Origin of the sequence: Xenorhabdus khoisanae, from assembly GCF_001037465.1 — a bacterium.
In the GTDB taxonomy this organism is placed as follows: domain Bacteria; phylum Pseudomonadota; class Gammaproteobacteria; order Enterobacterales; family Enterobacteriaceae; genus Xenorhabdus; species Xenorhabdus khoisanae.
In genome coordinates this window covers 1-57,671 of the sequence record NZ_LFCV01000028.1, presented here as the reverse complement: position 1 = coordinate 57,671, position 57,671 = coordinate 1, and the positions used below count along the sequence as shown (strand labels likewise).

Genomic DNA, 57,671 nt, shown 5'->3' with positions numbered 1-57,671 from the left:
GTGACAGTCAGGGTTATTTCCGGCCGCAATCGGCGGATAAGTTACTGGCCACACCGCTGCGTCGTCAGTGTCTGATGCAATTATGGCAAAACAGTGCCTTGCCCGAAGGGCTGTATCAGCGTTTTTATCTCGCGCCGGTGAAGCAATTGCTGGGCAGTGTCCAGCAGGTGCCCGCTACACCGGAAGGCGACTGGTCAGGGGCAGGGGGATTTGCTGACCTGACGCTGCAATTTACCACCTGCGCCGTACGGCTGGCGAAAGGGCACCTGTTACCGCCGGGGGCGGCACCGGAAACACAGGCGGCACAGGGTGTTTTGTGGCAGTCGGTGGTGTTCTGGGCCGCGTTGTTTTATCACCTGCCCCTGTTGCGGCAACTGGAAGGGGAACTGGAGGACGGGCATGGCTGGCAGCCGGGATTATGGATGCCAGCGCGTCGCTTTCGTTTTCGCTTCCGGCCGTCTCAGCCCGATTTATCAGCACCGCTGGAAGCCATGATCGCCACCCGTTTCCTGCCGGAAGACGCGGTAAGCTGGTTATTTCTGGTGCCGGAGGCATGGAACTGCCTGGCTTTACGACTGGGGGGACATCCTTCCCCGGTGTTATTGATTAATGAACTGCTTCAGGAAGCCGCGACACAGGTGCAATCTCCTTCGCTGAAATCCTCAGTGCCTGCTGAATGCCCGGTGGCGGACACGGTATCAACACCAACAGATTCTGATTTTGTTGCTTCGATCTCCGCATCAGCCACCGGGCAATCTGTTTGTGATGATACACAGACGTTATTGTCATTATTTCAATCAAATGATGAAGTTTCAGAGCAAATTGATGTAAATGATAATCATATCGATTTGAAATTATCCAAACCCACCCGCAAAAAGCCAAAAAGTGTTGCTCCCGCAGGGAGTCAGTCATCATATTAACAATAAAATAATTTAATTAGTTATTTGTTTTTTGGTGATTAATTGGCTGCTGATGATATCGGCAGGCCGTCTTGATGATTTATTGATAACAGGAAAAAGATAATGCACGGAACAGAAGAAAAAATGGGCTGGGATGAGTTACTGGAGGAATATTTTTTCTCGCATATGTTACGCCCATCCTCTGAGTGGAGCTACAGCAAAGTGAAACGGGTGTTTACCCGGTTTATGGGGGAAATGGTACTACCGGAGCAGATCACGCACCGGGATGTGCTGCGCTGGCGGCGTCATTCGCTAATGGAGAAAAAACAGTCCGGTCATACCTGGAACAATAAGGTGTCTCACCTGCGGGCCATTTTTAATTTCGGCATGGAACGAAAACTCCTGCCACACACGGAAAATCCGTTTAACGATACGGCAGTGAAAAAAGAGAAGAAAAAGAAGAAAATTCTGAGCAAATCTCAGATCATCCGTCTCTATCTGCTGATGGGGCAGTATGAGGAAGAGGAGCGCGCGCAGGTGGCTCCCCGGGGAGGGCGCTGTGCCTTGTACCCGACAGGGTACTGGCTGACCGTTCTGGATACGTTCCGGTTAACGGGCATGCGCCAGAACCAGTTACTGCATCTTCGCTTGCGGGATATCAATCTGGAAGGCCATTATATTGAACTGCGTACCGAAGGCAGCAAAAACCACAGCGAGTGGCGGGTACCGATGATCCGGCAACTCCGGCCCCGGCTGGCACAACTGGTTGAACAGGCGAGAGCCTGTGGGGCGAAAGACGACGATCCGCTGTTTGACTTAACCCGCCTGGGCTTTCGTTATCACGGCAGGATGACCCGTTACCAGTACAATTACGATAAAGAAAAGCAACATATCCGTTCTTTTTTTAATCGGTTGTCCAAAGAGTGTGGCTTTGCTGTTTCCCCTCACCGTTTTCGTCATACGCTGGCCACGGAGCTGATGAAAGCGCCGGATCGTAATCTGCAACTGGTCAGAAGCCTGCTGGGGCACCGCAGTCTGGCGACGACAATGGAGTATATTGATATTGATATGGAAGTTGCGGGCAAAACACTGGAGAGTGAGCTGGCGTTATATCTGGATCTTTCTGTGTAAGGAGGACATCAGGCAAAAAGACCAAAAAGACAGGGCAGGCCGCAGGAGGGATTAAAGCGATGGGATAGGTGAACTGCCCTGCATCAACATTGATAGCGTCAAAAAAACGTTAATATCGATCCTGCATCCCGCGTGAAGTTTTCACCTCACTTGACATCAGAATCAATTACTGAAATCATTACCTTGAACGAAAAAAGAGTGCTTGCTGATGCAAACACTCTGTATTCTTTATTTACGGCTTTCTTAAACATTGAGTATGCAAATCAGAATATCCATTGTTTAACATTTTCTTAACGGCCATAAATTTTAACTTACTTGTTAAGTCTATGATAACTAAAACAAATGAGCCTTAAAATTTTGGTGCCCGGAGGCGGAATCGAACCACCGACACGGGGATTTTCAATCCCCTGCTCTACCGACTGAGCTATCCGGGCTAACGGGGCGCATTAAACCGTATTCAGATAAATCCGTCAAACACTTTCTGCATAATTTTATCTGTGTGCTTTTAATTTGCGCAAAAAGCTATAAATCCAAACAAGATGGAGAAACAATCGCTCCTCCACCTTTCATTACTTCTTTTCTATCAACTAATTGCCATCAACGATATTGCCATCAACTACCTGCGATAGCTTTTTTGTGCGTTGTTTACTTTCACCAAATAACGACGTGATTCAGCGGATGGATGTTTATTGGTCAGAGTTTCATAAACATCGCCAGGTGCCATTGCGTTGATGATTTGAGCCGCTTTCTTTCTATCACTGGAAAATACGCGTAGTACACTACCTGCGCCGCCATTGTAGGCCGTGATAACAGCATACCGACGTGAGGTTGTATTCTGAATTTCGCCTAAATAGGCATTCTGCAATATTGATAGATAGGCAGTGCCGGCATCAATGTTGTTCTCTGGATCGAAAAGGTAACTACGGCTAGGATGGCCTGATTTTCCTTGCATCCTGAAAACATCCTTTCCGGCCGTATGTTGCATGACTTGCATAAGTCCTAAGGCATCAGAACGGCTGACGGCATAAGGGTTAAAGCTGGATTCAGTCTGCATGATGGCAAGGATAAGGGATTCATCAACGCCGTATTTAATGGAGGCTTTGCGAACGAGAGGGAGATATTTATGGGCGCGTTTGTCCATATGGTTAGGAACCAACTGCATGGTGACAGACCAAATGACATGCAATCCTGATTGGCGTTTTTGTAATTTATTTTCAATCAGGTAATTGGCAAAATGACGTGCACGCCACTCCCAGCGAATGGGTTCGCCGCTGTTATCCAAAACTTGTCCATAAAGGAATGGCTCTTTGCTGATCTGAATATCATTAGCGTCAGAATAAAGATCGATTGATCCTGGATCATCCCCCATCAGCAAAGTAGTGACAATCGCTTTGCGTAAATGTTCTGTGGGTTCAATCGGGGATATCGTTTCAATCGTGATGCTTCCCGACTCAAAGTTAATATGGCTGCGGGTTTGGTATTGATCCGTATATTTCACGTAGTCTTTCGGGCCTGCGATTAAAACTTCCTGCAATCCCCAGATATTTTCAATATCATGGGCAAATTGCCCCATTAAGATATCGAAACCATTCGTATCTTTTACATACTCTTCATTGTATTCAAGGTCTTTTTTGCTAGAGCAGGAAATTAAAAGTGGGGCGAGAAGGATCAGAGCCAGCAGTTTTTTCATTTTACAGTGCCGTTGGATATTGGAATGCCATCAGTAGTTAGAGCCATACAACATGGCTCTTATTATGCCAATATTATTGTTCTGGTGGTGTATAACCATCGATCTGTATGTCATGACCTTCGAACAGGAACTTCACCATCTCTTGTTCAAGCAATTTGCGATCTTCTGGATTCATGGTATTTAATTTTTTCTCATTAATTAGCATGGTTTGTTTGCTCATCCATTGTTGCCATGCTTCTTTAGAAATCTCATTGAAAATACGCTTGCCCAGCTCCCCCGGATAGAGCTGAAAATCTTGGCCTTCGGTTTCTCGTTGTAAAAAAGTACAAAAAATAGTTCTGCTCATAATTAATCCTCAAAGTAATGGGCAAATTAACCCAATTGTTGCAAAAGATATTCAACGGGAGCTGCCAATCCAATTATTGCTGGCTGGCGTAAGTTATACCAAAGTCCCTTGTTTTCATCCATGCAGGAATTAAAAGATAAAATATCGATTTTAATGGGAACGATATCTAAATGAAAATGACTGAATGTATGGCGAAATGCGGTTAGTTGTTCAAGTTTGCTGTGCGATATACCCGAATCTTTCAGCCACTGTTCCAGTGATGTTTGATCTGCAAATTGTGGAAAGGCAAACAGGCCACCCCAAATACCAGAAAGTGGGCGCTGTTCCAGCCAAACTGTATCGCCATGCTGCATTAGTAAAAAGTAAGCCGTTTTTTCAGGGATGCTCTGTTTCGGTTTTTTACCCGGATAATCAGCCCAGTTATGATTGGCGTAAGCGATACAGCCTGTATTGAGCGGGCAAATTTCACATTTTGGTTTGCTGCGGGTACAGACCATTGCCCCTAAATCCATCATTGCTTGGTTGAAATATTCGACGCCTTGTTCAGGAGTGACGCGCGTACTGATATCCCATAATTGGTTTTCAACCTCTTTTTTCCCCGGCCAGCCATCAACGGCATAGCAACGAGCTAAAACACGCTTCACATTACCATCAAGAATAGGAAAGTGTTTGCCTTGAGACAGGGAGAGAATAGCGCCTGCGGTCGAACGCCCTACACCGGGTAAAGCTACAACATTATCGAAAGTTGTTGGGAATTTACCGTTGTGTAACGCTACGATTTGTTGCGCTGCTTTATGCAGATTACGGGCGCGGGCGTAATACCCTAAGCCTGTCCACAAATGGAGCACTTCATCCAGCGGCGCAGCAGCTAAAGACGCAACATCAGGAAAGCGTGAAATAAATTTTTGGAAATAGGGAATAACTGTCGCGACCTGAGTTTGTTGCAGCATCACCTCTGAAAGCCAGACGTGATAGGATGTTTTCTCCAATTGCCATGGCAGAGTCTTGCGGCCATAACGGTGATACCATTCAAGCACCACTTGTGAAAATTGCTCAGCTTCCATCATTAGAATAATTGTCTTTATATCGAATAATTGTTTTGTGAACAGGATTGCAACATAGTGTAACCTCGGTGTAAACCCGAACTTTGTTTCGAAGCACTCCGCAAATTAGCATTAAAGTTGTGCTTATGGATATTGAACTTGATAAACTCATCCATCTTTGCATAATTGCGCTCTCTTTGGGCAATCCTGCGGTACATAAAGCCCCGGACGCCTGAGCAAATGTCTTTAAAACTGACAGAAAGTACCATGATAAATAACGTAATTTCACCGGAATATAATGAAAATGGCATGGCTTTGCGCCGTGTCCGCAGTTTTGTGCGTCGGCAGGGACGGTTAACGAGTCGTCAGCAGCAAGCACTTGATAATGTGTGGCCGAAAATGGGAGTGGATTATCAGGCAGAAATGTCTGATATGGCAGGGCTATTTGGCCGTGATGCTCCCGTTGTATTGGAAATTGGTTTCGGTATGGGTGCATCACTGGTTACGATGGCAAGCCAAAATCCAGAGAAAAACTTTTTCGGAATTGAAGTTCATGCACCGGGAGTGGGAGCATGTCTGGCTTCAGCAGAAGAGAAAAATCTCAATAATATGCGTGTCATGTGCCATGATGCCATTGAAGTGCTGAATAATATGATCCCGGATCAGAGTCTGGCGATGGTACAGCTTTTCTTCCCTGATCCATGGCATAAAGCACGTCATAATAAGCGCCGGATTGTGCAGCCTGAATTTGCTCAACTGATTAAAAGTAAACTGAAAATCGGCGGTGTCTTCCATATGGCAACCGACTGGCAACCTTATGCTGAACATATGCTTGAGGTAATGAGCGAAGCAGAAGGATATCGTAACTTATCGGAAAACGGTGATTATGTGCCACGCCCGGATTCGCGTCCGGTCACGAAATTTGAGATGCGCGGTCAGCGGTTAGGGCATGGCGTATGGGATCTAATGTTTGAGAGGGTAAAATAATGGCTAAAAACCGTAGTCGTCGTCTGCGTAAAAAAATGCGTATTGATGAGTTTCAGGAATTAGGTTTTTCAGTAAAGTGGAATTTCCCGGCTAATACATCTGTTGAAGTTGTTGACAGCACGGTTGATGCTTTGATTGAAGAACTGATCGAGCCAAATGGCCTTGCTCTGGATGCCAGCGGTTATTTGCAGTGGGAAGGTATTGTCTGCATGCAAAAAATCGGCAAATGTACTGAGGAACACCGTCAATTGGTTGAGAAATGGTTGAAAGACCGCGATATGGAAGACGTTATCACATCAGAACTTTTTGATGTGTGGTGGGATTGATTCGCTGTTGCATAAAAAAATAGCGTTTTACGCAAAAATAGCGCTGTATGCAGGGGCTCCTTGGGGGCCCTTGTTTGTCTGGAGAAAAAGTGGTGAAGGTAAGGTTCTCTAATTCGTTATTGGCAGATATCTTAGATGAAGTACGCCCTTTGATTGGCCAAGGAAAAGTAGCAGATTATATTCCTGCTTTGGCGGAAGTTCCGGTAAATAATTTGGCGATGGCCATTTGTACGGTTGATGGGCAGGTTTTTAAAGCGGGAGATGCAGAAAAGCGTTTCTCCAGCCAATCCATTTCTAAAGTGTTGAGCCTGACATTAGCGATGACACGTTATAAGGAAGAGGATATCTGGCGGCGAGTGGGTACAGAACCTTCGGGGCAGCCGTTTAACTCATTAGTACAATTAGAATTGGAAAAAGGAATTCCCCGCAATCCCTTTATTAATGCGGGAGCATTGATTATTTGCGATATGCTGCAATCGCGCTTGAGTGCCCCTAAGCATAGAATGCTGGAATTTGTCCGTAGCCTCACTGGGCAAAAAGATATTTGCTATGATGATGCCGTTGCTCGTTCAGAGATGGAGCATTCCAGCCGTAATGCCGCGATAGCTTACTTGATGAAGTCATTCGGTAATTTTGAGAACGATGTTATTACGGTTCTGCAAAATTACTTCCAATATTGCGCTTTGAAAATGAATTGCGTTGAGTTGGCTCAGTGTTTTATTTACTTAGCTAACAAAGGGCGCATGCTGGGCTCTGGTCAGCAAATTTTGAGCCTTCGACAAACCCGGCAGATTAATGCACTTATGTTAACATGTGGGATGTATGACGGTTCTGGGGAATTTGCTTTCAGAATAGGCATGCCGGGGAAATCGGGGGTTGGTGGCGGAGTTGTCTGCGTTGTTCCGGGAGAATTCACCGTTGCGGTGTGGTCTCCTGAACTGGATAAATCAGGTAACTCATTGGCGGGTTGTGCGGCATTGGAAAGATTGGCAGGGCGTATTGGACGCTCTATTTTTTAACCTCGTCCGTGCTGATGCGGAGCCATCAGGCAAAAGAGAGCAGGAGAAAGTATGTTACGCAGGATTATGATTGCTGCATCATTATTATTTGTATTTCAGGCACAGGCAGGCTCTGAATGTCAAATGACACTTAAGGATGACATTATTGTCACACCAAACTCTGTCCAAATTGTTGGAGCCAATGGCAACCTGAAAATATCACCTGATGGCTCCATAATGCGTGATGGCAAGGCGCTGTCATTGAATGCAGAACAACGAAAACAAGCCCAGCAATATCAACAGACAATTCGTCAGGATTTGCCGTGGGTTAAGGAAAAGGCTCAGAATCGTTTGTCAAGTGCGCGTCAATCATTGGATAAAGTGGTTGCTGATATGATGGGGCAAGACAGTAATGTCCGTAACCGTCTGTCTCAGTTGGAATCTGGCCTCAATAAGCAAATTGATAAAGTGATAGAAACCCGCGCTAATGGTTTTGCATTCAATTATCAGGCAATCAAACAGGTAGAATCTGAAGGCCAAAAACTTGTTGAACAGAGCCTTGGCGGTATTTTGCAGGATAGCATTAACGAAATGAGCCGTAAGAAGAGTGAGCAAAATGATGGCGGCAACCAGCTATTAATGTCTCTCCTCGGAGGATTGGGCGGGAAGCAAAATAGTTTTGATGCAGAATGGAAAAAACAAGAGCAAGAGCTGAAACGCTTAAAAGAGGAAGTTTGTGGTAAAGCCAGTAATTTGGAACAGCAGCGCGTCAGTCTTATGAATTCTATCAAGTAAATTACAAGATATTTATCCGGAAGGAATCAATAATAAATTGATTCCTTCTGGGTTATTTTTTTGTGATTTTTTTAAAATATCGGGTATCGCATTAATTCCTATTTCTAATTTCATCTGAAATCAGGCCCTTTTAAAGCAAATAATAATCAATATCAAATTCATTCTTATTTGATTGACATATTGGTGTCGCCACTTAGAATGCGAGTCACTTCTTACTAATATGCTTAAGTCCAGGTGTAACAATGAAAAAAATCCTGCCAATTGTTATTGCATCACTGCTTTCTGTCACCAGCTACTCTGTATTTAGTCAGTCATCAGAATTAATTACACCAAACTCAGTCATCGCTCAATCTGGTGACTATGTCACAGTAAAACATCTTTCTGGTGAAACTCAGGTTAAAAAAAATCCACAACGAGTCGTTCTGTTCGATTTCGGAACTTATGATTCAATGATGAAGTTGGGGCTTTCTGAGCGAGTGATTGCACTCCCCATCGATAATTTACCCGAATATGTACGTAGCAGTGTGCCTGCCAGTATGCACAATGCAGGGGGAATGAAAGAGCCTAATTTGGAAAAGTTAGCGGAAATAAAACCAGATTTAATTGTCATTACAGGGCGTCAAGGTGCTTTTTACGATCGTTTGTCACAAATAGCGCCAACCATTGATTTAAGTACGGACAATAAAAATTACCTGCCATCCGTTGATAGCAACCTTAAGTTATTGGGAGAGGTATTCAATAAGCAGGATATCGTTAAATCACAAACGGTTGGTTTGGGAAAAACCATTGCAGCCGCCCAGGAAAAAGCGAAAACGGCGAATAAAAAGGTATTGGTGTTACTGCATAATGCTGGTGAGTTATATCCCAATAACCAAGCCATCGTTTACAACGTGATTAAGGCTCCTCGTGCAGTATTGCCAGCTCAATCAGACAGCAAAAGCCGAGCTGTGACGGCAGACATGATTGCACAAGCAAACCCTGATGTGATTTTCATTATCGATCGTAGTGAAGCGATTGGAGCCGGTAAGTTGGAAAAAACTCAATTTGAAAACGAGCAAGTCAAATCAACCAATGCTTATAAAAACGGTAAAATAGTGTATTTGCAATCTGATCTCTGGTACTTGTCTGGCGGTGGTTTGGACAGCATAACGAAACAAGTTAATGCGGTTGCTGATGCGTTGTAATTTCGCAGTTTAATCTTATCCTTCCTGAAATTACCCCGAAATTTGACTATCCAGATTTCGGGGTAAATTTATCCCACTAGGCTCTTATTGTTCCCAAATTGAAACAATCAACCAAAATTATCTTCTGGCCTTGTAGCATGGAAAAACTGCGTTAGGATGTTTCAAAAGGCATCCAATGAGGACACAAGCATGATTATCAGTTCAACTGAATTTAAGAATAATGACTTCTTGAAAAAAGAGCATGAATTTAATGAATTTGGTGGCAATGGTAATAATCGTTCGCCTGAACTTGCTTGGGCAGATGCACCAGTTGAAACAAAAACCTTGCCAGCAAATGCAGGGCGAAGCGATGGCAGTAAATTGCCAATCAATGCAATTCAAAGCAGAAATGATTATGGCCTGCCGGGTTTCGGTGGCCTTTGTCCGCCAGTGGGGGATAAAGCGCATCGCTATATTTTCACTGTACATGCTTATCGGTAGAAAAACTGGGAATTGACGCTGAAGCAACAAATGCGATTGCGCGTTTTATGATTCAGGCCAATACCTTGGCGACAGCGACGATTACCGGTTATTACCAGCGTTAACTGATTGATTAATAATTCTTCCGTTTCCAGTAAAGGGTATCAATATGAGCAGCAAAAAAATTCAATGGAATAATGGGTTACAGCAGGAAGCGGTAGAGATCCTCTCTAATGATGGTGGAATGATCGTCTGCCCAACCAAAGTGGGTTACATTATCATGACCTCTGATGCACGAGGTTTGGAGCGCAAATTTGAAGCGAAGCAGCGTAATCGCAACAAACCCGGTGTTGTTTTGTGTGGATCTCTGGAGCAGTTAAAAGAATTGGCTCAGCTTAACGCGGAAATTGAAGAGCTTTATCAAAGACATTGGGATGAAGATGTATTGCTGGGCTGCATACTGCCATGGAAAGAAGAAGCAATCGCCCGTATTCCTGATGATGGTTCCAAAGAATTGATGATGGATCAGCGTGGTACGAGCTGTTTCGTGATTAAATTTGGTAAACCGGGCGAAATTCTGGCCAAAGAGCTGTGGGAAAAATATGGCAAGTTTTCTTTTGCCAGTTCAGCGAACCCATCTGGTAAAGGCAATCGTGGATTGGTTGAATGTATCGGTGAGCGGATCGAGGAACGGGCTGATCTGATTATCTCAGCTAATGGCTATGTTGAATCTATCCAGCCAAATGAAACTGAGCAAACCCGTTATGAGCAAGGTGTGATGGTTTCAATGGTAGATGACGAGGGTAAATTAATACCATCGCAAAATGGTCAGCGTGATATTACTCCGTGTCCGGTATTGATTCGCAAAGGTTTGGATGTGAATAAGATCATGGTGATAATGTCCGATATTTTCACAACTTGGGATTATCGTCACGGTAACTATTATTAATGTGATAGCCACTATTAATACGATAGCTACTATTAATATTTAGATATCTTTTGCGGGTGCTTTTGTACCCGCAATGGCCTTTTCTGCTGAGAAAATTTCCTATGGCTGTAGTACTACATACTAAAATGTCACGCAGGCAACAATTCTAAAATAGTTGGTATTGTTACCAATGCAATAAGTAAAGAGATGATAATGGAAAAAGAAATAATTTCTTGTTTAAAACCATACTTATTAGCAAAAACATAAACTCCCGCTCCGATAGGCTGTGCAGCCATGACAATCGCGGTAATCAGCCAAATATTATTTGCCTGCTGCATACCAAATAGATAGTAAGCACAGATAAACGTAATCAACGGCTGTATCCCTAGTTTGAGTAACAACATCGGTATAGCCAGCTTTAACGCCTCTCCGTTGATATGCTCTTTGACCTTAAGCCGAGATAACCCCAACCCCAAGGCGAACAACGCTGTTGGACCTGCGGCATTACCAAGAAATTCAGCAAATGTTTGCAAAAATATTGGAACGGGAATACCGAAGCAAACAAAGATCAATCCCGAAATCACTGAGATCGTCAAGGGATTGCTCAATGTCGTCTTTAATGCCCTAACGAAACTTTGGTTAATGGATATTCTTCCACTCGATTGGCGGGTAGAAAAAATATCGTAAGTAATGATAACAGCCATAATAGCAGGGATGTTATGCAAGATTGTAGCAATAGCGGCAGGAAGCGCGGCAGATTCACCATAAACCGCAATCAGGATTGGAACCCCCATATATCCAGTTGTACCATAACATGCCCCCATACTTAGAATCGATGATTGCGGCAAACCAATCCCCATGATTTTTGCCGCTAACATTCCCAAAACATACACTACACAAATACCAGCAAGAGTGGCAGTGATAAAACCCCATTGTTGCAGCTCACTAATATCTGCACGAGCAATGGCAAGAAACAATAAGGCAGGGAGTGCAATATAAAGTACATAATCATTGATTAATTTATCGGAAAGCCCGCTATCAGGACGCAAACGTCCAAAAAAATACCCAATAAATATGACCAGAAATATTGGCGCAACTATCATAAACATTTAAAGCCAACCTCATATTAGTTTGAAATATGGTAACATACTCCCCCAGATTTAACTGGGGGGTATATGTTATTTTAAGAACTCCCTAGTATATTTTCCAACAGAAGATGTATATAAGACATCTGTAGCATAGAACTGGTCTAACTGATTTCTAATTTGCTCAAATTCCTTTTCTTTTTTTGAGTAAATTTCAACCAGCATGCTATCAAATCTTTCTTTTACTTGCTGAACAAGACCAGGATCATTCGCAGCATCAAGCAATCCTTCATCAAACATGATTTTTTGTAATGTTGCATCATGCAATCCTATGCTGTTCAAAAAATAAGGAACATCACGAGCAGCGCCAAGGAATGAAGGAATGTTAGCTACTCCCATATTTTCTTGCTCAACAATATGTCCACTGACTGGTCTATACAAATCAGGAATAGATAAAAATGTACGCTCAGTCAACCGTGCTGCATCCAATACAAGAGAACCATCAAGATATTTACCATTAATAGAAATTGATTTCTCTTTGAAAATAAAATTTAGAATTTCAATTGCAGGCAGCCCAGATCTATTTCCAGTACCAGAAAATCCCCCTTCAATTAAATTGAAGCCGTTATAAATCGATACTAAAGCATTTTGTAATCCCAAGCCTCTATCATTATGGGCATGCAGGCAAAAATTGACAAAAGGGTAATCATGGCGTAGATTGGCAGCCAGTATAGCCATTGCTTCAGGATATATCGTTCCTAATGAATCATTAATTCGAACTACATTGATATCCATATTTAGAGTTCGATCAATCTCTTTTATTATTTTTTCATAAGATACTTCATCTACTCCCGAGCTAAAATTGTTTAGCAAACTTACCCTAAAATTTGTAAAACCATAGCCACGAAGTTCCTCAGTTGCTCTTTCGAATATTTTTTCATCTGATTTATATGAAACCATTCCAAAGCTAATAGTTACATATTTTTTAAATTCATCGGGAAAATATTTAAATTGCTTCATAAGAGGTTCATAGCAATTTAATAGCATGATAAACGAAAATTTAGCATCAGATGGAAGTTTATCTTGATGAGCAAGTTGCTTTATAACAGAAGCTAAATCTGTTGGGTCTTTTGGACCTGAACCAAAAACAATGTCCCTTATTCCTGTTTTAAATATAGTTGATATTAAAGGGATTTTTCTATCTGTTTGAACCGAAAAAGGACACCTTTCAGATCCTTCCCTCAGTGTTTCATCCAAAATCCCATCAATATTAAAGTTTGAGAATCGTGGTTTGTGATTTTTAGGTAGTGTCAATAAGGCCATGTTGTAACCTCTCTCTTAATTTAGTTTACTTTGTTTTTATTAAAAAATATTCAGCCTTAATAATGTTGCTTAAATGTTTTTATTTTGTTAAATAAGTAATTTGTTTCTTATCATTGAATTTATCAATAATAATGACAAGGGTGGTGCTATGAAGCAGAATATTAGTATTAATCGTTTTGATGGGCGCGGTATTACTCTTGAGCAACTACGTGCCTTTGTGTTTGTTGCTACACATGGGGGATTTGCTAAAGCTGGCGAAGAACTGGGGAGAACGCAATCTACACTTAGCTTCAGTATTAAACGGCTTGAGGATGATATTGGCTGTCGTTTAATCGATAGGCGTCAAGGCCATATTATTGGATTAACTAATGAGGGAAAGCATCTTTTACCTGCGGCAAAGGAAATTCTTTCCCGTATAGCACAAGCGCTGCAATTAGTGAAAAAATACCAATTGAGAAGTAAAATTGCGCTCGGTGTGCCCAACGATTTCAGTATTACAAAACTGCACAAAGCAATTTCTTGGTGTCTGGTTGAACATCCTGAATTAAAAATAGAGATTACTGCCGCTTCATCGCCTGTACTTTCTGCACTATTGGAAAAACAACAATTAGATATGGCGATAACAAAAGAAATAGCAGGACGGCCAATTAACACTAATAATAAAAACATTTTATTTACTGAGTCATTGCATTGGGTTGCTTCAGAGATCTTATATTTCAGCGAACTGCAAGAAATTCCTTTGGTTATTTTTCCCAAAGGTTGTGTTATCCACCAATATGCCATAAAAACGCTGGAACATGTGAACAAACCGTACTTCTTTGCGTATGTCAGTTCTTCATTTGAAAACATAAGAAGTGCAATAGTACATGGGTTGGGGATTGGATTATTGCCACGTAGTGCATTAAATGATGACCAATGTGTATTATCCTCCGAACATGGAGTACCCAGTGTTCCAGCAATCCAGCTTGTTTTACAAGTTGCAGCTCAGAGTGATTTACATACACTTTTTGCTGATTATTTGCGCCGGTCATTATCAGAATAACGTCGGTATAAATATCGAAATAAAGTTGCTCCTGTCCACAAGCCATTGCTCTCGGTATAATCACAGGGCGAGCTGGCGTAGGATGGTTATTTGACTAAGAAGCTATTGGGAAGGCAAAAAACAAGTCGAAATCCAACAAACTGAGGACAAATTGTAGCGGTCAAGAAATAGCGGACACTTTTTTGGCCTCTGTCCTCTTCTCCTCATAAACAGCAGGTGGAACGCCCCCATTATAGCTACCTCGAAAGTTTCATAGCCCTCGCTCGGTACCCATTCGATTTTTAAGCTACGAAAGCCCCTTTCCATCGGGTTATTGACGCTCCTATGTCAAGCATCGTCACGGAATATATTTTAATTTAGTCAAAATTAATGGATAAAGTTCTCGGATAATATGGCGTTTCAGGCAACGTATTGCTTCCAGTTTTGAATGGCCTTCTCCGATCCGCCTGGCAACATATTCCTGCGTTTTAGCATCTGTACGGTACGTAATCTGCCAATGGCTATGATGTGAAGCGCGCTGCCCGATCACTTCCCCGATTGAGCCGATGACGCTGATTTTTCCCCGAGGACACGGGAACCGGGTTAACCCCGCATAAGGCTGCAAAGCCGGATTCTGAACGCAGACGCTCTGGATTATCGCTTGCTGTGATAAGGAGTTGGGATGTACATTCATATCCTACCGCTTTTCCTTCTGCTTTCAGTAACGCACTCAGGGTCCGGCTACCAGCTGCTCCCCGGCTTTCCTGATGCAATTCTTTGATCCGGCTCCTTAAGGCCAGACGGCGGCCGTCAACGCCTCTGTGTTGCCAGTCATAATAAGCCTTTCGCGACACCTGTAATACCTGACAAAGCGATCGAATCGTTCAGCTGTGTGATGAGCGTATAAACTTGTTGGGCATCTCGCTTATCAATACAGCGGCCTACTTTAAAATGGCTTTCTCCATTTCTAGCTATTTCACCTGAGCTTCCAGCTCCTTGATACGGCGTTGTTCAAGGGGCATCGCTTGACCACGCGGTGTCACTCCCTGAAGTTCAGCATGGTACTTTTCACCCATTTGCGCAGCAGGCTGGGGTCAATATCAAGGCTGCGTGCGACATCAACAGGATTTTGGTGCAATTGAATGGACTTGTTCTACCGCTTCCAGCCTGAATGTCGGGGAAAATAGCGCCGTGTTATTTGATGTTTTTTCATTGGTTACACCTTCTTTGACTGTCATTAGATTAACAGGCTTCTGAGATGTCCGGAATTATCATGCCACTATATTGTGTAGATACCTATGCCACATTGGGCGAGGGTTTACGGGGAATTTCCTAAATTTTGCTTCAGTTTATTCTGCAAAGAGAGAGCAAACTGTTGTACACGTGAAGATAGCGTGCTCTCTGATTTAAATAATATCCAGGCTTGATAAATATCCATATTCCATTCAGGAAGAAGCCGTATTAATTTTCCTTCTGCCACTGCTTCATGGGCTACATAGTCCGGCAGATAGGCAATACCAGCTCCCGCCAGCGCAGAACTCATCAATGCCACGCTATTATTGATGCGAAATCGGCTGCGTACTTCAATATCCAGCTTGTGCCTCTCTTTGCGAAATGGGAGAGAAATCGTATGTGCAGGGCCGCGGAAAAGGAGGTAATCGTAACGAGGAAGATCGTCAGGTTTCTCTATTGGGGAAAATTGGCGTATGTAGTCTGGGGTAGCGTAAAGCCCCCAAGTGATATCAATCAGCGGTGTGGCAAGTGAATGATGTGGCATTTCCCGCCCGATGACAATCGCAATATCGCATTGATCTTCTTCCATATTAATTGTTCTGTCGGTCAATTCCAGATCAACGCTGATATGAATATTTCCGGCAATAAAACTATTCAGGGCAGGGACAATACATTGACTGCCAAAAGATACCGGAGCAATCAGGCGTAAACTTCCCATCGGTTCTTCATGAAAATTGCGGATAAAATGCTCCGCGTCTTGGGCTTCGGTAAGAATCCGGTGGCAATATTGGTAATAACTCATCCCGACTTCTGTCACCTGAATTTTGCGTGTGGTGCGGTTGAGTAACTGAGTACCTAATCTCACCTCCAACTGTGCAATCTCACGGCTGACGGAAGACTTGGATAGCTTCAGTGATTTTGCAGCTTCGGTAAAACTCAACGTTTCTACTACGCGGGCAAAAACCACCATTGAGGTAAGATTATCAATATTATTCATGAAATAACCTAATGATTTACTCCGGAAATTGCCCTATAACATACCACATATCGTGCAGAGAAATGCCAATATTCCTTATTTATCACTGTTCCGTAAGAAAACATGTAGGAGAATAAGTGTCAGATTTAAGGGGCAGAAATTTCCCATTTTGCGAACGACTGTCTCATCATGGAAACAGTGAGCGATACAATGGTATTTCCCTACGATAAGGCGTAGTAATCTTGTTAGGATTACAATCTATCTAGTCTGTTTTAATCTTTCGGGGGTAATGTGAGATGAGCCAAACTATTACACAAAAAATTCTTGCGCGGGCAAGTGGGCGTGAGCACGTCACTCCAGGCGAAGTGGTTTGGGCGAAAGTGGATATTTTAATGTCTCACGACCCATGTACACCGGGCGTGGCCAGCGTATTTAAAAAAGAGTTCGGTCAGGATGCGCGAATATGGGATCCCGAACGTTTTATTCTCATCCCAGACCATTTTGTCTATTCGGCAGATTCACAAGCCAATCAGAACATTCGTGTCATGCGTGAATTTGCCGCTGAACAGAACATAAAATATTTTTATGACGTAGGAACTCCCAATTATAAAGGTGTTTGCCATATAGGGCTGGCAGAAGGAGGGCACACTCGCCCCGGAGAAGTGTTATTAGGTACGGATTCTCATACTGTAACCGCCGGTGCTTTTGGTGCATTTGCTATTGGGTTAGGAATTACTGATGCAGCTTATGCGTTAGGTACGGGTGAAATTCCTCTCAAAGTTCCCACGACGATTCGAGTCAATTTTACCGGAAACAAACCCGCCCATGTCTTGGCGAAGGACATGATTTTATCGGTACTGTCAGAATTAACTGTCGATGGTGCGACTTATCAGGCCATAGAATTTGGCGGTAATGTCATTGATGAATTATCAGTAGAAGAGCGCATGACGATTTGTAATATGGTCGTTGAATGTGGAGCGAAAAATGGCATCATGGTTCCCAATCAGGCGACTTTGGATTATCTGGCAGAACGGAATAATGTCCCTTTTGAAATTGTTTATCCTGACGAAGGTGCACAATATAGCCGTGTATTAAATATTGATGTTTCCGCAATGCAGCCAAAAATTGCTAAACCTCATTCTCCAGATAATGTGGTTTCTATTGAACAGGTTGCTAATGTTGCAATTTCTCAAGCTTATATTGGTTCTTGTACTGGCGGAAAATTAGAGGATTTTGTTGCGGCAGCCCGCATTATCAAAGGGCATAAAGTAACAATTCCGACTTACGCCGTGCCTGCAACAAAAGAAGTTTTCCATAAAACGATTACTACGCAAATTGATGGCGTTTCTGTCTATCAGATTTTAAGCGATGCGGGAGTGAAACTTTCTTCAGAATCAGGATGTGCCGCCTGTTGTGGTGGCCCGCCAGATACCTTCGGACGCGTTAATGATCCAATATCTGTGATATCGACAACCAATCGCAATTTCGTCGGTAGGATGGGGCATAAACGCGCCAATATTTATCTCGCTTCCCCTTATTCTGTTGCTGCGGCAGCGATTACGGGTCAGATTACAAATCCTGAGGAGTTTTTATGAGTGAGTTAAAGGAAAATATCATTCGGGGTGAGGTTTATGTCTTGGCCGATAATATTGATACTGACCAGATCCTCTCAGCCGAATATCTCAAGGTAAACCCTTCTACACCTGAAGGATATGCACAACTGGCTTCACTGGCGATGTGTGGATTACCGGAAGGATTTTTGCCTTTTATTGATGAAGATAAGGGTAAAGCAAAATATCCGATTATTGTGGCAGGGCAGAACTTTGGTTGTGGATCTTCGCGTGAACATGCTGTTGCCGCATTGGGAGCTTCTGGTGTGCAAGCCGTCCTTGCCCAATCTTATGCCCGAATATTCTTCCGGAATTGCGTATCAACCGGGCAGTTATTGCCCATTGCTGCACAGGAGCGTTTGTGTGACAAATTAGTCACGGGAGATAGTATTGAGATTGATGTTGAAAACCGGACAGTGACTTTATTGAAAAAGAGTGAGAAATATCAAACTGATCCTATTGGTGAACTTGCCAATATTGTCTCTGCTGGTGGACTGTTTTCTTACGCTCGCGCGACCGGAAGAATTAAATGATATAGAAAAACTGCACCTAATTTTCAGGTGCAGTTTATTAGAGAAGCAGTTTATTTTTAGATAAATAGCTCCAATAAGGAATTCAGGAATAACTTCCCGTGTTTCGTGATTTGCCAGTGAGTATCGCTTTCAGTGATATAACCCTTCGCCAGTGCTTCATCAATTTGTGGGCGAATTGCACTTTCAGGTAATCCGGTAAAATCACTAAAATCCTGGCGTGGCATGGATTCCAGTAAGCGAAAACGGTTCATAAAAAATTCAAATGGACGATCTTCATTATCCACCTGATTTTGTTGATCCAAATAACGCCCCTGCATATATCCGCGCGGATGTTTGGTTTTCACTGTGCGGAGAATGCGACCGTCTTCAAACGAGATTTTGCCGTGCGCACCACAGCCAATACCCAAATAATCACCAAAACGCCAGTAATTGAGGTTATGTTGGCATTGATAACCCGGTTTGGCATACGCCGAGGTTTCATATTGCTGGTAACCTGCTTTCGTCAGTAATTGATGGCCTTGGGAAAAAATATCCCATAGTGCGTCATCATCCGGTAAAACGGGTGGACGGGAGCCAAAACTGGTATTGGGTTCAATGGTTAATTGATACCAAGACAAATGCGGCGGAGATAGCTCAATGGCCTGACGTAAATCATTCAGTGCTTCATTGAGTGTCTGGTTGGGTAACCCATGCATCAAATCCAGATTGAAGCTGCGTAAGCCAAGCCCGTCAGCTAATTTTGCCGCTCGTTTGGCCTCTTCCGGGCCGTGAATGCGACCTAAACGGATCAGCTTATCTGAACCGAAGCTTTGTACCCCGATAGAAATCCGATTAATGCCGGCCTGCTGATAGGCACTGAAACGATCTGCTTCGACTGTTCCGGGGTTGGCTTCCATCGTAATTTCTGCGTGTGGGGAGAGCGAGAGTGAGGATCTCACTCCATCCAGCAATCGCTGCATACCCCCGGCACTTAGCAGGCTCGGCGTTCCTCCACCAATGAAAATCGTTGATACCTCGCGATCACCAATCATTGGCAGATCTGAACGCAGATCCGCCAGTAGGTGATCAACATATTCCTGATGCGGTACATCTCCCTTTAAAGCATGCGAATTGAAATCACAATAAGGACACTTTTGCACACACCAAGGAATATGAATATAAAGACTCAGAGGTGGCAACTTAAGCATTACGCATGGCTTCCAACAACATTTTTAACGCTTTTCCACGGTGGGAAACGGCCTGCTTTTGCTCGCGGCTCAATTGGGCAGCGGTACAGCTAAATTCTGGTGCATAAAACACAGGGTCATACCCAAAACCGCCTTCTCCAGCAGGTTCATGGGTAATAATGCCTGACCAGCGGCCGTGAAACACCAGAGGGGTAGGATCTTCGGCATGGCGTAAATAGACCAGAACACAGTTGAACTGGGCCTGACGTTGTTCGTCAGGAACATCACGCATGGCCTCCAACAGTTTTTCCAGATTCTCCTGATCGGAGGCATCACTGCCTGCATAACGGGCGGAGTAAATGCCGGGCGCACCACCCAGTGCATCAACGGACAGCCCCGAATCATCCGCAATGGCAGGTAACCCGGTGACTGCTGCTGCATGACGGGCTTTGATGATTGCGTTTTCAATAAAAGTAAGGCCCGTTTCTTCGGCAGAGTTAACGCCTAACTCGGTTTGAGCCACGATATCTAAGCCAAAGTCGGCCAATAAATCAGCCATTTCACGTACTTTGCCGACATTTCCTGTAGCGAGAACAACTTTTTGCATTGCCATTTATTTAATTAACCTGCGTATTTAATTAACCTATATATTCAATTAACTGATGTATCTCATTAACTTGCGAGCATTGTAGCCAGCCAGCCCATTACGTCATAACGCAGAGCGTTCAGTGCGTAGAGGATGAGGATCACAATCATGGCTGAGAAATCAAGACCACCCATAGAAGGGATGATACGACGGATAGGTGTCATTAATGGTTCGGTCAATTGAATCAGAACATAGTCAACAGGATTACGGCCTTGACTGATCCAGCTCAATAATGCACGGGCGATCACCAACCAGAATACGAGTTTTCCGGCAGCGGTCAGCAATTCAATGATCCCAACAGGAAGTAACAGGCTAACAGGAATTAAAAATTGACCTGTAGATAACCAAACCGGTAATTCTATTTTGACCAGTACAAGCAGATAAGCGAACAGAACTGACGCTGTGTCAATGGGGCCAACGGCAGGGATTATTCTGCGTAATGGACGTATCACCGGTTGGGTTATTTTAACAATAAATTGTGAGAATGGATTATAAAAATCACAACGCACCCACTGCATCCAGACTCGTAGCAGTAAAACGGCAATATATAAATCCAGAACTGTGAAAAAGATGAAGTTTAAGAATTGCATGTAGCAGCCCTGATTGAATTAAACCAATTGAATTAAAATAATTTTTCCATTTCCTGCGCTCGGTGGATTGCTCCTTGCATAGCCCGAGACACAATTTCAGGCAGATTGCCTTCATAAAAAATGCGTAATGCTTCCGCCGTTGTACCGCCTTTAGATGTTACCTGCTCGCGCAGGATAGCAAAAGGGAGATCTTTTTGCGTTTCAGCAAGTTTAGCTGAACCCATGGCGACTTGCAGGACAAGTTCTCTGGCAGTTTCGCTATCGAATCCCAGACGTTCTGCTTCTTGTTGCATGGATTCCATGAACAGGAAGAAGTAGGCAGGGGCACTGCCTGCAACGGCGATAATATCGTTAATCCCGTTTTCGTTATCTACCCAGCAGACTGTACCGACGCTGCTCATCAGCGATGCTGCAAATTCGCGATCGGTCTGAGAAACGTTATCAGGTGCAAATAGCCCACTGACTCCTTGCCCGATAAGAGAAGGGGTATTTGGCATTATACGGATAATATTTAGATTATCCTGCAACAGTGTGTAAAAACGAGCAGTTGGAATACCCGCAGCAATAGAAAGGATCAGTTTTCGGCTGAAATCGACTTGCGACCGTAGCGCATGACAAACTTCCGCCATCATCTGGGGTTTAACCGCTAACACAATGACATCGGCTTCCTGTGCGTAACGGATATTATCACTTTGGCTATTGATGCCATATTCTTTTGCCAACACATCACGGCGGGTTGTGTTTGGAGAACAGGCCGTGATGAGTTCGGCTGGATAACCTTTTTTGACCAATCCGGCGATAATGGCATGAGCCATATTTCCTGCGCCAATAAAGGTGATTTTACGACTTTCCATTAAATAATTTTCCATGAAACAACCTCGCATATTGATCAGTTAATTTGAGGTATCAAGTTAGGTATTTTTCTCAGCAAGACTTAAGTTAAGACTTATACTGGCGAGCCCCGAATATTGCTGTTCCAATCCGAACAAGTGTGGAACCACAGGTAATGGCGGCTTCCATATCATCTGTCATGCCCATTGATAGTGTATCGACTTGTGGATATTGCGTTTTCATTTTAATAAATGCTTGCTCCATTTGGCGAAAAACGGTGATTTGGCGTTCAAAGTCGCTTTCTGGTGCAGGGATCGCCATGAGTCCGCGTAATACAAGATTAGGCAACGCATTGATGATTGCGGCCAATTCCATTAATTCTTTTAGCAAAATACCTGATTTACTGTCTTCACCACTGATATTAACTTGAATCAGTACATTGAGCGGAGCCAGATTTTCAGGGCGTTGTTCGCTTAAACGCTGGGCGATTTTCAATCTGTCAATGGTATGACACCAGTCAAAATTTTCTGCAACCAGACGACTCTTATTGGACTGTAATGGGCCAATAAAGTGCCACACTAAATCGCTATGGTTGGAAAAGTGTTGAATCTTCTCGACGCCTTCCTGGACGTAATTTTCGCCGAATTCCCTTTGACCATTAGTGATGGCTTCTGCGATAGCATCCGCAGGTTTGGTTTTACTGACTGCAAGTAAAGTAATTTCTTCTGGAGAACGTCCGCATTTTTGAGCAACAAGAGTAATGCGGTTCCTGACATCGTGAAGATTTTGTTCGATATTGTTCATAATTGACTCAGGAGATTAAAAAATGAATATGGAAAAATTGGTGGCCCTTAGTGTAAAGCATAATGCTTCTGATCTGCATCTTTGTATCGGGCAAGTTCCGGTTTTGCGCGTTAATGGTGTGCTATACCCACAGCTGCAATTGGAAGAAATTAAACCCAATGCCCTTGTGACATGGAGCGAGGAAATCTTATCGGAAATTCAGAAGCAGCAGTTACAAAAGCACGGTCATGTTGATTTTGTCGTGGAAATGCCAAATAAACAGCGGCTCAGAGGGAATCTGTTTTATCAACAATCTCACCTGTCATTGGTATTGCGGTTAATTACGGATAAATGCCCGACTCTGGAACAACTGTATGCCCCTGATATTATCCAACGCCTTATCTTGCAGGAGACAAGTGGTTTGATATTAGTGACAGGGGCGACGGGAAGCGGTAAATCTACAACGCTGTCAGCGATGATTAATGCGTTAAATGGTCATGGCAATAAACATATCATCACGCTGGAAGACCCGATAGAGTTCGTTCATCAAAGCCGGAATTGCCTTATACAGCAAAGGCAAGTTGGTAAAGATGTACCGGATTATCAAACAGCATTGAAAGGTGCATTGCGGCAAGATCCTGATGTGATCTTGCTGGGAGAGTTACGTGATAAAGAGACGATTCGGCTGGCTCTGACAGCGGCTGAAACGGGGCACTTGGTTTTATCAACGCTACATACCCGTGGTGCGATTCAAGCGATAGATCGTCTGGTTGATGTTTTTTCTACAGAAGAGAAAGGCTGGGCGTGTAGCCAATTAGCCGGCAGTTTAAAAGCGGTTATATCCCAACAACTGATTCCTACCAGAGATGGAGGGAGAGTGGCTATTCATGAAGTTCTGGTCGTCAATCAAGCCGTCAGCCATTTGGTTAGGGAAGGTAAGAATCATCAAATAGCGACATTAATGCAGACAGGCGCTGCTTGCGGTATGCAAACTTACGAGCAAAGCCGACAGCAGCGCAAATCGTTAGGATTGCTGGCAGATGAGGGGGGCTGGTAATTGTGAGGCAGTTATAGCCATTTCTTATAGATAAGTATGGCTACTACGAATATTGCTGTTATCAAAATTGACACTAAAAATGTGGCTATTACGAATATTGTTGCTCAAACCAGCTTTCCAAAATGATAACAGCAGAAGCTGCATCAACCTTACCTTTATTCAGCGCCTTGTAGCCTCCGTGATCAAACAGATTAGAACGGGCTTCCACAGTGGTCAATCGTTCATCATGCAGTTCAACCTGAACACCAAAACGCCCGTGCAGGCGATTGGCAAACTTACGGGCTTGTGCGGTGACAGGTTGTTCTGTGCCATCCATATTGAGTGGCAAGCCAACAATAACCAGATCTGGCTGCCACTCTTTGAGCAATTTCCCGATAAGCTCCCAATTTGGTGAGCCTTCGTTGGCTTTGAAAGCAGATAGTGCTCTGGCTGTACCCGTGACTTCTTGCCCAATGGCTGCACCAATACTGCGAGTACCAAAATCGAAGGCGATGATAGTGCGGTTTTTCATCAGGCATGTCCTGCTTGTGATGCGAGATTATAAATATTTATCCCTAACAGAGACGCGGCGTCACGCCAGCGATCAGCAATAGGGGTATTAAAAATGATAGAAAGTTCTGCACTGACAGTCAGCCAGCTATTTTCCATAATTTCTTTTTCTAACTGGCCTGTTTCCCAACTTGAATATCCGAGAGTCATCAACACATTTTTCGGTTGACGGGGAGTTCCCAGTGCTTCCAGCACATCTTTGGAGGTTGTGACCATGGTTTCATCAGAGATCTGGATACTGGAGCTGAAACCTGATTGTGGTGTATGCAGAATAAAGCCGTGCTCTTCAGATAAAGGCCCGCCAGCCATTACTGGTCTATTGAGATCGATAGTAATGTCTCTATCTTCGGGAGCGATATCCAACTTCTGTAAGATATTCTGGATAGAAACTTGGGCTATCGGTTTATTGATAATTAATCCCATTGCCCCGTTTTGATCATGTTCGCAGATATAAACTACAGAGCGGTTGAAATAAGGATCAGAGAGCGAAGGCATGGCAATAAGAAAGTGGTGCTGTAGATTCATGTGTTTTCTGATAATTATTTTGGCAATGTAAAGGTAATTTGGCCCACAGTATGTGGGCACTTATTATAAATGGCAAATGTTGCCAGGAAACGAAAGTTGTTCGGGCTATTATGCTATCTGTTTTTCCAATCGTTTTTCGATAGCATTCATCAGCATGCCAGTAATCGAGATGTCAGGGAATGCAGCCTCTATTTCACGAACGCAAGTCGGGCTGGTGACGTTAATCTCAGTTAAACGATCACCAATGATATCTAGCCCAACAAAGATTAACCCTTTCTCTTTTAAGACCGGAGCAACTGCACGGGCGATCGCCCAGTCACTTTCTGACAATGGGCGGGCTTCTCCACGTCCACCGGCTGCAAGGTTACCACGAGTCTCTCCCTGAGCTGGAATACGAGCCAGACAATAAGGTACAGGTTCGCCATCAACAACCAATACGCGTTTATCACCATCTTTGATGGCTGGCAGGAAGTTTTGAGCCATACAATAACGGCTGCCATGTTCAGTCAGGGTTTCAATAATTACCCCGACGTTGGCATCGTCTTGCTTCAGACGGAAAATTGAAGCGCCTCCCATACCATCCAACGGTTTAAAAATTACATCACCATGTTTTTGGTGGAATTCGCGTAAATTTTTTGCATTGCGGGTTACCAGTGTATCGGGGGTCAACTCTGGGAACCAGGCTGTAAATAGCTTTTCATTGCAGTCGCGCAGGCTTTGAGGCTTATTAACAATCAGGCTGCCTTTAGCTTCAGCTCTTTCAAGAATATAGGTAGCATAAATGTATTCAGTATCAAAAGGCGGATCCTTGCGCATCAGAATGACTTGCAAAGTATCAAGGGCTATCTCTTGTTCACTACCAAACTGGTACCATTGCTGTGGATTTTCTTCTACTGTGAGCAAACGGGTGCGGGCACGGGCTTCTCCTTGGTGCAGGTAGAGATCGTTCATTTCCATATAATGGATTTCCCAGCCACGTTTTTGTGCTTCCAACAGCATGGCAAAACTAGTGTCTTTCTTGATTTTGATGGATGAAATTGGATCCATCACTATACCGAGCTTGATCATTTCTTCTCCTTAACCCAGATCACCAAAACGTACTTGCAGTGCGGTAATTGCGGTGAGTGCCGTAGTTTCTGTCCTCAGGACGCGAGGCCCTAACAGGATATCAGTAAATTGATATTTTGCTGTCATTTCAATTTCTTCAGCGGTCAAGCCTCCTTCAGGCCCAATTAATAGGCGTACTTTTTCCACGGGCAGCGGGAGAGTATTGATGCTTTGGTTAGCACGGGGATGCAGATTTAATTTTAGGCTGTCATCATTTTCCTTGCACCATGCTTCAAGTAACATGACCGGACGGATCTCAGGAATACGATTACGTCCACACTGTTCACAAGCAGAAATGACAATTTTTTTCCATTGTTGTAATTTTTTCTCCAGTCTTTCCGCATCCAGTTTTACACCACAACGTTCAGAAAGTAATGGTGTGATAGTGCTGACACCGAGTTCCACGGATTTTTGGATGGTAAATTCCATTTTCTCACCGCGGGACATGACTTGCCCCAAATGCAGGTTCAGGGGGGATTCATGATCAGATAATTGGCTATTAAGGATACGCACCTGAACTGTTTTTTTACTGGCTTCAGTGATTTCTGCATCAAAAACCTGATTGCTGCCATCAAAGAGTTGTAATGCCTGCCCGTTACTCATTCTGAGTACGCGCCCAACGTGATTGGCTGCATCATCGCTCAGATAGATTTTGGCCCCTGCTGAGAGCGGTTCAGGGTGATAGATGCGGGGAATTCGCATATTTCTTCTTTCCTTCTTTTTCCGGATGTCTCCGGCATGGCGCAAACAGCCATATGACAAAATTGATTCATAGCCATGATAAATGAGCGCTGTTTGCGTGATCAAGCTATCTCTTATCTTCGGGAATACAGGATATATCCTTGCGAGCTGGCTCGCATATTTATTTTGTAATTGCTGTTTTAAATAAATATCTGTTGCCAATGATGGGAATAAAAAATTAGTATTCCTCCTGTCCTGATTGATATTGGGAAATATGGAAAGAATACAGTAACAAGGATGTTATTTACAAAAGAGGGATTTATAAGGTGGCTTTTTATAAAGGCATGGTATTTACGGGCGTAAAAGGTAATTTGTTATTTTAACTAACTTAGATTGTATAATAATAATGTTCTTCTGTAGCACTTTACTATTATTATCAGTTATTGATATTAAAACGTATAGTTTGCCGGATGTTATTACACTGCCTTTATTATGGATTGGGCTTTTATTTAATATTGATGCTCATCTGGTTCCAATAGAGAGTGCAATATACGGCGCCATATCAGGGTATCTATTTTTATGGTTTTTGTATTGGTTGTGTCGATACACCTTCAAGAAAGAGGGGATAGGCTATGGAGATCTTAAATTAACCGCAGCCATTGGTGCATGGTTGGGAGTGGAAATGATACCAATACTGATGCTGATGGCTTCATTATCTGGTCTGTTGGGGTTTATACTGATGGGATTGAAAAGGAGGTCTTACCCTGAATTTATCGCATTTGGGCCTTATTTATGTTTATCCGCAATAGTGTTGGTGGGGTTTTCACTGGGTGATCTTGATATTACTTCTGTCTAATATATTCTTAATCTTCCAAGTTAACAGAGCGGCTAACCAAGCAACAATTTGCAAATGAAGGGAAGGGGGATTTATAACAATAAGGCTTGAATATTTCTTTTAAAAAGTTCATTCTCTTACTATACCCAATGGATTTCAAGATGCAGCCAACAAAGCGGCAACTTGAAAGACGACGGGTATACGTTTATAGAGGAGATGAAATCTATTATGACATTAAAGATAACGGCTTTATTGGAAAATCAGGTTTTACTGATGCCAAATTGATTTGTCATCCTGAAGTTAAAAATGAAAGATATTATGGTTGGGTAATGACAAAGAATACAGCCTTGACATTCAAAAAATTATCCAAACAAATTGAACTCGAAAGATTTGATACTTTTTTTTCTAAGAATGAAATGCATATCAGTGATAATTTTTTATATTCAGGAGAAATAAGGAAAAAAGAAAATAAACAATAATTCATCATCGGTTGTATTGATGTTGATTGTAAACTGAGGGAAATAAAAAGTGGCGGAGAGAAAGGACTTGCACCTATAGTACACATTCTGCCCATGTTGGACGTTTGAAGCATCCAGATGGTTTAGGCTGCTTATTCTGCCATGCTGGATGTTAGAAGCATCCAGATGGTTAGGCAGCTCATCCTGTATACGGCTAGACGTTGGAAGCATCTAGTTGGTTTAGGCCGCTTATCCTGTATGCGCTAGACGTTTGAAGCATCTAGTTGGCTTTAGGCTGCTTACCCTGCATATTCTAGATGTTTGAAGCATCTAGTTAGCTGAGACTGCCAGCCTGTCTCTCCGCCGACTCCAACAATAAAAAAAGTGGGATTTTTATTCAAGCCGATTTATTGCGTTATGAATAAATGATCACAACTTCGGTTTATTTATTATTGCGAATCATAAAAAGGCACTAAATATCACACCGATTAAGATGAAGTTATGTTTATCTGATAAGTTTTCTCCATTATTAATGGTCTTATTTTATTAAATTTCATATGAAATTTAATATAAACTAATAATTTGTTTTTTGATACAGGTGTAATTATAGATTGTTGCCGTTTTTTCTGTGTACCGGGTTGTTTGAAATTGAGGTGATAAATTTCATTAAGATAATATTTCACATTTTATAATCATAGTGCCGATATTTTGACTTTCTTTGAGAATATATATTTTGGAAGGATGATGTTTTTTGAGGGGAATAATTCTTAGTTCCATATATTATTATGGCATGGCATGGCATGGCATGGCATGGCATTTGTATGTTGGAATAGTCAAGTTATATATCAATAATTATTATTTGTTAGATAAATATCTAAAATACGGACGTTGCTATCCACAACATCCGTATTATTTCAACTTACTGAGGCCACTTCATTTCGCCTTTTAATACTTTGGCACTTAGCTCAAGGCTGGATTCATCAGCAAGGTCTGGATAGTGATTTTTTATCGCTGTAATCAGCGCATCGGCATCTTTTGCTTTTGGTAATTCTTTTTCCAATGTGGTCAGATAATTTTGCGTGAAAGTCACGGAATCTAATGTCATTGATGAATTACCCAGATAATGGCCCGGCACAACCGTTTCAGGTTTTAAGCTCTTGATTCGATCCAATGTTTGTATCCAATGTTGGCGAGATTCTTTGGTTTGAGTGTCTGCAATCCATACATGAATATTGTCAGAAACAGTAACACCACCGACAACCGCTTTCAGTTTAGGAACCCAAACAAAAGTACGATCGGGAGCCGGGCCATCCAAACCTTCAACAATCAGTTTTTCACCATCAACGGTGAAAGTATTTCCTTTCAGTGGTTCAGGTACAATGACTTTCTTAGGAGCCTGATCGGTAAGAATTCCACCCCAATAGGCTAATTTACCGTCTTTGGTTTCATTGATCGCTTTGATGGTTTCCGGTGATGCAATGACCTTGGCTTTCGGGAAGGCTTCGGTGATGACATCAAGGCCAAAGTAAAAATCAGGATCGGATTGGCTGATATAGATCGTTGTCAGTTTCTTACCTGTCTGCTGGATCATTTTCACCAGTTCTTGAGCATCATTTTTCTTAAACTGGGCATCGATCAGAACAACTTCACGATCGCCACTGATGATTTCAGAAGAAACAGGGAAAATGCCTTTTTCACCCGGATTATAGATATCCAGTTTGAGATCGGTTGCTTGGGCCAGTGATGCCATTCCTAAAGAAAGGGTCGCCGCCAGAGCGATATTTGATGTTGTTTTGCGAGCCATAATCGAATTCCTATATCAAAATACTTATTTGCTTGAATGGCATGTATGATAGGTTGCATTTTTCGATTGAAAAACCACAAAATAAGCAATTATTTGTTGCATAGATCGCTCTAATTAGAGCGAGTAATGAGACGGTTAAAATGGATAGAGTCACAGCAGCACAGGTATTTGTCACGATTGTAGAGCAGGGAAGTTTAATCGCGGCAGCAGAACGTTTGGATATGTCGAGAGCGATGGTATCCCGGTATTTGGCTGAAATGGAAAAATGGGCAGGTATTCGCTTATTACATCGTACAACACGCAAGATTAGCCTGACCTCGGCAGGAGAGAGTGCTTATCAACGCAGTCTGAAGTTGATGGAATTAGCGGAAGCAATGCCTGTACAGCAATCATTGGGAGCGCAGACTTTGAAAGGATTATTGCGGCTGAGTTGTTCCCAATCATTGAGTACCAGTGCGCTGTCAGTCGCGATACCTGAATTTATGCGGCTATATCCACAGATCGCTGTCAATCTGCAAATGAATAATAAAGCCATCAACTTAATTGAGGAACGCATTGATTTAGCGATCCGTATCACCAATAATCTGGAACCAAACCTGATTGCCCGTCCATTATCGACTTGTCATTCTGTCGTTTGTGCTGCACCTTCTTATTTAGCTGGAAAACCTATCCCCCAAAATCCTGCGGACTTAGCATCACATAATTGCCTGACTTATAACTTTTTTGGCAAAAGTTTATGGCTGTTTGAAAAACAGCATGAGAAATATTCAGTTCCTGTCTGCGGTACGTTAAGTGCCAATGAATCGACGGTATTAATGGAGGCGACTTTGCAGGGAGCGGGGATAGCAATGCAGCCTTATTATTCTGTTTCTTCTCATTTGACGTCTGGGAAGTTGGTTGAGTTGTTACCTGATTATCAACCTCAGTCAATGGGGATCTATGGCATTTATGCCAGCCGCCAGAATATGCCCGCGACTCTTCGGGCGTTGTTGGATTTCTTGGTGAAGTGGTTTGCAACATCTCCTCATTGGCAGCAGTTAATGCTGAAAAGCTGAGGCCAACTTTAAGGGAAACTGAGCGGCTTGTTGTTTTAAATGATGAATAAAGATTTCAACTGGCTCTGAAGAGGGGCGGTGTATGGGTTTAATTAAACTCACTGTAAAGGGAATATCGATGCTGAATGGCCGGATGCAGATCCCTGCATTGTTATCTAAATAATCCAGCGCAGTGAGTGGGTTGACGATCGATAAACCGATACCTTCGTTGATCATGGCACAAATTGAGGCCGCGCTATGAGTTTCCATTACCATATTGCGATTGACATGATGCTCAGTAAAGATCGTGTCAATGAGCTGCCGGTAACTGTCTGTGATCGATAAGCTGATAAATTTTTGTCCGTGAAAATCTGCCGGGGTCAATTGTGATTTTTGACAGAGTGGGTGATTAATGGGCAAGACACAAACTTCATTTAAGGTTATCAACGTATCTTGCTCAGTACCTGCGGGAGTCTGTAAGTGCTCGGTCAGGCCAATATCATGGCGTTGTGCTGAGAGCCATTCTTCTAAGAGAGGAGATTCTTGTGGAATGATGGTCAATTTTGCTTCTGGGTAACACTGGATGAAGCTGCGACAGGCTTTTGGTAGCAAAGACTGAGAAAACATGGGCAGGCAAGCGATGGACAATTGTGCATGCTCAAACTGGCGAATACTGTCAGCCGCGTTGATTATTCTTTCCAGTCCATAATAAGAGCGTTGTACTTCTTCGAATAACCGCAATCCTTGCGCGGTGGGAAACAAGCGCCCTTTGATACGATCAAACAATTTGAATTTTAGTAACTGTTCCAGGCGGGCGAGTTCACGACTGACGGTTGGTTGCGAAGTTTTCAATAAGATTGCCGCATCAGTCAGGTTTTTAGTGGTCATTACTGCATGAAAAATTTCTATGTGTCGCCATGAAATATGTCGCCATGAGCAGGAATGCATATTATTTACCTCTTGTTACCTCGTGATGGAAAAACAGACTAATCGATATCATGAATGAATAGACTATAGCTAAATGGATATTTTTATTCCTGCCTTATTGTTGTCAATAATAAAGCATCTGCTGATTCTGTGAGGCACTTCAATGGCAATTTCAACTTTTCCTAATGGATTAGGGGAAAATTTTACCCCTGAGAATTTACTTCAATTACCTGTTCAGTATGGAACACCATTGTGGCTTTATGATGGCGATAACATCATTAAGAAAATCAAAAAATTAAAGCAGTTTGATGTTATCCGGTTCGCACAGAAAGCGTGTTCCAATACCCATATCCTGCGTTTAATGAGAGAGCAGGGCGTGAAAGTAGATGCGGTTTCGTTGGGGGAAATCGAACGGGCGCTTTATGCGGGCTTTCAACCAGGGCGCGATAGATCGGAGATTGTTTTTACTGCCGACGTGATTGATAAGGCAACGTTGCAGCGTGTTATTGAGTTGGATATTCCTGTCAATACTGGCTCTATTGATATGTTGGAACAGATTGGGGAATGTAAACCTGGTCATCCTGTCTGGTTGCGCATCAATCCTGGATTTGGGCATGGACACAGTCAAAAAACCAATACCGGTGGTGAAAATAGCAAACATGGTATTTGGTATCAGGATCTACCTTTGGCGATTGAAAAGATCCATCAGTATGGTTTGAAACTGGTGGGGCTGCATATGCACATCGGTTCAGGCGTGGATTATCAACATCTCGCCAATGTATGTAATGCGATGGTAGAGCAGGTCATATTATGCGGAGAAGACATCCAATCTATTTCAGCAGGAGGCGGATTATCAATTCCTTATAAAATCGGTGAGGAAACGGTAGATACTGAACATTATTACAGTTTATGGCATGAAGCCCGTCAGCGTATTGAACAACATGTGGGGCATCATGTTAAGTTGGAAATTGAACCCGGCCGTTTTCTGGTTGCTGAATCAGGGATCTTAATGGCAGAAGTGCGGGCGGTAAAATCTATGGGCCGCCGTCATTATGTGCTGGTGGATGCCGGCTTCAATGATTTGATGCGCCCGGCTATGTATGGCAGTTATCACCATATTTCTGTTTTGTCAGCGGATGGCAGTGATAATGGTGCGGATTTACAGAAAACGAATCTGAGCGAAACAAATCTGAGCGAAACCTTAGTTGCAGGGCCGTTATGCGAATCAGGTGATGTTTTTACTCAGTTGGAAGGTGGAGACGTTATCCCGCGCATGCTGCCTCAGGTAAGTGTCGGAGATTATCTGATCTTCCACGATACGGGCGCTTATGGCGCGTCTATGTCTTCGAATTATAATAGCCGTCCTTTGATTCCTGAAATTATGTTTACTGGCGGAGAAGCGCGTTTGATTCGTCGTCGCCAGACAATAGAAGAGTTGTTATCGTTGGAATCCATTTAAATAAAATACGGGGCAAATGCCCCGTATTTTATAATCATATTTTCTGGTCAGCATCAGGCTGCTTTAGTTTGACGCTGACTTTCAGGCTTTTTTGCTGAGTTTGGTACAGCAAATGCATCTGGCTCAAACTCATCGACATTGATTGAACGTAGTCGGCTGTTTTCAGCCTGTTTCAGGATATCAGCTTCTTCCTGAGTGATCTTATGTTCTGCCAATGCTGTTTCAGCTAATTTATCCAAGCGAGTAAAGCTCAGGTTTTTGCCTGCTTCGCGGCTCAAACGAGCATGGATTGGCTCTGCGGCGATAATATCGTGCAATGCAGCTTCCAATAACCCGTGAGGGTTGTGCTCACTTGGAGTCAGATATTGTCCACGTCCAATCCGGCTGCGGGTTGCGGAAGGAGTTTGTAATATCTGGGCCAGCTTGTGATCCAGTTTATCGGATGGTGCAGTATGTGCACGACCCAATGGGAAGACAATCACTCGCATTAAACCAGCAACTAAACGGTTAGGGAAATTGCGCAGTAAATCGTTCATAGCCAGTTCAGCTTGGTTCAGGCTATCTTCGACTGCCCATTGCACTAATGGCAAATCTTCTTTCTGGCGGCCTTCGTCTTCATAGCGTTTCAGTGCAGCGGAAGCTAAGAAAATTTGGCTCAGAATGTCCCCCAGACGGGCTGAAATGCGTTCACGGCGTTTCAGGCTGCCACCCAATACTCCCATTGAAACATCAGAGAGAAGGGCAAGGTTGGCACTTAACCGATTGATCTGTTGGTAATAACGGCGAGTTGCGTCATTGACTGGTGAGCTGCTGGTTCTGCCTTTAGTAATACCAAGCCACAGGCTGCGCAGGGTATTGCTGGCAACATGACCCAGATGACCAAACAGAGCCTTATCAAAGGCTTTAACATTATTACCCTCTGCTGCTGCGATTTCAGCCAGTACATAAGGATGGCAACGAATTGCACCTTGGCCGAAGATGATCATGCTGCGGGTCAGAATGTTTGCACCCTCTACGGTAATAGCAATGGGTGCGCCCTGATAGCTACGGGCAAGGAAGTTGGATGGCCCGAGACAAATGCCTTTACCGCCTGCGATATCCATTGCATCAATAAAAGAGCGTTGCCCTCTGTGAGTACAATGGTATTTCACGATAGCAGACAGAACAGCAGGTTTTTCGCCTTGCATGATACCGCTGGTAATCATGGTTGCAGCCGCATCCATCAGGTAAGAGTTACCTGCGATACGTGCCAATGGCTCTTCGATACCTTCCATTTTGCCGATTGGCAATTTGAACTGACGGCGAATATGGGAATAAGCACCAATTGCCATTGCAGCGCTTTTTAATCCTCCGGTCGCGTTGGATGGCAGGGTAATGCCACGACCAACGGACAGACATTCAACCAGCATACGCCAGCCTTGCCCTGCCATTTTCGGCCCACCAATGATGTAATCGATAGGAACGAAAATGTCTTTCCCACGGGTTGGCCCATTCTGGAATGGGACGTTCAATGGGAAATGTCTCTGACCAATTTCAACCCCCGGGGTGCTGGTTGGGATCAAAGCACAAGTAATGCCGAGTGATTCGGTCGTTCCCAGCAGATGGTCAGGATCGTACAGTTTGAATGCCAATCCCAGCACTGTCGCAATAGGAGCAAGCGTAATGTAACGTTTGTTCCAGTTCAGTCGCATCCCAAGAACTTGTTCACCTTGCCATTCACCCATACAGACCACGCCTGTATCAGGGATAGCGCCGGCATCGGAGCCAGCTTCTGGGCTGGTTAAGGCAAAGCAAGGAATTTCTTCGCCACGGGCAAGACCTGGCAGGTAACGTTTTTTCTGTTCATCAGTGCCATAGTGTTGCAGCAATTCGCCCGGTCCCAGAGAGTTAGGGACACCGACGGTAATCGCCAGAATACCGGAGACACCTGCGAGTTTTTGCAGTACCTGAGATTGGGCATAAGCGGAAAATTCCAGACCACCGTATTCTTTCTTGATGATCATGGCAAAGAAGCGATGTTCCTTCAGATACGCCCAAAGTTCTGGAGGTAAGTCAGCCAATTCATGGGTGATTTCGAAATCATTTGCCATGCGGCAGGCTACTTCGACCGGACCATCAATAAATGCTTGTTCTTCTGCGGTTAACTGTGGTTTTGGATAGTTGTGCAGTTTTTGCCAGTCAGGGCTGCCACGGAACAGATCGCCTTCCCACCAGGTTGTTCCTGCATCAATGGCTTCTTTCTCTGTGGTGGACATGCTTGGCATAACCTTGCGGAAAGCTTTTAAGCCGGGAGCAGAGAAGAGAGAAATACGTATTGGTGTAAAGACAAGAGGAAACAGGACAATCGCGAGTGGTAACAGCAACCAGTAACTCCAAAGGCCGGTGATGCCCATGACTAAAGTATAGGCAACAAGCAATAAACTACTGAGAGTCAGGCTGACTTTGCGGTAACAAAGCCCGCCAAGCAAGACTAAAAACAAAATAATGCTGAGAGCGGTCATAGTAAAAACTCCTGTAAATCTCAGGTTGAGTTGTCAGAGGTCTGACCTGTTGTGATGTCCTTCTTTTGTAGATGAGGAAAAGGTTTTTATCAATGTATTTACATCTTAATTACAATCTAGCTCACAAAGTGATTGTAGTTTTACACGTGAGAATTTCATGGAGATGTGATGGCATCTTCTTTCAAGAGGGGGAATCCGTTACACTGAATAACTGATGTTATTAATCCCGAAGACCTTTCAGGAGTATGAGTTCATGTATCAAGATCTGATCCGCAGTGAATTATCTGAAGCCGCAGACGCGCTGGCTAAATTCCTTAACGATGATGCGAATATTGACGCTATTCAAAAAGCGGCTGTTTTGCTGGCTGATTCATTCAAGGCAGGAGGAAAAGTGCTGTCTTGTGGCAATGGTGGCTCGCACTGTGATGCTATGCATTTTGCGGAAGAATTGACAGGCCGTTACCGCGAAAACCGTCCGGGATATCCGGCGATTGCAATTTCCGATCCTAGCCATTTATCCTGCGTGAGCAATGATTTTGGTTATGAATATGTATTTTCCCGTTACTTAGAAGCTGTAGGCCAGAAAGGTGATGTGTTATTGGGCATTTCGACTTCAGGGAATTCAGGTAACATCATCAAGGCGATTGAAGCCGCTCGCGCTAAGGGAATGAAAGTCATTACGCTGACGGGTAAGGATGGCGGAAAAATGGCTGGAACAGCAGATGTTGAAATTCGGGTACCACATTTTGGTTATGCGGATCGTATTCAGGAAATTCATATCAAAGTGATTCATATCTTGATTCAGTTGATTGAAAAAGAAATGGTAAAAGCCTGATTGCAGTTTGTTAGGGGTAGGCGATGTGTGAATTACTTGGCATGAGTGCCAATGTGCCAACAGACATTGTTTTTAGTCTGAGTGGCTTGATTCAGCGTGGAGGGCATACCGGTCCCCACAAGGATGGCTGGGGGATCACTTTCTATGAGGGATTGGGATACAGGACGTTTAAAGACCACCAATCCAGTTGTTACTCACCTGTGGCTCAATTTGTACAAGGCTACCCGATCAAATCAGAAGTGATTGTGGCTCATATTCGCCAGGCAAACCGAGGTAATGTTTCTCTGGTGAATACCCATCCGTTTACCCGTGAACTATGGGGCAAATATTGGACTTACGCCCACAATGGACAACTGAAGGGATATAGTAAGCTGAAAACGGGGAATTACAGCCCTGTAGGTGAAACAGACAGTGAATGGGCATTTTGCTGGATATTACATCAATTATCCTTGAAATATCCTAAACGTCCTTCCAATTGGCCTGCGGTCTTTAAGTTCATTGCATCTTTGGCTGACCAATTGAGGGCAAAAGGTGTTTTCAATATGCTGTTGTCAGATGGCGAATTTGTCATGGCTTATTGTTCAACCCAATTACATTGGATCACGCGTCGTGCTCCTTTCGGCAAGGCTAAATTACTGGATCAGGATGTTGAAATTGATTTTCAGCAGCATACCCAGCCAGGGGATGTTGTATCAGTGATTGCCACCCAGCCCTTAACCGGAAATGAAAATTGGCATCGGATTGAATCCGGAAACTATGTGTTATTTCAGCTTGGAAATCGTATAGTTTGATTCAGTACTCCAGAAGGATGAAGGATTTCCAGTTTTTTCGTTAACAACATATCGCCCGTCTATTATGCTGATAGTGGCTGGTATGCCAGTGTTGGCAAAATACTCATAGGCGGGCTGTAATTGTTTCCAGAATTGGTAGTTGTCGTTATGTTTATGCCGTCCCATATTCTGTGACGTCATTCTGAAGGGATAAATATTGATCTTGATTTCATGTTGTCCATGATAAAGTGCCTTTTCCGCGTATTGGTATATTTCCTCTATATAGCGATTGGTCATGGCGTAACATCCAATGGATTTGCATTCACCATGAATCATTAAATTATTGCCAGAATAACCTTTGGATTTATCGAACTCATTAGGAAAGCCCAGATTAATGGCCCGATAATAGCGGCTATTCGGATTTAACTGTTTAATGCTGACATGGTAAAACCCTTCCGGGCTTTTGAAATCATCTTTCAGTGTTTTGGGACCAAGTCCGCCAGAGTAATTACAGATAGGGTAGCTTTGTGTTAATTGATAACGGCCATTTCTGTTTTTTGTATAAAGTTCAAGAAGTTTTTCTTCCTTGAATATTTGAATGAAAATTTCGGCGCCAATTTGTTTCAATGGTGCCTGTTTGGTTGATGGCTTGTCGGTTGATGGCTTGAGCCACGATAAACCACTTTGTGTGGCAGCAAAAAGCGGCATATGTAATAGCAATAAGCTCAATGAAAGGTAAAGAACCGTTTTTTTCATAACATAACCGTGCAAAAAAGGTAATAAATTGATGAAATGTTGAGTTTAGGGTTGTCATGTTTTGGCGAAATATAGAGTAAAAGATAGCAGTGATCTCCAGTCTCTGTGAAGTTACTTTTTGGTCAAAAATTACACCATTGTAGGTAAAAGTGAGGGTTGAATTCGCCTTTACCGAGTAATTAACTGTTCAGCAGAGAAATTATTCCTATTTGCTTGAGCTAAGTCACTCGATTAATCAGACAGCCAGTGGGGGAGATGTTAGAATTACCGCCGGCGAAACTTAAGAGAAAATTGTAACGATTATCGGAGTGAATAACTTGAGATATATGTCGCTCAAGGTGTTTTTTTATTACTGAAGTCGCTGCATTACCCCAGGGAAATATCGCAGGGTAATTTGTAGCATATGATTTAACTGATAAACTTGTGCAAATCTTATGATTAAAATTAAAAAAGGACTCAACCTCCCGATAGCAGGAGCGCCTGCCCAAGTTATAGAAGATGGTCCGACAATTCGCCATGTTGCCTTACTGGGCGAAGAATATGTTGGAATGCGTCCTTCTATGCTGGTTAAGGAAGGTGAGTATGTCAAAAAAGGTCAAATTCTTTTTGAAGATAAGAAGAATCCAGGGGTTGTTTTCACCAGTCCCGCAAGTGGGAAAGTTGTAACCATCGGACGTGGTGAACGTCGTGTTCTGCAATCTGTCGTCATTGAATTGAATGGTGATGAAAAAATCACGTTTGATCGTTATGATCGTGCAGAACTTGCTGGTTTAAGCCGTGAACAAGTAGAAAAGAATCTGCTTGCATCTGGGTTGTGGACTGCATTGCGTATACGTCCTTTCAGTCATTCTCCTGTTCCCGGTTCCACACCAAAGGCAATCTTTGTCACGGCAATGGACACCCAGCCACTGGCTGCTGATCCATTGGTCGTTATTGCAACACAGGAAGAGGCTTTTGTTGATGGCCTGAATATTCTGTCAAAATTGACAGATGGAAAAATCCACGTTTGTCACGGCGCTGGAAAGATTCCAACAGCAGGAAACAACGCTCAAATTACCTATAACCAGTTTGCAGGTCCACATCCCGCAGGTCTGGTTGGCACCCATATTCATTTTATTGAGCCTGTCAGTGCCCAAAAAACGGTATGGCATCTGGGTTATCAGGATGTCATTGCTATTGGCAAGCTATTTACTACCGGTGAACTTTACACTGATCGTGTGGTATCTCTGGCAGGGCCGCAGGTTAAATCACCCCGTTTAGTACGCACCCAATTGGGCGCTGATTTGCTGGAATTGACGCAAGATCAGCTGAAAGAGGGTGAAAACCGCATTATTTCTGGTTCTGTATTGTGGGGTACAAAATCAGATGATGCTCGTCATTACCTTGGTCGTTTCCATACTTTGGTTTCAGTTCTTACTGAAGGTCGTGAAAAAGAGCTGTTAGGTTGGATTGCACCAGGGGTTAATAAGTTCTCCATTACCCGTACCACTATTGGCCATTTCCTGAAAAAGAAACGTTTCGCTTTCTCAACCACAACAAATGGTGGAGAGCGTTCAATGGTGCCAATTGGCAACTACGAGCGTGTGATGCCATTGGATATTATGGCAACACATCTGTTGCGTGACTTGCTTGCAGGCGACACTGACAGTGCTCAGGCACTGGGTTGTCTGGAGCTGGATGAGGAAGATTTGGCACTGTGTACCTATGTTTGCCCCGGCAAATATGAGTACGGTCAGGTATTGCGTGACGTGCTGACTAAGATTGAGCTGGAAGGGTAATTCATGGGCCTGAAAAATTTATTTGAAAAGGTAGAACACCACTTTGAGGCCGGTGGCAAACTGGAAAAATATTATCCTCTCTATGAGGCAGTGAGCACCGTTTTCTATACGCCGGGAATAGTAACAAAAGGGCGTTCTCACGTCCGTGATGCCATCGATCTCAAACGTATGATGATTTTGGTATGGCTATCTGTCTTTCCTGCCATGTTCTGGGGAATGTACAACGTTGGTAATCAGGCGATTCCAGCCCTGACCCACTTATACAGCGGAGATGCCTTACAGCAAGTATTGTCTTCTGATTGGCATTACGTACTTGCTCAGTATCTTGGTGCGTCATTGACACCAGATGCCGGGTGGGGCAGCAAAATGTTGCTGGGAGCGATCTACTTCCTGCCAATTTATGCTGTTGTTTTTGCTGTTGGTGGATTTTGGGAAGTTTTATTCGCCATTATCCGCAAACATGAAATCAACGAAGGTTTCTTTGTCAGCTCCATTCTGTTTGCATTGATTGTGCCGCCGACACTGCCATTGTGGCAGGCTGCATTGGGGATTACTTTCGGTGTTGTGGTTGCGAAAGAGATCTTCGGTGGTACAGGTCGTAACTTCCTGAACCCAGCGCTGGCGGGGCGTGCTTTCCTGTTCTTTGCTTATCCTGCTCAGATTTCAGGTGATTTGGTTTGGACGGCGGCTGATGGCTTTTCTGGGGCGACGCCATTGTCTCAGTGGGCAACAGCAGGTAGCCACGGTCTGGTGAATACCATTACCAGTCAACCTGTAACCTGGATGGATGCTTTTATTGGTAACATTCCGGGCTCAGTTGGTGAAGTCTCCACTCTGATGATTTTCATCGGCGGTGCCATCATTCTTTTCGCCCGTATTGCTTCATGGCGCATCGTTGCTGGTGTGATGCTTGGTATGATTGCCACGTCTTACCTGTTTAATGCGATGGGTTCTGACACTAACCCAATGTTCGCTATGCCGTGGTACTGGCATATGGTTCTGGGTGGCTTCGCTTTTGGCATGATCTTTATGGCTACTGACCCGGTTTCCGCTGCATTTACGGATAAAGGGAAATGGGCATACGGTATTCTGATTGGTGTTATGTGTATTTTGATCAGAGTAGTAAACCCAGCCTATCCAGAAGGGATGATGTTGGCGATTCTGTTCGCTAACCTGTTCGCGCCACTGTTCGATTATCTGGTCGTGCAGGCCAATATTAAGCGGAGGAAAGCCCGTGGCTAATGATAAACCAAAAAGTAATGACAGCATCGGCAGAACGTTTCTTGTTGTTTTTGTGCTGTGTCTTGTGTGTTCGATTGTTGTTGCCGGCTCAGCAGTTGGCTTGAAAGCGCAGCAACAGGAACAAAAGTTACTGGATAAACAGCGCAATATTCTGGATGTAGCGGGTTTATTAAAGCCTAATATGACGACAGCAGAAATCAAAGAAACCTATATCAGCCGTATTCAACCTGAATTGCTTGATTTGAAAACAGCAACGTTGGAAAAAGGCAATGGTGATTTTGACCTGAACAATGCGCTTCGCAGTGATGAAACTAGCATTGCTTTGTCTCCAGAGCAGGATTTGGCGAAAATCCGTCGTCGCGCCAATATGGCAGAAGTTTATCTGGTCAAGGATGAGCACGGCAAAACCACTGAATTGGTTCTGCCAATATATGGCTCTGGGTTGTGGTCAATGATGTATGCCTTTATTTCCATTGATGTTGATGGCGTAACATCCCGCGGCATTACTTACTATTCCCATGGTGAAACCCCGGGTTTGGGTGGTGAAGTTGATAACCCACAATGGCGTAAGCAATGGGTAGGTAAAAAACTCTATAACCCACAGGGTGCTCCTGCGCTTAAGATCGTTCGTGGTGGTGCGGGTGATAACCCTTACGGTGTAGATGGCTTGTCCGGTGCGACTCTGACCTCTAACGGTGTTCAGCATATGTTTGATTTCTGGCTGGGTGATAACGGTTTTGGCCCATTCCTGAAAAAAGTGCGCGAAGGAGCCTTGAAAGATGGCTGATAACAAAGAGATAAAACGCGTCCTTCTCGGGCCGCTGTTTGATAATAACCCAATTGCATTGCAGGTTTTGGGGGTTTGTTCAGCGCTGGCTGTTACCACCAAACTGGAAACTGCATTGGTTATGACGCTTGCTGTAACACTGGTGACAGCATTTTCTAACTTTTTTATTTCATTGATTCGTAACTATATCCCCGGCAGTGTGCGAATCATTGTACAGATGGCGATCATTGCGTCGCTGGTGATTGTGGTAGACCAGATTTTGCGGGCGTATGCCTACGAAATCTCCAAACAGTTATCGGTGTTTGTTGGCCTCATCATCACGAACTGTATCGTCATGGGGCGTGCTGAAGCCTATGCCATGAAGTCACCACCCGTTGAAAGCTTCATGGATGGTATCGGCAACGGATTAGGCTATGGCGTTATTCTGTTGTTGGTTGGCTTCTTACGCGAACTGTTTGGTTCAGGAAAATTGTTCGGTATGACGGTGCTGGAATCTGTCAAAAATGGCGGCTGGTATCAGCCAAATGGCCTGTTTCTGCTGGCGCCGAGTGCATTCTTCATTATTGGTATGCTGATTTGGGGTCTGCGGACGCTGAAACCTGCGCAGGTTGAGAAGGAGTAACAAACAAAATGGAACATTATATTAGTTTGTTTGTCCGCGCAGTCTTTATCGAGAATATGGCGTTATCTTTCTTTCTCGGTATGTGTACGTTTCTGGCGGTATCAAAGAATGTGAAGACAGCTTTTGGCCTGGGTGTTGCTGTAACTGTTGTGCTGGGAATTTCTGTTCCTGCCAATAACCTTGTCTACAATCTGGTACTCCGTGATGGAGCCTTGATGGATGGGGTTGACCTGAGCTTCCTGAACTTCATTACCTTTATCGGGGTGATTGCTGCACTGGTACAGATCCTTGAAATGATCTTAGACCGTTATGTACCGGCTCTTTACAATGCGCTGGGGATTTTCCTGCCGTTGATTACGGTTAACTGTGCAATTTTCGGTGGTGTTTCTTTCATGGCACAGCGTGACTATAACTTTAGTGAATCCATCGTATATGGTTTCGGTTCAGGTATGGGCTGGATGCTGGCGATTGTTCTGATGGCTGCTATCCGCGAAAAAATGAAATATGCGGATGTTCCGGCTGGTCTGAAAGGATTGGGGATCACCTTTGTCACCACCGGTTTGATGGCATTGGGCTTTATGTCCTTCTCCGGTGTGCAGCTCTAAAGGCGGGAAGAATTCATGGATATAATCATTCTAGGCGTAGTAATGTTTACCCTGATTGTGTTGGTACTGACGGCAATGATTTTGTTCGCAAAATCCAAGTTAGTGAACACCGGGGATATTAAAGTTGAAGTCAACGGTGATGAGGATAAAAGTTTCTCAGCCCCTGCCGGTGACAAGTTGTTGAATATGCTTTCCAATCAGGGAATTTTTGTGTCCTCTGCTTGTGGCGGCGGTGGCTCTTGTGGTCAGTGCCGTGTGAAAATCAAGGAAGGCGGTGGTGATATCCTGCCAACCGAGCTTTCTCACATCAATAAGCGTGAAGCGAAAGAAGGCTGCCGTTTGGCATGTCAGGTTAACGTTAAGCAAGACCTGAAAATCGATTTGCCAGAGGAAATCTTCGGCGTTAAGAAATGGGAATGTGAAGTTATCTCCAACGATAACAAAGCAACCTTCATTAAGGAATTGAAGCTGAAAATTCCTGATGGGGAAGTTGTTCCATTCCGTGCAGGGGGTTACATTCAGATTGAATGTCCTCCACACGTTGCCCGTTATTCTGATTTTGATGTGCCACAGGAATACCGTGAAGATTGGGATAAATTCAATCTGTTCCGTTATGTTTCTGACGTCAGCGAGCCGACGGTTCGTGCTTACTCAATGGCTAACTACCCAGAAGAACACGGCATTATCATGCTGAACGTGCGTATCGCTACGCCACCACCAAGAAACCCGGATGTGACTCCGGGTATTATGTCTTCTTATATCTGGTCACTGAAAGCGGGTGATAAGGTGACCATTTCCGGCCCATTCGGTGAATTCTTTGCGAAAGATACTGATGCTGAAATGATCTTCATCGGTGGTGGTGCGGGTATGGCACCAATGCGTTCTCACATTTTTGATCAGCTCAATCGTCTGAACTCCAAGCGTAAGATCTCTTTCTGGTATGGTGCGCGTTCCAAGCGTGAAATGTTCTATACCGAAGATTTCGACCAACTGGCGGCAGAAAATGAGAACTTCACATGGAATGTGGCATTGTCTGATGCTCTGCCGGAAGATAACTGGGATGGTTACACAGGTTTTATCCATAACGTCCTGTATGAAAACTATCTGAAAGATCATCCGGCACCAGAAGACTGCGAATTCTACATGTGTGGGCCTCCGGTTATGAACGCAGCGGTCATCAAGATGTTGAAAGACCTCGGCGTAGAAGATGAAAACATCCTGTTGGATGATTTCGGTGGCTGATGTTTGTAACATTTTGATTTAACGACAAGCGCCCACACATAGTGGGCGCTGACGATTCAGAAAGAGCCAAAATGAGTCAGAAAGAGTGAATTATGCTGAGTAAAAAAATTATCCACTGGGGTGTATTGTTGTTTTCCGTTGTGCTACTGGCGGCATGTGGTAGCCCTGAACAACAAAACCTGAATGGGCAAACAATGGGGACGTATTACTCCGTTAAATATGTTGCTGATTCATCTTCACCTGCTCCTGAATACCTGCAAAAAGAGATTGACAGGTTATTGGAAGAAGTGAACGACCAGATGTCCACTTATCGGCCAAATTCTGAATTGAGTCGTTTTAATCAAAGCCGTGAAGTGAATAAACCTTTTCCGGTTTCTGCCGCTACAGCGAAAGTTGTCAAAGAAGCGATCCGAATCAATCAACTGACAGACGGCGCATTGGATGTCACTGTTGGCCCATTGGTGAATTTGTGGGGATTCGGGCCGGAAGGACGAATTACTAAAGCCCCGACGGATGAAGAATTAGCGACCCGTCGTGCCTGGACAGGCATCAATAACTTGTCTGTTGAAGGGAATAACCTGATTAAATCTATTCCCGAACTTTATGTTGACCTTTCTTCCATTGCCAAAGGTTATGGCGTTGATGTTGTCGCTGAGTATCTGGAATCCCAGAATATCAAAGATTACATGGTGGATATTGGGGGGGAAGTTCGTACATCGGGTAACAATGGTAAAGGGAATCCGTGGCGGATAGCGATTGAGAAACCATCGGATAGTGGTATGGCACAGAGTGCGCAAGAGATTATTGAGCCGGGTAATATGTCCATAGCGACATCAGGTGATTACCGTAACTATTTTGAACAAAATGGTATTCGTTACTCTCACACCATTAATCCTAAAACCGGCAGGCCGATCACGCATAATCTGGTTTCAATCACTGTGATTGCTCAGACCTGTATGGGTGCTGATGGCTTTTCTACAGGATTAGATGTATTAGGGCCAGAAAAAGGCATGGAAGTAGCTGAGAAACTGAATATCCCGGTCTTTATGATTGTTAAAACCAAAGACGGTTTTGAAGAGCGCTATAGCCCGGCTTTTAAGGCATACTTACAGAAGAAATAAGAGAGGGGAAAGGTTATGGAAGTTTTTATTGCTGCTTTTATCTTTTTCCTGCTGTCTTTTGCAGGAATGGCGTTGGGCTACATCTTTAAGCGTAAGAGCATTCAGGGAAGCTGTGGTGGTTTGGGAAGCATTGGTGTAGAAAAAGTCTGTGATTGTCCTGAACCTTGTGATGCCCGCAAAAAACGCATGGCAAGGGAAGCTGCTCGTCTTGCACAATTGGAGAAAAATCGTATTCTTTAATGCGATAATGCCGTTAAAAGACTTTACGATTAAAAAAGTAACCCGCTGCCAGATAAACAGCGGGTTTTTGCTTCCCGTTCAGTAAAGTTATCAGATGCTGCATATCATCATTCAAAGTGTGTTGAAAGGATGACACTTTCTATGAGCCTGATGTAAGTAGTTCTTCACTGAACTGATTGAGATATCTAAATCTTTCGCGACTTCTTTGTAACACCAGCCTTGCAGTTGCGTGAGCAAAAAAGCCTGCCGCACTTTTGCTGGAAGCTCATCAAGTGTTTTATCTATCTTTTCTAGCTGTTCTAACAATACGAGCTGATACTCAGAAGAATTTGATGAAATTTCGGGTATTGCATTGATATATGCCAGATAGTTGTCTTCGAGCTTTTTTCTACGATAGTAATTGGAAAGGGTTCTGCGTGCTATCGTCATTAAAAAAGCTCTTGGCTGACGGATAGTTTCCAGATCTGGAGATAGCATCAGTTTGATGAAGATCTCATGGGTGAGATCTTCGGCATGGTTTGGGCAGGCACTGTTTTGTCTGATCCAGTTGCATAACCAATGGTGGTAATCGGAATAGAGTTTCTGGACGATTTCATTGTGCCCAAATGTGCTTTTTTGCACCGCCATGATGTTATTGCCTGATGGGATAGAGTAAATATGATAATAATTATTATTTGTATTTGGCGAGAGGAAGTCAACGCAGCATTCTAGACATCACCCCCTTAAAAATTAAGAGGGTGAGAAATTGAGTGGTTAAAGGTCAGTTAGAATTGTTGTGAAATACTGAATTTGTAATTACGGCCAATACCAGAAATCGCATCCCCTGTACCCCCTAAGTATGGATAATAATCGCGGTTGAACAGGTTATCGACAGTGATCCGGGCTTCAAAGCCTTCCATAAAAGTAGGGCGCCAGCTTGCGAACAGTCCATGCAGGGCGTAGCCCTTACTCTTAGGTAGTGACCAGGATTTAACCAATGGTTCATCATCTGCGGGTGAACGGTCTTGCTTACGGAAAAAATCACCTTTCCATCCCATTACCATCTGCCATTGTGGGATCTTGAACCCTAACATAGCATGGGCAGAAGTTGGCGGTATTTCCGAAATCCAGGATTTATGTCCTGACCATGGATCGCGCATAGAAGTATCACGCTGGCCACGCATAGCAGAAAGCGAGAATTTTCCGAATAATGTACGGCTGTCGTAGAAGGTTTCTACCTCCAGCCCCTCAATAGTATATCCCGGCAGGTTACGATAGTTTGCTTGTGGTTTTTCACAGTTGTAGTAAGGTACTAAGCCATCGGCCTGGGCTTTACAATAAACCCCACGTCTTTTAAAGATCTCATCTTTGCCACGGTTACGGAATAAGGTGGTACGGATTTGCAAGCTGTCATCTTCAAGTATCATATTATTGAAGTCGAGAATTGCACCGAGGCGTATCCCTGTCATTCTTTCAACATCAAGATTACGGCTGGAGCCTTTAAGGCTACCGGCTCCTTGTACCTCATATTGTTCATCAACTACTGGTGCACGCCATGTATGGCTGATATCTGCAAACAACGAAAGGTTTTTATTTGCTTGCCACATCATGCCTAAATGAGGTGACCAACCAGTATAGGTTACACTGCTATAGTCATGATTGACTTCTGGTGATTTATCGTTATACATGGATGCGTTATTTTCTCTCCCTATATTTTTGATATGGTCATAGCGAACACCCGGTGTAACGGTGACGCTGCCTATTTTCAGGGAATCTTGAATATAGAAGCTGTAAGTTGATTGATCTCCAGCAGGCATATAGCCTGGTTGATAATAACCATAGTTGTATTTTTTATTCTTTATTTTGTCTTTATCAAATATCAGTACATTGCGTTCGTTTTTATGCCAACGGATTCCCACCAATAATTCATGTTCGATAATACCCGTTGAAAATACGCTGTTATTGTTGATATCTATCAGATTATCGGTGTAATCAACCCAGCTCTGATTGCCCATTAATCCACTGAAAGAAGCTGAAGAATCTTCAGGGCGGCTATCGTTTTGCTTGGTTTTGGAATAAGCATAGGTCATCGTCAAATTTATCCATGGGTTATCTTCCGGGGCGATATTCCATTTAGCAGAGTAACTTTGATCAATTTGATCGCGAAAGACCAGCTTTCTTTTCCATGCCCCATCCCAGCCATATTTTTTTATATCACTGGCAGACGGCACATTCATTTTATTCCGTTTGGCCGCCCAAGGCTGCCAGCCATCTGATTCAGATCGCATAGCAGATAAGCTAATCGTATGGGCGTCACTGGGATAAAAGTTGGTTTTCAATAAATAGGACGTTTGGTTATTTTGCGAATATTCAAAACGTGTGCCATCAGGGCGTTTAATATTATGTCCATTGCGCTTGCTTACATAGAGTAATCCATCCGCAAAGCCGTTAGGATCTCTGCCATATATTGCTCCGCTATTGATCCACTGCCTGTCATTTGTGTGGTAGCTCTGTTTAACAAAGCCACCCCAATCTTCATCAGGACGTAATAAGTCGTTGGCATCTTTTGTCACAATTTTGACAGATCCACCAAATCCACCATTACCGTTGAGTAAATTGTGTGGCCCTTTATCAACCTCTACACGTTTGATTAATTCAGGTTCAATAAAAACGGAACCTTGCTGATACTTCTCGAATCCTTTTGGTGCATCGTCCAGTGTAATTTTGATATCTTCCTGGTCTCCCATTCCCCAGATATTCAGCGTTTGCCCGCCGGGGCGCGGCGAACCTGACATTGAAACACCGGGAAGCTGATCGAGCAATTGGGCAACGTTATCAGCCTGAGTCCGGTCAATATCTTCCTTTTTAAGCGCTGAACTGCCCGCACTGGTGCTGTTGTGTAAACTTCCTACAACGGAAAGTGAGGGTAATTTTACTACCTCATTTTTCTTTTCAGGTTTCTGTTCAGTTGGATTTTCTATCGCGTAAGCAAAGCCGGAGAAGGCAGAACTCAACACGAGTGTCCCTGATACTGTGCCTCTTAAAATGTGTTGGATCACGCTTGTGATTGGGCGTTTTTCTAATTTTTGACTATTATTTGCCATAAATTTCCTGAAATATGATCAAGTAAAATATTTTCATTGCTATAAGTCACCTGAGAAACTAAATCAGGTAAATAAAAATGAGAATTATTTTTGTTAAATGTGTTTTGCTGAAGAATGTATAGTCTTTATTCATTGCAGTTGATTGAAATAATTGTTTATTTCGTTACGCCTTCTCTGATGCTGACTAGTGTTGGCAATGAGATCAAAGTGCTTATGGGATGTTGTGGCACAGAATAGCCAGAACACTCATTGGCGAGGTCATTTCCGTAAGTGCAAGGGGTTAGTCAATGAACAAAAAGATACTGAGTTCTCTTATCTTGGCAGGTATCGTGGCACTGATTGCTGGCTGTGATGATGCTTCTAAAAAGGCAGAAGATGTTGCACAGCAAACCGAAGATAAGGCAGCACAAATGAAAACCGATACTGAACAGAAATCCACAGGCATATTGGATAGTGCAAAAGAGAAATCACAAGGATTAAAGGAAAAAGCCCTGAGTGAGAGTCATAGTATGGCTGATAAATCCAAGGAAGTGCAAAATCAGGTTACTCATTCTGTCAATGATATCACTGAGCAAATGAAGTCTAAGGCAGCAGATGTCCAGAATCAGGCAGCCAAGGCAGCAAACGATATGATAGATAGTATGAAATCGAAAACTGAGGATATACAACATCAGGCCACCGACAAGATTAATCAGCTTTCAGATGGAATGAAATCGAAAACGGAAGAAATAAAATCTGAAATCGATAAAAAAACGGATGGTTTAATCAATAGCCCTAAAGATGAAAGTGGTAAAAAAGAAGAAAGATAATTTATCGGTTTAATAATCTGTTAGAGTGAAATAAATAACACCAGAAGGGTGATCTGTAAATGATCACCCTTATTTTTTACATGATTTCAGCCAAATAATTTTTATATCTTTCTGGCTTGACTTAATTATCTGTTTAAAAGTAGTTTATAGGACTCTGAAAAACAGACTCAGGATATAATAATGAAAATAAAACACAGCATAGGAAGACAGGATTTAGCGTTGATAGAACAAGCCTTTTTTATTCGCAAACAGGTATTTACGGATGAACAGGGATTTGATGCCGAAATTGATATTGACGAATATGATGATATCGCCTTACATGTGGTGATATTTGATGATGAAAAGCCAATAGGCGTCTTACGGGCGATCCCGCAAGACGATAACATGCTTAAAGTCGGGCGGGTTGCGGTATTGAAAGATTACCGTGGACAGGGAATTGGCCGTGATGTCATGAAGTTTATTGAGGATTATGGGCGAAAAAATAAAGTGACAACCATTGGGTTATCGTCACAATGTCATGCTCGACCATTTTATGAAAGTCTTGGTTATCAGGCTCAGGGAGAAATTTATTTGGAAGACGGCGCAGAGCATATTTTCATGACATTGGATTTGACATAATTATTTCTATTGGAAATAGAAATACGGGAAAAATTTCCCGTATTAGAGTTTTATTCCATATCGCGAAAATAAATTTATTAATTATTTTTTACTGACTGGCGAACTGGTGCGCCATTGGCAACATAATATTTAACCTGACTACGTGGCAGAGGAGAAATACCACGAATTTTATCAGCAATTTTTTCTGCCATCATAATCGTCGTGGCATTCAAATTACCCGTTATGATTTCCGGCATAATGGAAGCATCGATAACACGCAAATTTTCAACACCATGCACACGTCCCTGACCATCCACGACAGCCATTTCATCTGTTCCCATTTTGCAACTGCATGATGGGTGAAATGCTGTTTCGGCATGTTCACGAATAAAGGCATTTAGCTGTTCATCTGTCTGGATTGCAGCGCCGGGGCTGATTTCACGTCCACAATACGGAGCCAATGCGGACTGTGCCATAATTTCCCGTGTAATGCGAATAGCATCGCGGAATTCCTGCCAATCTTGCTCCGCTGATATATAGTTGAACAAAATGCTGGGATGTTGACGCGGATCTCGTGACTTAATTTTCACTCGGCCACGGCTTGGGGAACGCATGGAACCCACGTGAGCCTGAAAGCCATGTTGTTTGACGGCATTGCTGCCGTTGTAATTAATAGCAACGGGTAGGAAGTGAAACTGAATATTTGGCCAGGCAAATTTCTCATTGGTACGAATAAATCCGCCAGCTTCAAATTGATTGCTGGCACCAATGCCGGTTCCTTTGAATAGCCATTCAGCACCAATTTGAGGCTGGTTATACCATTTCAAAGCGGGATAAAGGGAGACAGGCTTGAGGCATTCATACTGCAAGTACATCTCAAGATGATCTTGTAGATTTTGCCCGACGCCCGGCAATATTTGCACCGCAGGAATGCCGAACTCGTTTAATACTTCTTCAGGGCCAATGCCTGATCGTTGCAAAATTTGTGGGGAAGCAATCGCACCGGCACAGAGTAACACCTCTTTACGTGCTTTTGCCTGTGTTAATGCCGGGCTATTGCCCCGGTAAAAATTGACGCCAACAGCCGTTTTTCCTGCAAATTCGAGGGTATCAGTCAACGCATGGGTAATGATAGTGAGATTAGCACGTGATCGCGCTTGATCCAGATAACCACGGGCTGTACTGGAACGACGCCCGTTAGGGGTAACAGTACGATCCATCGGGCCGAAGCCTTCTTGCTGATATCCATTCAAATCATCAGTACGTGGATATCCGGCTTGGATACCGGCTTCAATCATTGCGTGAAAGAGTTCGTTGTTTCCCGCCTTGGGTGTCGTGACACTGACGGGACCATCACCGCCGTGATAGTCATTTTCGCCAATATCCCGCGATTCCGACTTGCGAAAGTAAGGAAGGCAATCAAGGTAAGTCCAGTCTTCCAGACCCAACTGCGTCGCCCAATTATCAAAATCCATCGCATTGCCACGAATGTAACACATGCCATTGATGAGTGAAGATCCACCAAGCCCTTTTCCACGCCCACACTCCATGCGCCGATTGTTCATATGGGGTTCAGGATCGGTTTCATATGCCCAGTTATAACGGGTTCCCTGCAAGGGATATGCCAGCGCTGCCGGCATTTGGGTACGGAAGTCGAATCGGTAATCTGGCCCGCCGGCTTCCAGCAACAGGACAGTCACATCGGGATCTTCTGTCAAGCGAGTTGCAAGCACGTTACCCGCTGAACCAGCACCGATAATAATGTAATCGAATACCATCGTTATCTCCTCTGTTTCAGTCATGGATTAAAATAGGGATTCAAAATTGCCCAGTTCCACCTGTATTGATTTGATTTGTGTGTAATGTTGCAGTGTGACCAACCCATTTTCGCGGCCAACACCAGAGTGTTTATAACCGCCAACAGGCATAGCTGCGGGAGATTCTCCCCATGTATTGATCCAGCAGATCCCGGCTTCCAGTTGGTGGATCACACGATGCGCACGGGAAAGATCTTTTGTTACCAATCCCGCACCCAGCCCGTATTTTGTGTTATTGGCTCGCGCAATGACTTCATCTTCCGTCTCATAAGTCAGGATGCACATCACGGGGCCAAAGATTTCTTCCTGTGCAATCAGCATGTCATCAGTACAATCACTGAATACCGTTGGTGCAACAAATGCGCCTTTTACCAAATCGCCTTCCAGCAGGCGGTTGCCACCACAGAGCAAGCGGGCATTGGAATTTTTGCCACTTTCGATATAGCGCAAAACAGATTCCATGTGTGGGAAACTTACCAGAGGGCCAAAGTTGGTGTTGGGATCGAGAGGTGAACCAATGCGAATGCGTTTAACCCGCTCCAGAATTTTAGCTTCAAATTGTGGAAGCAGGGTTTTGGGAACAAAAACGCGCGTTCCATTGGTACAAACCTGACCTGAACTAAAAAAGTTTGCCATCATGGCAATATCAGCAGCACGATCCAGATCGGCATCATCAAAGATGATTAGCGGAGACTTACCGCCCAGTTCCATCGTGACTTCTTTTAACGTTGTCCCTGAAGCATTCGCCATGACTTTTTTGCCGGTGGCAATGCCACCCGTAAAAGATATTTTGGCGATTTTCGGGTGAATTGCCAAATAATGCCCCACTTCATGACCCGCCCCAGTCAGGACGTTGAATACACCATCAGGCAAACCTGCTTCGGTATAGATTTCAGCTAATTTCAGGGCGGTGAGGGAAGTGACTTCACTCGGCTTGAAAATCATAGCATTGCCGGCAGCCAGCGCCGGTGCTGATTTCCAGAGCGCAATTTGAATGGGATAGTTCCATGCGCCGATACCTGCGACGACACCCAGTGGTTCACGGCGCGTATACACGAAAGACGATTCACGTAGTGGAATTTGCTGGCCTTCGAGGGCAGGGATCAAGCCTGCATAATATTCCAGAACATCGGCGCCCGTGACAATATCAACCTGTTGGGTTTCAGAAAGGGGTTTTCCTGTGTCCAGTGTTTCTAATTCAGCCAGTTCATCATTGCGTTCACGCAATATATTCACTGCCTTGTGTAAGATCCGTGAACGTTCTAGGGCCGTCATGGCCGCCCAGATTTTCTGCCCCTTATGGGCACTTTCGACAGCCCGATCAACATCCTGCTCAGTTGCAGACTGAAATTGAGCAATAACCTCACCATTGGCCGGGTTGATTGCATCAAAAGTTGCGTTGTCGGGAGCTGTTTTATTGGAATTGGTACTATCAACATAAGCACCGTGGATATAAAGTTTCTGTGAGCCGAAATAGGTCATAGATTCTCCTTAAAAGCTTATCCATGAGGTTGTAAACCAGAACTCAAGCCATATCAGATACACCTATTTTTTGCTTGATGTAGTCTGATCAATGTAATTGATGGTGATTTTTAACGCCTCATCCAGGTTAAAAGGCTTGCTGCTTAATGCACTTCGCAGCCAAATGCCGTCAATCAATGCAGCAAGCCCTTGTGCCGCGAGCCGTGCTTCTGTTTTTGGCAGAGTGCGTTTGAATTCGACACAGATATTGGAATACAAACGGCGTTCATTGATTTGTTGTAACCGATAAAGCTTGGGTTGGTGCATACTGCTTGCCCAAAATGCCAACCAGGTTTTCATTGCAGCGCCGTTGATTTGGCTGGGATCAAAATTCCCTTCGACAATGGCTTTTAACCTTTGAGTGGGCGTTGCGTTGTCCAGCAGGCGTAATCGACGTGCTACAGCCATTCCCAGTTGATGCAATAAGTAACGCATGGTGGCTTCGAGTAACCCGTTTTTGTCCTTGAAGTAGTGGCTGATAATTCCGTTGGAAACACCAGCTTTCCGGGCTATTTGCGCAATACTTGCTTCCTGCATACCAACTTCATTGATGACGATTAATGTTGCATCAATGAGTTGCTGTTTTCTTATCGACTGCATTCCAATTTTTGGCATGATTTTATGCTCAGAAAATCAAACATTCGGCGCTTATTAAACTTTTTTTTAATTGAATGTTCAATCAAAATTAAATATGTTTTATTACAATATTTTCACAATCTGCAATCAAAATTATTCAATATGGTTTAAATTTTGTTTTTAATTCAATTCGTTATATCAATTATTCTTTTTTGTTTTTCTGCTCCCAATAATTTCAGGAACTGCCTATGAACGTACAAGACAGTCCAAAAAACACTCAGAAGGATACGCTGAACTCTGTCGTTTTTTTTGCCTCTGCTGGACTGATTATTATTTTTTCGCTATTTACGATTTTTTTTACCGATGCAACGAGTGCCTGGATAAAAAATACTCTGGGCTGGGTCTCTAAAACTTTCGGCTGGTACTACTTACTTGCTGCTACGCTTTACATTGTGTTTGTTATTTTTGTTGCTGCCTCCCGTTTTGGCTCCATCAAATTAGGGCCAGAGCAATCCAAGCCAGAGTTCAGTTTACTCAGTTGGGCTGCAATGCTGTTTGCTGCTGGAATAGGCATTGATTTGATGTTTTTCTCGGTGGCTGAACCTGTGACGCAGTATATGCGACCCCCAACGGGTCAAGGGGAAACGATTGAAGCAGCTCGTCAGGCGATGGTATGGACATTGTTCCACTATGGCCTGACGGGCTGGTCTATGTATGCTTTGATGGGAATTGCATTGGGCTATTTTAGTTATCGTTATAACCTGCCTCTGACCATTCGTTCGGCGCTTTATCCTATCTTCGGTAACCGGATAAAAGGCCCAATCGGTCATGCCGTGGATATTGCAGCAGTGATAGGGACAATTTTTGGGATTGCAACCACGCTGGGAATTGGGGTGGTACAACTGAATTATGGCTTGAAAGTACTTTTCGGATTACCTCAAGGCTTGGGAGTTCAGGGAGGCTTGATACTGTTGTCTGTAGTGATGGCAATTGTTTCTGTGACTTCTGGTGTTAACAAGGGAATTCGATTTTTATCTGAGTTGAATGTGCTATTGGCTCTGGGATTGGTTCTGTTTGTCTTGTTTGTGGGTGATACTGAATTCTTGCTTAACGGACTGGTGCAGAATGTCGGGGATTATATCAGTCGTTTCATGGGCATGACGCTGAACAGTTTTGCATTCGAACGTCCGACTGAATGGATGAATAGCTGGACGCTATTCTTCTGGGCATGGTGGGTGGCCTGGTCGCCGTTTGTTGGCCTGTTTTTGGCGCGTATTTCCCGTGGCAGAACCATTCGTCAGTTTGTTATGGGAACATTAGTCATTCCATTTGTTTTTACACTGTTATGGTTATCGATTTTTGGTAATAGTGTGTTGTATGAAATCCTTCATGGTAATCGCCAATTGGCCGAAACAGTGCTGCAACACCCAGAGCAAGGTTTTTATGGTTTGTTGGCACTTTATCCTGCTTTCACATTCAGTGCATCTGTAGCCACGATTACGGGATTGCTGTTTTATGTGACATCCGCAGATTCTGGATCGTTGGTTTTGGGGAATTTCACATCTAATCTGAGTGATATCAATAATGATGCCCCTAATTGGTTGCGTGTGTTCTGGTCTGTGGCGATTGGCGTTTTAACATTGGGTATACTCATGACAGATGGTATCTCTGCTTTGCAGAATACAACGGTCATCATGGGGTTGCCTTTTAGTTTTGTGATCTTCTTTGTTATGGCGGGATTGTATAAATCTTTGCGTGTAGAAGATTTCCGTAAAGCCAGTTCATTGCAAAATACCTCACCGACTCTTGTGCATGATAATGGGTCATTGAATTGGAAGCAGCGCTTAAGCCGTATGATGCATTTTCCTGGTACGAAAAACACTCAGCGGATGCTGGATATGGTATGTCGTCCCGCCATGTTGGAAGTTGCGAAAGAGTTAGTCGTGCGTGGCGCGAAAGTTCAGTTCCATGCCTTGCCTTCAAAAGAGGACAGGCGATTAAATCCACTGGAGTTGGTTGTTGATTTGGGTGATGAGCAAAATTTTATCTATCAGATTTGGCCGCAGCGTTATTCCGTACCCGGATTTACCTATCGAGCCAGATCTGGCAAGTCTTACTATTACCGCCTGGAAACGTTTTTGATGGAAGGGACGCAGGGTAATGATTTGATGGATTACACAAAAGAGCAAATTATCAGCGACATTCTTGATCACTATGAAAAGCATTTGAACTTTATTCATCTTAATCGTGAAGCTCCGGGGCAGACATTGATTTTTCCGGGCGGAGGATAAGGTTAAATAATGAAAAACGCCTGCAACTCATACAGTGCGGGCGTTCTTTTGTCTATCTGGGCTAATTAATCGTTTACAATTAATGATTAATTTTTTATCCATTTTCTGAATGGTAAGCTTTAGGGTAAATTTTACCATAATAGCTATCCAATTCAGATTCTGACATTTTTGATATTTCTATATATTTCGGTGAAAACAGAACCAAAAATGACACTAATCCCATTAAAGCAGAAAAGACGAGCAATAACACTCTTATATCATAGCTTTCTACAATATAGGTAGCGGATATCATTCCCAACGGTATTGATACAATGCAGATAGCAAGAAACTTGGATTCCATTGTATTACGATGGGTTTCTGGTGTTGCAAGGCATCGAATTGAGGTGGTATTGATGTTGTAAATGACCACACCCATTCCACTAATTAACATATAACCACATAATCCAGTTAATGAAGTTGCTGTAGAGATCCCAGCTATGCATACAGATATTGTGAACGCTGCAATAAAGGCACTGTGGGCTTTACAGAATAATTTATTCATATGTTTAATAATAATGACACTTCCAATCATCATGCCTAATCCAAATGTAGCTTCGGCAATTCCTACTTGTAAGGCGCTCAGTTTAAATTCGTTTATAATAATAAGTGGGGTGATATAAGTGACTAATGGAACTATGGTGAAATTAAAAAAGGAGGAAACAATCACTAAACTTGTCTCTGTCGGGTTTTTAGTAATGATTCTAATGCTTCCTATATTACTTTTATGATTTTTTAATGGTTTTTCGGTTTGTTTACTCTTGATAAAGTAAAACCCAATAATGGATAAAATAGCCATTGATGAAATAAAAATTAAAGCGCCATCAATTTTTAAATAGTGGATTACGATCCCGGATATGGCAGGGCCAAGAATAATATTAACGGAATTAACAATCCCTCTATATTTAAATGCAGATTCTAATTTGTTTTTATCGCTTATTTCTGGGAGGATACTGGTACCAATTGGTTGAATAAGTATGGCTGAGATAGAAGCGAAAATATAGATAATACCTAAAGGAAGGTATAGGTTTTTATCTATAAAATTAGAAAGAATAAAAAGCAAGGCTGTTGGGATGATACAACATAGTATTATATTTTTTTTATTGGATTTGTCGCCAAGATCACTCATAAAAACCAGAAATAAGACTTGCAATAACCATGACGAAAAGATAAACCATCCAAGCTGGAAGTCGAGATTCAGCACTTCAATCATCCACCATGAAAATAGCATGCCAAATGCCCTTGTGGAGGATGTAAATAAAATATCAGATATTTGATATAAAAAAAATGACATATTATTTTTCATTACTACCCTTATTATTTTTAATAAACTATATCTAGTTGATCAACTTATCTAATGTTACATATGAAACGCATTTATGTCACTGTTGTATTGAAACTAATTGATAGATTGGATTAGTGT

55 protein-coding genes, 1 tRNA gene and 1 pseudogene (1 of these 57 running past the window's edge) are annotated in these 57,671 nt (G+C 43.4%); 30 read left to right on the top strand and 27 right to left on the bottom strand.

The features are described from left to right. Window positions 1-920: the 3' portion of a TraI domain-containing protein gene (locus tag AB204_RS05160; RefSeq protein WP_047962312.1), read on the top strand. 82 nt of this gene lie to the left of the window's left edge; 920 of the gene's 1,002 nt are visible here — the last part of the coding sequence; the start codon falls outside the window, past its left edge; it ends in the stop codon at window positions 918-920. Window positions 921-1,022: 102 nt separating this feature from the next. Then, on the top strand, window positions 1,023-2,030 hold the full coding sequence (locus tag AB204_RS05155) for a tyrosine-type recombinase/integrase (RefSeq protein ID WP_047962311.1): 1,008 nt from the start codon (window positions 1,023-1,025) through the stop codon (window positions 2,028-2,030). Between the two features lie 358 nt (window positions 2,031-2,388). Here AB204_RS05155 and AB204_RS05150 read toward each other — a convergent pair. The 4 genes from AB204_RS05150 to mutY all read right to left on the bottom strand — a co-directional run bounded on the left by AB204_RS05150 (window position 2,389) and on the right by mutY (window position 5,133). Next, a tRNA-Phe gene (locus tag AB204_RS05150) sits at window positions 2,389-2,464 on the bottom strand. A 182-nt stretch (window positions 2,465-2,646) separates the two neighbouring features. Next, the gene (gene mltC / locus AB204_RS05145; RefSeq protein ID WP_047962310.1) at window positions 2,647-3,720 is read right to left on the bottom strand and encodes a membrane-bound lytic murein transglycosylase MltC; all 1,074 of its coding nucleotides are present in this window, start codon (window positions 3,718-3,720) and stop codon (window positions 2,647-2,649) included. A 73-nt stretch (window positions 3,721-3,793) separates the two neighbouring features. Next, window positions 3,794-4,066, bottom strand: a complete 273-nt coding sequence (locus AB204_RS05140; RefSeq protein ID WP_047962309.1) for an oxidative damage protection protein — start codon at window positions 4,064-4,066, stop codon at window positions 3,794-3,796. 26 nt (window positions 4,067-4,092) lie between these two features. Further along, complete coding sequence (gene mutY, locus AB204_RS05135) at window positions 4,093-5,133, bottom strand: A/G-specific adenine glycosylase (RefSeq protein ID WP_047962308.1); 1,041 nt, start codon at window positions 5,131-5,133, stop codon at window positions 4,093-4,095. 243 nt (window positions 5,134-5,376) lie between these two features. On the opposite strand from mutY, the gene trmB reads away from it, so the two are divergent. From trmB to AB204_RS05100, 7 genes are all read left to right on the top strand, one after another. Continuing rightward, window positions 5,377-6,096, top strand: coding sequence for a tRNA (guanosine(46)-N7)-methyltransferase TrmB (gene trmB / locus AB204_RS05130; RefSeq protein ID WP_047962329.1), 720 nt, complete (start codon window positions 5,377-5,379; stop codon window positions 6,094-6,096). Next, window positions 6,096-6,422 (top strand): YggL family protein, encoded by a 327-nt coding sequence (locus AB204_RS05125; protein ID WP_047962307.1) that lies wholly within the window; start codon window positions 6,096-6,098, stop codon window positions 6,420-6,422. Before trmB ends, AB204_RS05125 begins: the two co-directional genes overlap by 1 nt. Before the next feature lie 92 nt (window positions 6,423-6,514). After that, the gene (gene glsB / locus AB204_RS05120) at window positions 6,515-7,441 is read left to right on the top strand and encodes a glutaminase B (protein WP_411354702.1); all 927 of its coding nucleotides are present in this window, start codon (window positions 6,515-6,517) and stop codon (window positions 7,439-7,441) included. A gap of 51 nt (window positions 7,442-7,492) precedes the next feature. Continuing rightward, entirely contained in the window at window positions 7,493-8,215 is a 723-nt protein-coding gene (locus tag AB204_RS05115; protein ID WP_047962305.1) for a DUF2884 family protein, read from the top strand. 242 nt (window positions 8,216-8,457) lie between these two features. Continuing rightward, entirely contained in the window at window positions 8,458-9,399 is a 942-nt protein-coding gene (locus AB204_RS05110; RefSeq protein WP_047962304.1) for a siderophore ABC transporter substrate-binding protein, read from the top strand. Between the two features lie 189 nt (window positions 9,400-9,588). Continuing rightward, window positions 9,589-9,879, top strand: coding sequence for a YbhB/YbcL family Raf kinase inhibitor-like protein (locus AB204_RS05105; RefSeq protein WP_235428028.1), 291 nt, complete (start codon window positions 9,589-9,591; stop codon window positions 9,877-9,879). A 148-nt stretch (window positions 9,880-10,027) separates the two neighbouring features. Next, on the top strand, window positions 10,028-10,807 hold the full coding sequence (locus AB204_RS05100; protein ID WP_047962303.1) for an L-threonylcarbamoyladenylate synthase: 780 nt from the start codon (window positions 10,028-10,030) through the stop codon (window positions 10,805-10,807). A gap of 128 nt (window positions 10,808-10,935) precedes the next feature. Here AB204_RS05100 and AB204_RS05095 read toward each other — a convergent pair whose 3' ends face one another. Continuing rightward, window positions 10,936-11,895 carry an AEC family transporter gene (locus tag AB204_RS05095; RefSeq protein WP_047962302.1) on the bottom strand — a complete coding sequence of 320 codons (960 nt, stop codon included), beginning with the start codon at window positions 11,893-11,895 and terminating at the stop codon, window positions 10,936-10,938. A 69-nt stretch (window positions 11,896-11,964) separates the two neighbouring features. After that, window positions 11,965-13,194 (bottom strand): beta/alpha barrel domain-containing protein, encoded by a 1,230-nt coding sequence (locus AB204_RS05090; protein WP_047962301.1) that lies wholly within the window; start codon window positions 13,192-13,194, stop codon window positions 11,965-11,967. Between the two features lie 148 nt (window positions 13,195-13,342). Here AB204_RS05090 and AB204_RS05085 point away from each other — a divergent pair, with 148 nt between their 5' ends. Further along, on the top strand, window positions 13,343-14,236 hold the full coding sequence (locus AB204_RS05085; protein WP_047962300.1) for a LysR family transcriptional regulator: 894 nt from the start codon (window positions 13,343-13,345) through the stop codon (window positions 14,234-14,236). Window positions 14,237-14,573: 337 nt separating this feature from the next. Here the strand turns inward: AB204_RS05085 and AB204_RS22250 are convergent. Both AB204_RS22250 and AB204_RS05075 read right to left on the bottom strand, forming a co-directional pair. After that, window positions 14,574-14,919 (bottom strand): annotated as a pseudogene (locus tag AB204_RS22250) (transposase); the annotation flags it as partial. Between the two features lie 614 nt (window positions 14,920-15,533). Beyond that, a complete protein-coding gene (locus tag AB204_RS05075; RefSeq protein ID WP_047962299.1) occupies window positions 15,534-16,445 on the bottom strand; it encodes a LysR family transcriptional regulator in 912 nt (303 codons plus the stop codon). A gap of 275 nt (window positions 16,446-16,720) precedes the next feature. Here AB204_RS05075 and AB204_RS05070 point away from each other — a divergent pair, with 275 nt between their 5' ends. Both AB204_RS05070 and AB204_RS05065 read left to right on the top strand, forming a co-directional pair. Then, window positions 16,721-18,019: a 3-isopropylmalate dehydratase large subunit gene (locus tag AB204_RS05070; RefSeq protein ID WP_047962298.1), complete on the top strand. Its 1,299-nt coding sequence runs from the start codon at window positions 16,721-16,723 to the stop codon at window positions 18,017-18,019. Continuing rightward, entirely contained in the window at window positions 18,016-18,567 is a 552-nt protein-coding gene (locus AB204_RS05065) for a LeuD/DmdB family oxidoreductase small subunit (protein ID WP_047962297.1), read from the top strand. Before AB204_RS05070 ends, AB204_RS05065 begins: the two co-directional genes overlap by 4 nt. 56 nt (window positions 18,568-18,623) lie before the next feature. Here AB204_RS05065 and hemW read toward each other — a convergent pair whose 3' ends face one another. From hemW to AB204_RS05040, 5 genes are all read right to left on the bottom strand, one after another. Beyond that, the gene (gene hemW, locus AB204_RS05060) at window positions 18,624-19,754 is read right to left on the bottom strand and encodes a radical SAM family heme chaperone HemW (RefSeq protein WP_047962296.1); all 1,131 of its coding nucleotides are present in this window, start codon (window positions 19,752-19,754) and stop codon (window positions 18,624-18,626) included. After that, entirely contained in the window at window positions 19,747-20,340 is a 594-nt protein-coding gene (locus AB204_RS05055; RefSeq protein WP_047962328.1) for an XTP/dITP diphosphatase, read from the bottom strand. Before AB204_RS05055 ends, hemW begins: the two co-directional genes overlap by 8 nt. 65 nt (window positions 20,341-20,405) lie before the next feature. Further along, window positions 20,406-20,969 carry a YggT family protein gene (locus AB204_RS05050; protein ID WP_047962295.1) on the bottom strand — a complete coding sequence of 188 codons (564 nt, stop codon included), beginning with the start codon at window positions 20,967-20,969 and terminating at the stop codon, window positions 20,406-20,408. 32 nt (window positions 20,970-21,001) lie between these two features. After that, the gene (gene proC, locus AB204_RS05045; RefSeq protein WP_047962294.1) at window positions 21,002-21,823 is read right to left on the bottom strand and encodes a pyrroline-5-carboxylate reductase; all 822 of its coding nucleotides are present in this window, start codon (window positions 21,821-21,823) and stop codon (window positions 21,002-21,004) included. 85 nt (window positions 21,824-21,908) lie between these two features. After that, window positions 21,909-22,604, bottom strand: a complete 696-nt coding sequence (locus tag AB204_RS05040) for a YggS family pyridoxal phosphate-dependent enzyme (RefSeq protein WP_047962293.1) — start codon at window positions 22,602-22,604, stop codon at window positions 21,909-21,911. 22 nt (window positions 22,605-22,626) lie between these two features. Between AB204_RS05040 and AB204_RS05035 the strand changes: the two genes are divergently transcribed. Further along, on the top strand, window positions 22,627-23,640 hold the full coding sequence (locus AB204_RS05035) for a type IV pilus twitching motility protein PilT (protein WP_047962292.1): 1,014 nt from the start codon (window positions 22,627-22,629) through the stop codon (window positions 23,638-23,640). A gap of 88 nt (window positions 23,641-23,728) precedes the next feature. On the opposite strand, the gene ruvX is transcribed toward AB204_RS05035, so the two are convergent. The 4 genes from ruvX to rsmE all read right to left on the bottom strand — a co-directional run bounded on the left by ruvX (window position 23,729) and on the right by rsmE (window position 26,523). Then, entirely contained in the window at window positions 23,729-24,151 is a 423-nt protein-coding gene (ruvX, locus tag AB204_RS05030; RefSeq protein ID WP_047962291.1) for a Holliday junction resolvase RuvX, read from the bottom strand. Next, on the bottom strand, window positions 24,151-24,714 hold the full coding sequence (locus tag AB204_RS05025; protein WP_047962290.1) for a YqgE/AlgH family protein: 564 nt from the start codon (window positions 24,712-24,714) through the stop codon (window positions 24,151-24,153). The genes ruvX and AB204_RS05025 overlap by 1 nt, the downstream gene beginning before the upstream one ends. 108 nt (window positions 24,715-24,822) lie before the next feature. Next, window positions 24,823-25,782, bottom strand: coding sequence for a glutathione synthase (gene gshB, locus AB204_RS05020; RefSeq protein WP_047962289.1), 960 nt, complete (start codon window positions 25,780-25,782; stop codon window positions 24,823-24,825). Window positions 25,783-25,791: 9 nt separating this feature from the next. Then, window positions 25,792-26,523 (bottom strand): 16S rRNA (uracil(1498)-N(3))-methyltransferase, encoded by a 732-nt coding sequence (gene rsmE / locus AB204_RS05015; protein ID WP_047962288.1) that lies wholly within the window; start codon window positions 26,521-26,523, stop codon window positions 25,792-25,794. Between the two features lie 385 nt (window positions 26,524-26,908). On the opposite strand from rsmE, the gene AB204_RS23760 reads away from it, so the two are divergent. Further along, window positions 26,909-27,358 carry a prepilin peptidase gene (locus AB204_RS23760; RefSeq protein ID WP_053067834.1) on the top strand — a complete coding sequence of 150 codons (450 nt, stop codon included), beginning with the start codon at window positions 26,909-26,911 and terminating at the stop codon, window positions 27,356-27,358. A 140-nt stretch (window positions 27,359-27,498) separates the two neighbouring features. Continuing rightward, on the top strand, window positions 27,499-27,816 hold the full coding sequence (locus tag AB204_RS20760; RefSeq protein WP_053067833.1) for an MBL fold metallo-hydrolase: 318 nt from the start codon (window positions 27,499-27,501) through the stop codon (window positions 27,814-27,816). 898 nt (window positions 27,817-28,714) lie between these two features. Here the strand turns inward: AB204_RS20760 and AB204_RS05000 are convergent. Further along, entirely contained in the window at window positions 28,715-29,599 is an 885-nt protein-coding gene (locus AB204_RS05000) for an MBL fold metallo-hydrolase (protein WP_047962287.1), read from the bottom strand. Between the two features lie 140 nt (window positions 29,600-29,739). Between AB204_RS05000 and AB204_RS04995 the strand changes: the two genes are divergently transcribed. Beyond that, a complete protein-coding gene (locus AB204_RS04995; protein ID WP_047962286.1) occupies window positions 29,740-30,654 on the top strand; it encodes a LysR family transcriptional regulator in 915 nt (304 codons plus the stop codon). Here AB204_RS04995 and AB204_RS04990 read toward each other — a convergent pair. Continuing rightward, entirely contained in the window at window positions 30,637-31,581 is a 945-nt protein-coding gene (locus AB204_RS04990) for a LysR family transcriptional regulator (protein ID WP_047962285.1), read from the bottom strand. The two genes, AB204_RS04995 and AB204_RS04990, sit on opposite strands and share 18 nt — an antisense overlap. 142 nt (window positions 31,582-31,723) lie before the next feature. Here AB204_RS04990 and lysA point away from each other — a divergent pair, with 142 nt between their 5' ends. After that, window positions 31,724-33,019: a diaminopimelate decarboxylase gene (lysA, locus tag AB204_RS04985; protein ID WP_047962284.1), complete on the top strand. Its 1,296-nt coding sequence runs from the start codon at window positions 31,724-31,726 to the stop codon at window positions 33,017-33,019. A gap of 53 nt (window positions 33,020-33,072) precedes the next feature. Here the strand turns inward: lysA and fadE are convergent, their stop codons facing one another. Beyond that, window positions 33,073-35,520, bottom strand: a complete 2,448-nt coding sequence (gene fadE / locus AB204_RS04980; RefSeq protein ID WP_047962283.1) for an acyl-CoA dehydrogenase FadE — start codon at window positions 35,518-35,520, stop codon at window positions 33,073-33,075. Between the two features lie 253 nt (window positions 35,521-35,773). Between fadE and lpcA the strand changes: the two genes are divergently transcribed. Together lpcA and AB204_RS04970 are read left to right on the top strand one after the other, a co-directional pair. Next, window positions 35,774-36,355, top strand: coding sequence for a D-sedoheptulose 7-phosphate isomerase (gene lpcA, locus AB204_RS04975; RefSeq protein WP_047962282.1), 582 nt, complete (start codon window positions 35,774-35,776; stop codon window positions 36,353-36,355). 23 nt (window positions 36,356-36,378) lie between these two features. Continuing rightward, window positions 36,379-37,146 carry a class II glutamine amidotransferase gene (locus tag AB204_RS04970; protein ID WP_047962281.1) on the top strand — a complete coding sequence of 256 codons (768 nt, stop codon included), beginning with the start codon at window positions 36,379-36,381 and terminating at the stop codon, window positions 37,144-37,146. On the opposite strand, the gene AB204_RS04965 is transcribed toward AB204_RS04970, so the two are convergent. Next, entirely contained in the window at window positions 37,117-37,881 is a 765-nt protein-coding gene (locus AB204_RS04965) for a L,D-transpeptidase family protein (RefSeq protein ID WP_047962280.1), read from the bottom strand. The genes AB204_RS04970 and AB204_RS04965 overlap by 30 nt on opposite strands. 434 nt (window positions 37,882-38,315) lie before the next feature. Here AB204_RS04965 and AB204_RS04960 point away from each other — a divergent pair, with 434 nt between their 5' ends. From AB204_RS04960 to nqrM, 8 genes are all read left to right on the top strand, one after another. Continuing rightward, on the top strand, window positions 38,316-39,659 hold the full coding sequence (locus AB204_RS04960) for a Na(+)-translocating NADH-quinone reductase subunit A (RefSeq protein ID WP_047962279.1): 1,344 nt from the start codon (window positions 38,316-38,318) through the stop codon (window positions 39,657-39,659). Between the two features lie 3 nt (window positions 39,660-39,662). Beyond that, complete coding sequence (locus AB204_RS04955; RefSeq protein ID WP_047962278.1) at window positions 39,663-40,901, top strand: NADH:ubiquinone reductase (Na(+)-transporting) subunit B; 1,239 nt, start codon at window positions 39,663-39,665, stop codon at window positions 40,899-40,901. Continuing rightward, the gene (locus tag AB204_RS04950; RefSeq protein ID WP_047962277.1) at window positions 40,894-41,688 is read left to right on the top strand and encodes a Na(+)-translocating NADH-quinone reductase subunit C; all 795 of its coding nucleotides are present in this window, start codon (window positions 40,894-40,896) and stop codon (window positions 41,686-41,688) included. Before AB204_RS04955 ends, AB204_RS04950 begins: the two co-directional genes overlap by 8 nt. Next, on the top strand, window positions 41,681-42,310 hold the full coding sequence (locus AB204_RS04945) for an NADH:ubiquinone reductase (Na(+)-transporting) subunit D (RefSeq protein ID WP_047962276.1): 630 nt from the start codon (window positions 41,681-41,683) through the stop codon (window positions 42,308-42,310). Before AB204_RS04950 ends, AB204_RS04945 begins: the two co-directional genes overlap by 8 nt. Before the next feature lie 8 nt (window positions 42,311-42,318). Beyond that, a complete protein-coding gene (gene nqrE / locus AB204_RS04940; protein WP_038235359.1) occupies window positions 42,319-42,915 on the top strand; it encodes an NADH:ubiquinone reductase (Na(+)-transporting) subunit E in 597 nt (198 codons plus the stop codon). 15 nt (window positions 42,916-42,930) lie between these two features. Next, window positions 42,931-44,157 (top strand): NADH:ubiquinone reductase (Na(+)-transporting) subunit F, encoded by a 1,227-nt coding sequence (gene nqrF, locus AB204_RS04935; protein ID WP_047962275.1) that lies wholly within the window; start codon window positions 42,931-42,933, stop codon window positions 44,155-44,157. Between the two features lie 92 nt (window positions 44,158-44,249). Next, a complete protein-coding gene (locus AB204_RS04930; RefSeq protein WP_047962274.1) occupies window positions 44,250-45,278 on the top strand; it encodes an FAD:protein FMN transferase in 1,029 nt (342 codons plus the stop codon). Window positions 45,279-45,293: 15 nt separating this feature from the next. Then, on the top strand, window positions 45,294-45,518 hold the full coding sequence (nqrM, locus tag AB204_RS04925) for a (Na+)-NQR maturation NqrM (RefSeq protein WP_047962273.1): 225 nt from the start codon (window positions 45,294-45,296) through the stop codon (window positions 45,516-45,518). A 111-nt stretch (window positions 45,519-45,629) separates the two neighbouring features. Here nqrM and AB204_RS04920 read toward each other — a convergent pair whose 3' ends face one another. Both AB204_RS04920 and AB204_RS04915 read right to left on the bottom strand, forming a co-directional pair. Then, window positions 45,630-46,145 (bottom strand): sigma-70 family RNA polymerase sigma factor, encoded by a 516-nt coding sequence (locus tag AB204_RS04920; protein WP_047962272.1) that lies wholly within the window; start codon window positions 46,143-46,145, stop codon window positions 45,630-45,632. Between the two features lie 137 nt (window positions 46,146-46,282). Further along, complete coding sequence (locus AB204_RS04915) at window positions 46,283-48,601, bottom strand: TonB-dependent hemoglobin/transferrin/lactoferrin family receptor (protein ID WP_047962271.1); 2,319 nt, start codon at window positions 48,599-48,601, stop codon at window positions 46,283-46,285. Window positions 48,602-48,888: 287 nt separating this feature from the next. Between AB204_RS04915 and AB204_RS04910 the strand changes: the two genes are divergently transcribed. Then, the gene (locus AB204_RS04910) at window positions 48,889-49,410 is read left to right on the top strand and encodes a hypothetical protein (RefSeq protein ID WP_047962270.1); all 522 of its coding nucleotides are present in this window, start codon (window positions 48,889-48,891) and stop codon (window positions 49,408-49,410) included. Window positions 49,411-49,590: 180 nt separating this feature from the next. Beyond that, window positions 49,591-50,028 (top strand): GNAT family N-acetyltransferase, encoded by a 438-nt coding sequence (locus AB204_RS04905; protein WP_047962269.1) that lies wholly within the window; start codon window positions 49,591-49,593, stop codon window positions 50,026-50,028. Window positions 50,029-50,105: 77 nt separating this feature from the next. Here the strand turns inward: AB204_RS04905 and betA are convergent, their stop codons facing one another. The 3 genes from betA to betI form a co-directional block, all read right to left on the bottom strand. Beyond that, the gene (gene betA, locus AB204_RS04900) at window positions 50,106-51,785 is read right to left on the bottom strand and encodes a choline dehydrogenase (RefSeq protein WP_047962268.1); all 1,680 of its coding nucleotides are present in this window, start codon (window positions 51,783-51,785) and stop codon (window positions 50,106-50,108) included. A 27-nt stretch (window positions 51,786-51,812) separates the two neighbouring features. Beyond that, window positions 51,813-53,306 (bottom strand): betaine-aldehyde dehydrogenase, encoded by a 1,494-nt coding sequence (gene betB, locus AB204_RS04895; RefSeq protein ID WP_047962267.1) that lies wholly within the window; start codon window positions 53,304-53,306, stop codon window positions 51,813-51,815. A 63-nt stretch (window positions 53,307-53,369) separates the two neighbouring features. Beyond that, window positions 53,370-53,960 carry a transcriptional regulator BetI gene (betI, locus tag AB204_RS04890; protein WP_047962266.1) on the bottom strand — a complete coding sequence of 197 codons (591 nt, stop codon included), beginning with the start codon at window positions 53,958-53,960 and terminating at the stop codon, window positions 53,370-53,372. A gap of 209 nt (window positions 53,961-54,169) precedes the next feature. Here betI and AB204_RS04885 point away from each other — a divergent pair, with 209 nt between their 5' ends. Beyond that, window positions 54,170-56,212 carry a choline transporter gene (locus tag AB204_RS04885; RefSeq protein WP_047962265.1) on the top strand — a complete coding sequence of 681 codons (2,043 nt, stop codon included), beginning with the start codon at window positions 54,170-54,172 and terminating at the stop codon, window positions 56,210-56,212. A 94-nt stretch (window positions 56,213-56,306) separates the two neighbouring features. Here AB204_RS04885 and AB204_RS04880 read toward each other — a convergent pair whose 3' ends face one another. After that, complete coding sequence (locus AB204_RS04880) at window positions 56,307-57,569, bottom strand: MFS transporter (protein ID WP_324292606.1); 1,263 nt, start codon at window positions 57,567-57,569, stop codon at window positions 56,307-56,309. Window positions 57,570-57,671: the final 102 nt, after the last annotated feature.

Bases quoted from the DNA above. Each gene is read 5' to 3' on its own strand.
- AB204_RS05155 (WP_047962311.1), top strand. From the start codon at position 1,023: ATGCACGGAACAGAAGAAAAAATGGGCTGGGATGAGTTACTGGAGGAA.
- mltC (WP_047962310.1), bottom strand. From the start codon at position 3,720: ATGAAAAAACTGCTGGCTCTGATCCTTCTCGCCCCACTTTTAATTTCC.
- AB204_RS05140 (WP_047962309.1), bottom strand. From the start codon at position 4,066: ATGAGCAGAACTATTTTTTGTACTTTTTTACAACGAGAAACCGAAGGC.
- mutY (WP_047962308.1), bottom strand. From the start codon at position 5,133: ATGATGGAAGCTGAGCAATTTTCACAAGTGGTGCTTGAATGGTATCAC.
- trmB (WP_047962329.1), top strand. From the start codon at position 5,377: ATGATAAATAACGTAATTTCACCGGAATATAATGAAAATGGCATGGCT.
- AB204_RS05125 (WP_047962307.1), top strand. From the start codon at position 6,096: ATGGCTAAAAACCGTAGTCGTCGTCTGCGTAAAAAAATGCGTATTGAT.
- AB204_RS05115 (WP_047962305.1), top strand. From the start codon at position 7,493: ATGTTACGCAGGATTATGATTGCTGCATCATTATTATTTGTATTTCAG.
- AB204_RS05110 (WP_047962304.1), top strand. From the start codon at position 8,458: ATGAAAAAAATCCTGCCAATTGTTATTGCATCACTGCTTTCTGTCACC.
- AB204_RS05105 (WP_235428028.1), top strand. From the start codon at position 9,589: ATGATTATCAGTTCAACTGAATTTAAGAATAATGACTTCTTGAAAAAA.
- AB204_RS05100 (WP_047962303.1), top strand. From the start codon at position 10,028: ATGAGCAGCAAAAAAATTCAATGGAATAATGGGTTACAGCAGGAAGCG.
- AB204_RS05095 (WP_047962302.1), bottom strand. From the start codon at position 11,895: ATGTTTATGATAGTTGCGCCAATATTTCTGGTCATATTTATTGGGTAT.
- AB204_RS05090 (WP_047962301.1), bottom strand. From the start codon at position 13,194: ATGGCCTTATTGACACTACCTAAAAATCACAAACCACGATTCTCAAAC.
- AB204_RS05085 (WP_047962300.1), top strand. From the start codon at position 13,343: ATGAAGCAGAATATTAGTATTAATCGTTTTGATGGGCGCGGTATTACT.
- AB204_RS05075 (WP_047962299.1), bottom strand. From the start codon at position 16,445: ATGAATAATATTGATAATCTTACCTCAATGGTGGTTTTTGCCCGCGTA.
- AB204_RS05070 (WP_047962298.1), top strand. From the start codon at position 16,721: ATGAGCCAAACTATTACACAAAAAATTCTTGCGCGGGCAAGTGGGCGT.
- AB204_RS05065 (WP_047962297.1), top strand. From the start codon at position 18,016: ATGAGTGAGTTAAAGGAAAATATCATTCGGGGTGAGGTTTATGTCTTG.
- hemW (WP_047962296.1), bottom strand. From the start codon at position 19,754: ATGCTTAAGTTGCCACCTCTGAGTCTTTATATTCATATTCCTTGGTGT.
- AB204_RS05055 (WP_047962328.1), bottom strand. From the start codon at position 20,340: ATGCAAAAAGTTGTTCTCGCTACAGGAAATGTCGGCAAAGTACGTGAA.
- AB204_RS05050 (WP_047962295.1), bottom strand. From the start codon at position 20,969: ATGCAATTCTTAAACTTCATCTTTTTCACAGTTCTGGATTTATATATT.
- proC (WP_047962294.1), bottom strand. From the start codon at position 21,823: ATGGAAAGTCGTAAAATCACCTTTATTGGCGCAGGAAATATGGCTCAT.
- AB204_RS05040 (WP_047962293.1), bottom strand. From the start codon at position 22,604: ATGAACAATATCGAACAAAATCTTCACGATGTCAGGAACCGCATTACT.
- AB204_RS05035 (WP_047962292.1), top strand. From the start codon at position 22,627: ATGAATATGGAAAAATTGGTGGCCCTTAGTGTAAAGCATAATGCTTCT.
- ruvX (WP_047962291.1), bottom strand. From the start codon at position 24,151: ATGAAAAACCGCACTATCATCGCCTTCGATTTTGGTACTCGCAGTATT.
- AB204_RS05025 (WP_047962290.1), bottom strand. From the start codon at position 24,714: ATGAATCTACAGCACCACTTTCTTATTGCCATGCCTTCGCTCTCTGAT.
- gshB (WP_047962289.1), bottom strand. From the start codon at position 25,782: ATGATCAAGCTCGGTATAGTGATGGATCCAATTTCATCCATCAAAATC.
- rsmE (WP_047962288.1), bottom strand. From the start codon at position 26,523: ATGCGAATTCCCCGCATCTATCACCCTGAACCGCTCTCAGCAGGGGCC.
- AB204_RS23760 (WP_053067834.1), top strand. From the start codon at position 26,909: ATGTTCTTCTGTAGCACTTTACTATTATTATCAGTTATTGATATTAAA.
- AB204_RS20760 (WP_053067833.1), top strand. From the start codon at position 27,499: ATGCAGCCAACAAAGCGGCAACTTGAAAGACGACGGGTATACGTTTAT.
- AB204_RS05000 (WP_047962287.1), bottom strand. From the start codon at position 29,599: ATGGCTCGCAAAACAACATCAAATATCGCTCTGGCGGCGACCCTTTCT.
- AB204_RS04995 (WP_047962286.1), top strand. From the start codon at position 29,740: ATGGATAGAGTCACAGCAGCACAGGTATTTGTCACGATTGTAGAGCAG.
- AB204_RS04990 (WP_047962285.1), bottom strand. From the start codon at position 31,581: ATGCATTCCTGCTCATGGCGACATATTTCATGGCGACACATAGAAATT.
- lysA (WP_047962284.1), top strand. From the start codon at position 31,724: ATGGCAATTTCAACTTTTCCTAATGGATTAGGGGAAAATTTTACCCCT.
- fadE (WP_047962283.1), bottom strand. From the start codon at position 35,520: ATGACCGCTCTCAGCATTATTTTGTTTTTAGTCTTGCTTGGCGGGCTT.
- lpcA (WP_047962282.1), top strand. From the start codon at position 35,774: ATGTATCAAGATCTGATCCGCAGTGAATTATCTGAAGCCGCAGACGCG.
- AB204_RS04970 (WP_047962281.1), top strand. From the start codon at position 36,379: ATGTGTGAATTACTTGGCATGAGTGCCAATGTGCCAACAGACATTGTT.
- AB204_RS04965 (WP_047962280.1), bottom strand. From the start codon at position 37,881: ATGAAAAAAACGGTTCTTTACCTTTCATTGAGCTTATTGCTATTACAT.
- AB204_RS04960 (WP_047962279.1), top strand. From the start codon at position 38,316: ATGATTAAAATTAAAAAAGGACTCAACCTCCCGATAGCAGGAGCGCCT.
- AB204_RS04955 (WP_047962278.1), top strand. From the start codon at position 39,663: ATGGGCCTGAAAAATTTATTTGAAAAGGTAGAACACCACTTTGAGGCC.
- AB204_RS04945 (WP_047962276.1), top strand. From the start codon at position 41,681: ATGGCTGATAACAAAGAGATAAAACGCGTCCTTCTCGGGCCGCTGTTT.
- nqrE (WP_038235359.1), top strand. From the start codon at position 42,319: ATGGAACATTATATTAGTTTGTTTGTCCGCGCAGTCTTTATCGAGAAT.
- nqrF (WP_047962275.1), top strand. From the start codon at position 42,931: ATGGATATAATCATTCTAGGCGTAGTAATGTTTACCCTGATTGTGTTG.
- AB204_RS04930 (WP_047962274.1), top strand. From the start codon at position 44,250: ATGCTGAGTAAAAAAATTATCCACTGGGGTGTATTGTTGTTTTCCGTT.
- nqrM (WP_047962273.1), top strand. From the start codon at position 45,294: ATGGAAGTTTTTATTGCTGCTTTTATCTTTTTCCTGCTGTCTTTTGCA.
- AB204_RS04920 (WP_047962272.1), bottom strand. From the start codon at position 46,145: ATGGCGGTGCAAAAAAGCACATTTGGGCACAATGAAATCGTCCAGAAA.
- AB204_RS04915 (WP_047962271.1), bottom strand. From the start codon at position 48,601: ATGGCAAATAATAGTCAAAAATTAGAAAAACGCCCAATCACAAGCGTG.
- AB204_RS04910 (WP_047962270.1), top strand. From the start codon at position 48,889: ATGAACAAAAAGATACTGAGTTCTCTTATCTTGGCAGGTATCGTGGCA.
- AB204_RS04905 (WP_047962269.1), top strand. From the start codon at position 49,591: ATGAAAATAAAACACAGCATAGGAAGACAGGATTTAGCGTTGATAGAA.
- betA (WP_047962268.1), bottom strand. From the start codon at position 51,785: ATGGTATTCGATTACATTATTATCGGTGCTGGTTCAGCGGGTAACGTG.
- betB (WP_047962267.1), bottom strand. From the start codon at position 53,306: ATGACCTATTTCGGCTCACAGAAACTTTATATCCACGGTGCTTATGTT.
- betI (WP_047962266.1), bottom strand. From the start codon at position 53,960: ATGCCAAAAATTGGAATGCAGTCGATAAGAAAACAGCAACTCATTGAT.
- AB204_RS04885 (WP_047962265.1), top strand. From the start codon at position 54,170: ATGAACGTACAAGACAGTCCAAAAAACACTCAGAAGGATACGCTGAAC.